Annotated in this window: 46 protein-coding genes, 1 tRNA gene and 1 pseudogene (2 of these 48 running past the window's edge); 30 read left to right on the top strand and 18 right to left on the bottom strand. The window is 55.5% G+C overall.

From position 1 onward, the window contains the following. Window positions 1-508: the beginning of a M14 family metallopeptidase gene (locus BLR09_RS24550; RefSeq protein ID WP_093209003.1), read on the bottom strand. 1,139 nt of this gene lie to the left of the window's left edge; 508 of the gene's 1,647 nt are visible here — the first part of the coding sequence; it begins with the start codon at window positions 506-508; the stop codon falls past the left edge of the window. Between the two features lie 183 nt (window positions 509-691). Here BLR09_RS24550 and BLR09_RS24545 point away from each other — a divergent pair, with 183 nt between their 5' ends. From BLR09_RS24545 to BLR09_RS24495, 11 genes are all read left to right on the top strand, one after another. Beyond that, window positions 692-2,746: an OmpA family protein gene (locus BLR09_RS24545; RefSeq protein ID WP_093209000.1), complete on the top strand. Its 2,055-nt coding sequence runs from the start codon at window positions 692-694 to the stop codon at window positions 2,744-2,746. A 159-nt stretch (window positions 2,747-2,905) separates the two neighbouring features. After that, window positions 2,906-4,639: a glycosyltransferase family 39 protein gene (locus BLR09_RS24540; RefSeq protein ID WP_093208998.1), complete on the top strand. Its 1,734-nt coding sequence runs from the start codon at window positions 2,906-2,908 to the stop codon at window positions 4,637-4,639. A 42-nt stretch (window positions 4,640-4,681) separates the two neighbouring features. Next, window positions 4,682-5,482, top strand: coding sequence for a transketolase (locus BLR09_RS24535; protein ID WP_093208995.1), 801 nt, complete (start codon window positions 4,682-4,684; stop codon window positions 5,480-5,482). A gap of 28 nt (window positions 5,483-5,510) precedes the next feature. After that, window positions 5,511-7,496, top strand: a complete 1,986-nt coding sequence (locus BLR09_RS24530) for an NAD-dependent epimerase/dehydratase family protein (protein ID WP_093208992.1) — start codon at window positions 5,511-5,513, stop codon at window positions 7,494-7,496. Window positions 7,497-7,541: 45 nt separating this feature from the next. Beyond that, window positions 7,542-8,459, top strand: coding sequence for a transketolase C-terminal domain-containing protein (locus BLR09_RS24525; RefSeq protein WP_093208990.1), 918 nt, complete (start codon window positions 7,542-7,544; stop codon window positions 8,457-8,459). 5 nt (window positions 8,460-8,464) lie between these two features. Beyond that, window positions 8,465-10,066 carry a hypothetical protein gene (locus BLR09_RS24520; protein ID WP_093208987.1) on the top strand — a complete coding sequence of 534 codons (1,602 nt, stop codon included), beginning with the start codon at window positions 8,465-8,467 and terminating at the stop codon, window positions 10,064-10,066. A 184-nt stretch (window positions 10,067-10,250) separates the two neighbouring features. After that, window positions 10,251-11,000 carry a glycosyltransferase family 2 protein gene (locus BLR09_RS24515; RefSeq protein ID WP_093208985.1) on the top strand — a complete coding sequence of 250 codons (750 nt, stop codon included), beginning with the start codon at window positions 10,251-10,253 and terminating at the stop codon, window positions 10,998-11,000. A 25-nt stretch (window positions 11,001-11,025) separates the two neighbouring features. Beyond that, window positions 11,026-12,417, top strand: a complete 1,392-nt coding sequence (locus tag BLR09_RS24510; protein WP_093208982.1) for a protoporphyrinogen/coproporphyrinogen oxidase — start codon at window positions 11,026-11,028, stop codon at window positions 12,415-12,417. Window positions 12,418-12,527: 110 nt separating this feature from the next. Then, the gene (locus tag BLR09_RS24505; RefSeq protein WP_093208980.1) at window positions 12,528-15,245 is read left to right on the top strand and encodes a hypothetical protein; all 2,718 of its coding nucleotides are present in this window, start codon (window positions 12,528-12,530) and stop codon (window positions 15,243-15,245) included. 72 nt (window positions 15,246-15,317) lie between these two features. After that, a complete protein-coding gene (locus tag BLR09_RS24500; RefSeq protein ID WP_093208977.1) occupies window positions 15,318-16,745 on the top strand; it encodes an MBOAT family O-acyltransferase in 1,428 nt (475 codons plus the stop codon). Continuing rightward, window positions 16,745-17,752 (top strand): hypothetical protein, encoded by a 1,008-nt coding sequence (locus tag BLR09_RS24495; protein ID WP_093208974.1) that lies wholly within the window; start codon window positions 16,745-16,747, stop codon window positions 17,750-17,752. Before BLR09_RS24500 ends, BLR09_RS24495 begins: the two co-directional genes overlap by 1 nt. Here the strand turns inward: BLR09_RS24495 and BLR09_RS24490 are convergent. Further along, window positions 17,745-18,332, bottom strand: a complete 588-nt coding sequence (locus BLR09_RS24490; protein ID WP_093208972.1) for a carboxymuconolactone decarboxylase family protein — start codon at window positions 18,330-18,332, stop codon at window positions 17,745-17,747. The two genes, BLR09_RS24495 and BLR09_RS24490, sit on opposite strands and share 8 nt — an antisense overlap. Window positions 18,333-18,443: 111 nt before the next feature. After that, window positions 18,444-18,998: a peroxiredoxin gene (locus BLR09_RS24485; RefSeq protein ID WP_093208969.1), complete on the bottom strand. Its 555-nt coding sequence runs from the start codon at window positions 18,996-18,998 to the stop codon at window positions 18,444-18,446. A 186-nt stretch (window positions 18,999-19,184) separates the two neighbouring features. Here BLR09_RS24485 and BLR09_RS24480 point away from each other — a divergent pair, with 186 nt between their 5' ends. Together BLR09_RS24480 and BLR09_RS24475 are read left to right on the top strand one after the other, a co-directional pair. After that, a complete protein-coding gene (locus BLR09_RS24480; protein WP_093208966.1) occupies window positions 19,185-20,120 on the top strand; it encodes a hydrogen peroxide-inducible genes activator in 936 nt (311 codons plus the stop codon). A gap of 113 nt (window positions 20,121-20,233) precedes the next feature. Next, entirely contained in the window at window positions 20,234-20,656 is a 423-nt protein-coding gene (locus tag BLR09_RS24475) for a response regulator (protein ID WP_093208964.1), read from the top strand. On the opposite strand, the gene BLR09_RS24470 is transcribed toward BLR09_RS24475, so the two are convergent. Next, window positions 20,636-20,995 (bottom strand): helix-turn-helix domain-containing protein, encoded by a 360-nt coding sequence (locus tag BLR09_RS24470; protein ID WP_093208961.1) that lies wholly within the window; start codon window positions 20,993-20,995, stop codon window positions 20,636-20,638. The two genes, BLR09_RS24475 and BLR09_RS24470, sit on opposite strands and share 21 nt — an antisense overlap. Window positions 20,996-21,134: 139 nt before the next feature. Here BLR09_RS24470 and BLR09_RS24465 point away from each other — a divergent pair, with 139 nt between their 5' ends. Beyond that, complete coding sequence (locus BLR09_RS24465; RefSeq protein WP_093208958.1) at window positions 21,135-21,353, top strand: hypothetical protein; 219 nt, start codon at window positions 21,135-21,137, stop codon at window positions 21,351-21,353. Window positions 21,354-21,430: 77 nt separating this feature from the next. Here the strand turns inward: BLR09_RS24465 and BLR09_RS24460 are convergent, their stop codons facing one another. From BLR09_RS24460 to BLR09_RS24435, 6 genes are all read right to left on the bottom strand, one after another. Then, window positions 21,431-23,767 (bottom strand): glycosyl hydrolase family 95 catalytic domain-containing protein, encoded by a 2,337-nt coding sequence (locus BLR09_RS24460; protein WP_093208956.1) that lies wholly within the window; start codon window positions 23,765-23,767, stop codon window positions 21,431-21,433. Beyond that, on the bottom strand, window positions 23,767-25,284 hold the full coding sequence (locus BLR09_RS24455) for a RagB/SusD family nutrient uptake outer membrane protein (RefSeq protein WP_245690013.1): 1,518 nt from the start codon (window positions 25,282-25,284) through the stop codon (window positions 23,767-23,769). The genes BLR09_RS24460 and BLR09_RS24455 overlap by 1 nt, the downstream gene beginning before the upstream one ends. A 4-nt stretch (window positions 25,285-25,288) precedes the next feature. Then, entirely contained in the window at window positions 25,289-28,339 is a 3,051-nt protein-coding gene (locus tag BLR09_RS24450; RefSeq protein WP_093208953.1) for a SusC/RagA family TonB-linked outer membrane protein, read from the bottom strand. Between the two features lie 344 nt (window positions 28,340-28,683). Further along, entirely contained in the window at window positions 28,684-30,288 is a 1,605-nt protein-coding gene (locus BLR09_RS24445) for a sodium:solute symporter (RefSeq protein ID WP_093208951.1), read from the bottom strand. Beyond that, the gene (locus BLR09_RS24440; RefSeq protein ID WP_093208948.1) at window positions 30,285-31,508 is read right to left on the bottom strand and encodes an enolase C-terminal domain-like protein; all 1,224 of its coding nucleotides are present in this window, start codon (window positions 31,506-31,508) and stop codon (window positions 30,285-30,287) included. The genes BLR09_RS24445 and BLR09_RS24440 overlap by 4 nt, the downstream gene beginning before the upstream one ends. After that, entirely contained in the window at window positions 31,505-32,284 is a 780-nt protein-coding gene (locus tag BLR09_RS24435; protein WP_093208946.1) for an SDR family NAD(P)-dependent oxidoreductase, read from the bottom strand. The genes BLR09_RS24440 and BLR09_RS24435 overlap by 4 nt, the downstream gene beginning before the upstream one ends. Before the next feature lie 253 nt (window positions 32,285-32,537). Between BLR09_RS24435 and BLR09_RS24430 the strand changes: the two genes are divergently transcribed. Next, the gene (locus tag BLR09_RS24430; RefSeq protein WP_093208943.1) at window positions 32,538-33,449 is read left to right on the top strand and encodes an AraC family transcriptional regulator; all 912 of its coding nucleotides are present in this window, start codon (window positions 32,538-32,540) and stop codon (window positions 33,447-33,449) included. On the opposite strand, the gene BLR09_RS24425 is transcribed toward BLR09_RS24430, so the two are convergent. After that, window positions 33,450-33,929, bottom strand: a complete 480-nt coding sequence (locus BLR09_RS24425; protein WP_093208941.1) for an Lrp/AsnC family transcriptional regulator — start codon at window positions 33,927-33,929, stop codon at window positions 33,450-33,452. A 101-nt stretch (window positions 33,930-34,030) separates the two neighbouring features. Between BLR09_RS24425 and BLR09_RS24420 the strand changes: the two genes are divergently transcribed. Continuing rightward, window positions 34,031-34,939 carry a DMT family transporter gene (locus BLR09_RS24420; RefSeq protein ID WP_093208938.1) on the top strand — a complete coding sequence of 303 codons (909 nt, stop codon included), beginning with the start codon at window positions 34,031-34,033 and terminating at the stop codon, window positions 34,937-34,939. Here BLR09_RS24420 and BLR09_RS24415 read toward each other — a convergent pair. From BLR09_RS24415 to BLR09_RS24405, 3 genes are read right to left on the bottom strand one after another with little or no spacing between them, the layout of a single operon-like run. After that, window positions 34,936-36,147, bottom strand: coding sequence for an RNA polymerase sigma factor (locus BLR09_RS24415; RefSeq protein ID WP_093208936.1), 1,212 nt, complete (start codon window positions 36,145-36,147; stop codon window positions 34,936-34,938). The two genes, BLR09_RS24420 and BLR09_RS24415, sit on opposite strands and share 4 nt — an antisense overlap. A gap of 54 nt (window positions 36,148-36,201) precedes the next feature. Continuing rightward, complete coding sequence (locus tag BLR09_RS24410; protein ID WP_093208933.1) at window positions 36,202-36,537, bottom strand: YciI family protein; 336 nt, start codon at window positions 36,535-36,537, stop codon at window positions 36,202-36,204. Window positions 36,538-36,549: 12 nt separating this feature from the next. Beyond that, the gene (locus BLR09_RS24405; protein ID WP_093209062.1) at window positions 36,550-37,017 is read right to left on the bottom strand and encodes a carboxymuconolactone decarboxylase family protein; all 468 of its coding nucleotides are present in this window, start codon (window positions 37,015-37,017) and stop codon (window positions 36,550-36,552) included. Window positions 37,018-37,156: 139 nt separating this feature from the next. On the opposite strand from BLR09_RS24405, the pseudogene BLR09_RS24400 reads away from it, so the two are divergent. Next, window positions 37,157-38,459: pseudogene (locus tag BLR09_RS24400) on the top strand (MFS transporter). A gap of 53 nt (window positions 38,460-38,512) precedes the next feature. Next, window positions 38,513-38,587 (top strand) — tRNA-Val (locus BLR09_RS24395). 34 nt (window positions 38,588-38,621) lie between these two features. Here BLR09_RS24395 and BLR09_RS24390 read toward each other — a convergent pair. Beyond that, window positions 38,622-39,557, bottom strand: coding sequence for a lysophospholipid acyltransferase family protein (locus tag BLR09_RS24390; RefSeq protein WP_218126714.1), 936 nt, complete (start codon window positions 39,555-39,557; stop codon window positions 38,622-38,624). A 296-nt stretch (window positions 39,558-39,853) separates the two neighbouring features. Between BLR09_RS24390 and BLR09_RS24385 the strand changes: the two genes are divergently transcribed. From BLR09_RS24385 to BLR09_RS24375, 3 genes are all read left to right on the top strand, one after another. Then, a complete protein-coding gene (locus tag BLR09_RS24385) occupies window positions 39,854-41,107 on the top strand; it encodes an Hsp70 family protein (RefSeq protein ID WP_093208928.1) in 1,254 nt (417 codons plus the stop codon). 104 nt (window positions 41,108-41,211) lie between these two features. Beyond that, window positions 41,212-41,676 carry an RNA polymerase sigma factor gene (locus BLR09_RS24380; protein ID WP_093209060.1) on the top strand — a complete coding sequence of 155 codons (465 nt, stop codon included), beginning with the start codon at window positions 41,212-41,214 and terminating at the stop codon, window positions 41,674-41,676. Further along, on the top strand, window positions 41,673-42,203 hold the full coding sequence (locus BLR09_RS24375; protein ID WP_093208926.1) for a hypothetical protein: 531 nt from the start codon (window positions 41,673-41,675) through the stop codon (window positions 42,201-42,203). Before BLR09_RS24380 ends, BLR09_RS24375 begins: the two co-directional genes overlap by 4 nt. A gap of 130 nt (window positions 42,204-42,333) precedes the next feature. Here the strand turns inward: BLR09_RS24375 and BLR09_RS24370 are convergent, their stop codons facing one another. Further along, on the bottom strand, window positions 42,334-43,527 hold the full coding sequence (locus BLR09_RS24370; RefSeq protein ID WP_093208923.1) for a hypothetical protein: 1,194 nt from the start codon (window positions 43,525-43,527) through the stop codon (window positions 42,334-42,336). Between the two features lie 432 nt (window positions 43,528-43,959). On the opposite strand from BLR09_RS24370, the gene BLR09_RS24365 reads away from it, so the two are divergent. From BLR09_RS24365 to BLR09_RS24340, 5 genes are all read left to right on the top strand, one after another. After that, the gene (locus BLR09_RS24365) at window positions 43,960-44,529 is read left to right on the top strand and encodes an RNA polymerase sigma factor (protein WP_176785663.1); all 570 of its coding nucleotides are present in this window, start codon (window positions 43,960-43,962) and stop codon (window positions 44,527-44,529) included. A 289-nt stretch (window positions 44,530-44,818) separates the two neighbouring features. Further along, window positions 44,819-45,856, top strand: a complete 1,038-nt coding sequence (locus BLR09_RS24355) for a FecR family protein (protein WP_093208915.1) — start codon at window positions 44,819-44,821, stop codon at window positions 45,854-45,856. Between the two features lie 121 nt (window positions 45,857-45,977). Continuing rightward, complete coding sequence (locus BLR09_RS24350) at window positions 45,978-49,358, top strand: SusC/RagA family TonB-linked outer membrane protein (RefSeq protein ID WP_245690012.1); 3,381 nt, start codon at window positions 45,978-45,980, stop codon at window positions 49,356-49,358. A 5-nt stretch (window positions 49,359-49,363) separates the two neighbouring features. Then, window positions 49,364-50,947, top strand: a complete 1,584-nt coding sequence (locus tag BLR09_RS24345; protein WP_093208913.1) for a RagB/SusD family nutrient uptake outer membrane protein — start codon at window positions 49,364-49,366, stop codon at window positions 50,945-50,947. 3 nt (window positions 50,948-50,950) lie between these two features. Continuing rightward, the gene (locus BLR09_RS24340) at window positions 50,951-52,273 is read left to right on the top strand and encodes a sulfatase family protein (RefSeq protein WP_093208910.1); all 1,323 of its coding nucleotides are present in this window, start codon (window positions 50,951-50,953) and stop codon (window positions 52,271-52,273) included. A gap of 456 nt (window positions 52,274-52,729) precedes the next feature. On the opposite strand, the gene BLR09_RS24335 is transcribed toward BLR09_RS24340, so the two are convergent. Together BLR09_RS24335 and BLR09_RS24330 are read right to left on the bottom strand one after the other, a co-directional pair. Next, a complete protein-coding gene (locus BLR09_RS24335; RefSeq protein WP_093208907.1) occupies window positions 52,730-53,206 on the bottom strand; it encodes a GyrI-like domain-containing protein in 477 nt (158 codons plus the stop codon). A 39-nt stretch (window positions 53,207-53,245) separates the two neighbouring features. Beyond that, on the bottom strand, window positions 53,246-53,815 hold the full coding sequence (locus BLR09_RS24330) for a 2'-5' RNA ligase family protein (protein WP_093208904.1): 570 nt from the start codon (window positions 53,813-53,815) through the stop codon (window positions 53,246-53,248). A gap of 186 nt (window positions 53,816-54,001) precedes the next feature. Between BLR09_RS24330 and BLR09_RS24325 the strand changes: the two genes are divergently transcribed. From BLR09_RS24325 to BLR09_RS24310, 4 genes are all read left to right on the top strand, one after another. Next, the gene (locus BLR09_RS24325; RefSeq protein ID WP_093208902.1) at window positions 54,002-54,568 is read left to right on the top strand and encodes a pentapeptide repeat-containing protein; all 567 of its coding nucleotides are present in this window, start codon (window positions 54,002-54,004) and stop codon (window positions 54,566-54,568) included. A gap of 100 nt (window positions 54,569-54,668) precedes the next feature. Next, complete coding sequence (locus tag BLR09_RS24320; RefSeq protein ID WP_093208899.1) at window positions 54,669-55,226, top strand: RNA polymerase sigma factor; 558 nt, start codon at window positions 54,669-54,671, stop codon at window positions 55,224-55,226. Window positions 55,227-55,297: 71 nt separating this feature from the next. Further along, window positions 55,298-56,338, top strand: coding sequence for a FecR family protein (locus BLR09_RS24315; RefSeq protein ID WP_093208897.1), 1,041 nt, complete (start codon window positions 55,298-55,300; stop codon window positions 56,336-56,338). Window positions 56,339-56,353: 15 nt separating this feature from the next. Next, on the top strand, window positions 56,354-57,671 hold the 5' end (the start) of the coding sequence (locus BLR09_RS24310) for a TonB-dependent receptor (RefSeq protein ID WP_093208894.1). The gene runs 2,147 nt beyond the window's last position; the window shows 1,318 of its 3,465 coding nt (coding positions 1-1,318); it begins with the start codon at window positions 56,354-56,356; its stop codon lies beyond the right edge, outside the window.

The raw sequence follows: 57,671 nt of genomic DNA, 5'->3' as shown, positions 1-57,671 counted from the left end.
GGCCGTCGCCGTTGAGGTCGTCCGGACCGTCTTCGTTGAGGAGGCCGTCGCGGTCGTCATCCGTTTGCCGCGCGTTGCCGTTTCGTTCATACTTCAGTTTGGCGAAAAACTGGGCGGCTGCATCGGGGTTGACGCTGGGGGCGAAATAGAAGGTTTTTTCGGCCAGGAGCTTGCCGACGCTGTCGGTACCCGCTTTTTCCAGCAGCTTTTCGGCCGTTTGCAGGGCCAGCTCTGTCCCGGCGAGGTGGGTCCCTTCGACGTTGGCGACGATGAGCAGCGCGGGTTTTTTAGCGGGATTTCCTTGTCCGACACTCAAAAGCCACACATCTTTGCCCGTCGTCGTTTTCCCGACGGACTGCAGCGTGGTCAGATTTTTGTACCGGGTGTTGAGCTGTTGCAGGCGTTGGGTCAGGGCTGCGTGGTCGGCATACCCTGCCGGCGTTTGCGCCCAGGCCGCACTACCGGCCAGCAGACAGATCCCCAGTGTGCTGATGAAGCTTTTTCTCATAAGGGGGTAAAGGGTTTGTTGAATGGTTTTGGTCAGGGAAAACAACGGCAACAGAACCCTTATCCTCCGGGCGCCGGTACCTTGTACACCCCGACAAACAAAAATAGACGTTTGCCGGACCGATTCCTGTCAAAGAATCGGCGTTTTCGACTAACATCGAAATTATTGCGATATTTTTAGTTCATGAACAGAATACCTTTTCTTTTCTTCTTCCTTCTCTTATCGGTTGGCGTACAGGCACAGCGGATCCGCTGGGCATCGAAATTGATTCAATTTTCTTCGGAGTATGTATTGCCCGACAAATCGCCTTCCTTGCGGGCCGTTCAGGTACTCGGCAAACCTACCCTAGGCCTCTATACGGACTCTACCGCCTGCGCCTGGACGCCCCGGCATCCGGATTCCGGCGAGGAATTTGTGAAAGTAGGCTTTGACACACTGATGACGATACGTCAGATTACCGTTGTCGAAAACCTCGGCGCAGGCTGCCTCGCCCAGATCTTCGCCTATGATGAAAAGGGAAATGAAAAACTTATCCGGTCTATAGCCGAACGACTTTCCCAGGACGGTAAAATCTGGAACATCAAACTCGAAAAAGGCGTCCGGACCAATACCCTGAAAATCCTGCTCAATACCGGTCGCCGGCCGGGATACAGCCAGATCGACGCGATCGGAATTTCCGCGGACACCGTCTCCTATAAACCGACGGTCAACCTCGCCCGCTCGTTCACCAAAAAGAAAATTGTCCTCGAAAACCTCGGCTCCGCGATCAACTCACGGGCGCAGGAGCTGAATCCGGTGATTTCTGCAGACGGTAAAACGCTTTTCTTCACCCGGGGCAACCACCCTGACAACATCGGCGAAGCCGTCCAGGAAGAAATCGGCGGCGCCAAGATGAAGCGGCAGGATATCTGGGTTTCACAGCTCGTCAACGGCGTCTGGCAAAAGGCACAGAATATCGGCAGGCCGCTCAACAACGAGGAGAATAATGCGATCTGCTCGGTTTCGGCAAACCTGAAAACAGCGCTTCTGCTCAATGAGTACCTGCCAAACGGCGCGATGAATATCGGCGTCTCGATTTCTCATTTCGGGAAAACGGGCTGGTCCTTCCCCCGCCCGGTGCGGATCAATCAGCTCAATCCGCACCTCAACGAAAACAACCACTCCCAACTGACGGAATACTCCCTGTCTCAGGATTCGCGGGTATTGCTGATGTCGATCAACCGGTCGGGTACCCTGGGCGATCGGGACCTGTTCGTCTCCTTTCTCCAAGGAAACGGGGAATGGTCGACGCCCCGGAACCTCGGTCCCGACGTGAATACAGCCGAAGAAGAGGGCTCTCCCTTTCTGGCGCCGGATGGCAAAACCGTCTATTTCTCCTCCAAAGGGTGGCCCGGGTATGGGAACCACGATATTTTCGTCACCCGTCGCCTTGACGATACCTGGCAAAACTGGTCAGAACCCCAGAACCTGGGCCCGGAAATCAATACCGGCGGGTGGGACGGTTACTTCACCATCCAGGCCTCCGGCGAGTATGCCTATATCTGTTCTGACCAGAATTCCATCGGGCAGGAAGATATCTTCCGGATCAAAATCTACGATGAAATCAAGCCGGAGCCGGTCGTGATCGTATCGGGTATTGTGCTCAACGCCGTTACGAAAAAGCCGCTGGAGGCCGAAGTCGTCTGCCAGGTACTCGAAGGCGAAAAGGATAGCATCCAGACGGAATACAATCCCGAGACCGGGGAATACAAGCTGATACTTCCGGTCAAAAAGCTCTACGGACTTCATTCATCCAAAAAGGGATTCATTTCAGCGAGTGAAGAAGTAGACCTGCGCCACGAGCGCCGTTTCCGCGAAATCAAACGGAATATCCTCCTGATACCGATTGAAGAAGGCAACAAAATCGTCCTCAATACGGTGTACTTTCCCCAAAGCCGTGCGGAGCTGGATTCCGCGTCTCTTTCGGAGCTCGACCGCCTTGCCACAGCCATGAAGGAAAACCCCGGTATGGAAATCAACCTGGAAGGGCATACGGATAACCTGGGCGATTTCAACGCGAACATCGTTTTGTCACAGCAACGGGTAGACGCCGTCAAGCGGTACCTCGCCGGCAAGGGCATTGCAGCCGGACGAGTGACGTCGAAAGGCTACGGCTCCAGCCGGCCCATCGCCAGCAACCTGACAGAAGAAAACCGGAAAAAGAACCGGCGCGTCGAGTTCACCATTACCAAAATCTGAAAAACAGGATAAAAAGGGGAAAAAGGGCGGGTCAAACCGCCCTTTTTTGTGTTTCGGAAAGGTGAAAAGCGAAAGCTTAATCTGCCAGCGGCTTGGAACCGCGTCCGATTTTTGGCAATTTCGCGGCGCCTGCGGCCAACCTTCGCGGGCTTTTATCCTATGTCACGATTGAAAACCCTGCTGCTGTTTGCCTCTATTCTGGTCGTTGCCTTTGGCTTACGGCTCTATAAACTAGGCGATTACAGTGTTTTCTTCGATGAGCAGGCTTCCCTGCTGGTATCGCAGGGTGTTCCGATGGAAGGCGCAAACCAGCCCGAGCTGCACGGCAAGTATTTTACACCGAAAGACTTCTGGAAGACCAAAACGATGGCCGATTATTACGAGGCCCTCAACCGGAGTGACATCGGAAATTCACCCGCCTTCTATTTTCTTTTTCATTTCTGGGGAGACTGGTTCGGGTTTTCAGACTTCTCGGCCCGCTTTTTTTCCCTCATTTTCAGTGTTCTGACCGTTTGGCTCGGGTTCCGTTTCACGCGCAAACACATCAAAAGCGACGGCGTAGCGCTTGCAGTGGCGCTGACGCTCGCGCTGGAGCCCTTCTTCATTGCCTACAGTCACCAGGCGCGGAACTACTCGATGACGTTCTTTTTTACGTTGCTGGCGACGGATATTTTCCTCGACATCGTCACCGCCAAAAAACAGGCCCCCTGGACCCTGTTTGCGGCCTATGCCGTTGTTGCGCTGATCGTCTGGTATTGCCATTTCCTGGCAATCATCGTGATCGTCATTCACGGCATGTATGTGCTGCTGTTTGTCCGCGATTTGCGTATCTGGGTCGGTCTCGGACTGGCGGTACTGGTGCCGGTGGCAGGGATGGTCTGGTGGATGTCTCCCGGAAAGGGCGGCGAATATACCCTTCATACGCTGGCGTACCAGGCGAAACTGTACAAGACCGTCGCCTATACCCAGCCGAGTGAAATGGTGAATCCGGCAACGGTTCCGAACGTCTGGAAAAAGCTGGCGCCGATTCTGGCCGACCAGTTCTGGGTGAGTAACGGCCTGGCGGGGCGGCTGGCGGGAGCGCGCAACTGGGCGATCTGCGGTGCGGTTACCCTGCTCGGAGCATTCTGTATCTGGCGCTACCGGAAGACAGAGGCGCTGGTCTGGCCGACCATCGCGGTATTGGCCCTGGCGGGTTCTCTCTTTGTTTATACGGTAAACCCGTTCGGCTACCTGGTTTTTCAGGCATCTCTGCTGCTGCTGTCGGTTTTCGCGGGGTATTTTCTGTCTCACCGGGCGGAGCGGCCGATGCTGGTTTTCTTCCTGCTGCTGACGTTTGTTCCGACGGCCGTGCTGGTGCTTATGTCCTTCAAAAACGACCATACTTTCGGATTGACACAGCGTTACGGCGGCTTCTCGTTCCCGTATGCGATCATTCTTATTACCCTCACGCTGAAAGAGTGCCGGATACTTCCGGTATGGGAAAAGGGGATATTAGTAGCGGCGGGAATCGTGCAGCTGATCTGGCTGGGTACCGTACTGGAAAGTATCTACGAAGACCGCTCGCCGAAGTATACCTACCGGTCGGAGCCACGTACGGCCAATCCCTGGAAAAATACTGCCGAAAAAATCACGAAACTATATGCTCCCGGAGATACGATTATCTATCCGAACAGCAATACAGCAGCCGGATATGGCGCTGCGGATGAGTACACCCGGGATATCCCTGTGAAGATTCTGGATGCGCAGCTCGTCAACCTGTACCTGCCCCGGCAGGCGATGTATTGGCAGCGCGTAGACCCGCTTGAGCGGGATAAAGTGTATCTTTGGCAAAAATCAACCGGAAAAAGGATCCTCCTTTTCGATTTCGAAGGAACGAAGTATCGCTACTGACGTTCAACTTCCCATTCTACTATTCCAGCCTTCATTTCAGTAATGAGCGCAGACTTGAAACAACTAGCCGGGCAACTGAGACTCAAGGCACTCGAACTTTACAAGATGGCCAATGCCGGCCATATCGGGTGTTCCCTGAGCTGTATGGACCTGATGATCGGAAGCCTTGTCCGGCAAAAGAGACCTACGGAGTCCTTTATTCTGTCGAAAGGACACGCCGCAGCGTCGCTGTATACCTGCCTGAACTACCTCGGGGAAATCTCCGACGAAACACTCCTGACGTTTTACCAGAACGGGACGACCCTCCCCGCCCACCCGGCGCCGAACAAACACGCCGGTATTCCGTTTGCCACCGGCTCACTCGGCCATGGACTTCCCATTGCCACCGGTATTGCGAATGCCAACCGGCTGATGGGCCAGGACGATCTCACGTTTGTCCTGATGTCAGACGGGGAGACGAACGAAGGTACTACCTGGGAGGCGCTGCATTTCGCGGTAGCCAACCGCCTGGACCGTCTCGTGGTGCTGGTTGACCGCAACCGCCTCCAGGGTTTCGGGTATACGGAAGACATCCTCGGCGACTCGGCGGCTCCGCATAAGTTCGAAGCCATCGGCGCCGATGTGACGGAGATCGACGGGCACGATATTCCGCTCATTATTGCGACGATTGATACCCTGAGAGACCGCCGGGACGGTCGGCCGAAGGTAGTCGTTGCCAATACCGTCAAAGGCAAAGGTGTTTCCTACATGGAAAACCGTATGGAATGGCACTACCTGCCCATGTCCGCCGATTTGTACGAACAGGCCCGGGAAGAAGTTCTCCAGGCCTATCCTCAACCTTAAACTACGTATCCGTTTCGCGGATTTACTGATGACCGATTCACTACGCGACGATATTCTCCGGCTCCGGGGCCCCATTTTTGTGTATGGCGCCAGCGGATTTATCGGAGCTACTCTGTTCGAACGACTTTTTGCTATCCGGAAGGATGTCTATGCCCTGACCCACGACGCCCGCAAAGCCTGGCGGCTGAAACTGCTGGACGTCCCTTCTGAAAATGTCATCCACTGCGACATTGTGTCGCCGACCTCCGTTAAGGGAGTTTTTGACGCGCTTCAACCCAAAACGATCTTTAACCTCGCTGCTTACGGCGCTTATTCCAAGCAGCAGAATATCATCCTGACCTACGAGACGAATGTCATCGGAACGGTCAACCTGCTCGAAAACTGCGGTCCGGATCAGGTATATGTGCATGCGGGAAGCAGCTCGGAGTATGGGTTTAACTGTACGGCTCCGGCGGAAACAGACCCGGTGGAGCCCAACAGCCACTACGCCGTTTCAAAGGTTTCGTCGGCCTACCTGATTCAATTCTATCACCGGGTACACCAGAAAAAAGCGGTTAACCTTCGCCTGTACTCCATTTACGGAGATTGGGAAGAGCCCGACCGCCTGATTCCGAAGCTGGTTGAAAACGCACGGAAGGGGCAGCTTCCGCCGTTCGTTTCACCCGAGATCTCCCGGGATTTTGTGTACGTGGACGATTGTGTCGCTGCGTTTGTAAAGTCGGCTTTGGCTGATTTTCAGGTCATTGGCGGGCATTCCTATAACATCGCTTCCGGCGTCAAAACGACGATCGCAGATCTGGCGCAGACCACGCGGACAGCGTTCAACGTTGCGCAGGAGCCGGTTTACGGTGCCATGCAGAACCGGAAGTGGGACCTGGCCGACTGGTACGGCGACCCCACCGCGGCAAACCGTGACCTGAACTGGAAAGCAGAAATCTCCCTGGCGGAAGGTTTGCGCCGGACGGCCGACTGGCAAAACCGCCAAAAGTATGAAGAGCGCGTATTGCCGGCATTTGCCAATCCGTACCTCAACCCTGTCATTTCCGCGATCATTGCGTGCTACAAGGATGCTCAGGCCATGCCGTACATGTATGAGCGCCTGGTAAAGACCTTCAACGAAATGAAGGTCCGGTATGAAATCATTTTCGTCAACGACCGCTCCCCTGACAATTCTGAGGAGGTACTCGAAGAACTCTGCGCGAAGGATCCCAACGTCATCGGCATTACCCACTCCCGGAATTTCGGCAGCCAGTCGGCATTTCTGAGTGGTATGGAAATTTCAACGGGAGATGCGGTGGTACTCATGGACGGGGACCTGCAGGATCCCCCCGAAATCATTCCTTCTTTTTACGAAAAATGGCAGGAAGGATTTGAAGTGGTCTACGGAACACGGGTGCAGCGGGAGATGAAGCCCCATATTCACCTGTTTTACAAGGGTTTCTACCGCGTTTTCCAAAGCCTGAGCTACATTCCCATTCCGCGGGACGCGGGTGATTTTTCGATGATGGACCGGAAGGTAGTCAAAGAACTCGTCGCCCTCCCGGAAACAGAACAGTTCCTCCGCGGGTTACGGGCATGGGTGGGCTTCAGGCAGACGGGTGTACCCTATGTCCGGCCGGAGCGGATGTTCGGCGTGTCGACCAACAACTGGCGCAAGAACATCTGGTGGGCGAAGAAGGCGATTTTCTCGTTCAGCTTTGTTCCGCTGGAACTGATGAGCTACGGCGGTATCGCGCTGACCGGGCTGTCGATTCTCGGCATTTTCTACCAGATTCTGGCGAAGTACATTTTCGCGCCGGATACGCCGCAGGGCTTTACCACGGTCATTATCCTCATCACGCTTTTCGGCGGGTTGACGATGATGGGCCTGTCGTTCCTCGGCGAATACATCAGCAAGATTTTTGAGGAGACGAAGAAACGTCCGAAATTCATCCGCACAAAGGTCCGGAAGGGCGGAAAAATGTACCAGACGTCCGAGGAAATCCGTACGCTGGTCGCGCAGCAGAAGAAATGAGACCGGTTTGCCGCTCCAACGGTAAACTGCCAACCGAATCAGGCAATGAGAAATGAATTCAGCAAGGCCATCGAACAGCTGGCTTTGGCGGACGATAAAATCCTTTTCATCACCGGCGACCTGGGCTACAAGGCGCTGGAAAACGTACAGGCCAGCCTCGGCCCGCGGTTTATCAACGCCGGCGTCGCCGAACAGAATATGGTCGGCATGGCCGCCGGAATGGCCTACAAAGGCTATAAAGTCATTTGCTACTCGATTGCACCCTTTGTCGTCTACCGCTGCCACGAGCAGTTCCGGAACGACGTCTGCCTGCATAATCTTCCGGTATTTCTTGTCGGAAACGGCGGTGGGTACGGCTATGGGATCATGGGCAGTACGCACCACGCCATCGAAGATATTGCCGTACTCAGCCCCTTGCAGAATGTCACCTGCTGGGTGCCGGCCTTTGCCGACGAAGTCGAAGAATGCGTGAGCGGAATGGTAGCAGCCGGCCGGCCGGCCTATCTCCGCCTCGGCTACGGCCCGAATACACCGTCGCTCGAAAGCGTTTCAGGTTCGTTCAAGATTTTGCAACGGCATGAAGATGCGGAAGGCACCGTACTGGCATTGGGTCCGATCGCGGCCAATGTCCTGAAAGCGCTTGAAAAAACCACACGCAAGTTCAACGTACTGACGGCTCTGACGTTGCCGCTGCAAGTTACAGATGAAGTGGCCGACCTGCTGGAAAACGCCGGGCATGTCGTAACGGTTGAAGAGCACGTCAGTATCGGCGGGCTCGGGCAGCAGTTGTCGCTTCAGTTACTGGAACGCGGCACACGCCTGAAGAGCTTCCGGAGCCTGCGGGCAGCGGGGTATCCGCAGGGATTGTACGGCGACCAGTCTTTCCATCAACAACAATCGGGGCTCGATCCCGACTCGATTCTCAACGTGCTGACGTCATTGCGGTCGTACGCCGTTTTCTGACCTGAATGAAAAAAGGATTCTGGGCGGTTGTCCTTGGCATTATTCCCGTCATCTGGTATTTCAGCCTGCTTGATGCTTACGCGGTGAATGTCCCGAAATGGGATGATCACGGCCTGCGTGCGTTTCTGGACCGGGTGTTGCATGCCACATCGGTGTCCGGGTTTTTCTATGCCTTCTGGCGGCAGCATAATGAGCACCGAATCGTCTTCGACCGCCTGCTGGCATTTTTTGACTATGCCGTTACCGGAAAACTGAATTTCGTTCACCTGATGTGGGCGGGAAGCCTGACGCTGGTCGGATTGCTGATTATCTGGTGGAAGGCGGTTCGGAATACCTTCTCTCCCGCCCTTCTTCTGCCGTTGCCTTACCTCCTGTTTACCCTCTCCCAATGGGAAAACATGTATTGGGGAATGGCGGCAGCGCAGAACTTCGGCGTCGTCTTCTTTTCTGCCTGGGCGATCTACTTCCTGACGATCCGGAAAAAACTGGTACCGGCGTTGCTGGCGGCGCTGCTGGCGACCTGCACCAGCGCAAATGGTTTGATTGTCTGGCCGATTCTTGCCGTACTGTGGTTTCTCCAGGCGCAGCCGGGCAAGGGAATCGCAACGGTGATAGCCGGCGGCGCGAGCTGGGCACTGTATTTCTGGGGGTACGCAAAAGTGCCGCAGCCTACGCATCCGGTAAGCAGTGTCATCGGCAGTTTTCTGAAAGCTTCGGTACTTTTTCTGGGTTCGGCTTTCCAGCCGCTGTATCCGTCCCGACCGGAAGCGCTGGTCTGGGCTGGCGGGATAGCAGTTATTGTTCTCGCACCGACGGCGGTTGTCCTGATCTTACTACGTATCCGGAAGAAAGAAGCACTACCGCTTGACTTTTTCCTGCTGGGAATGCTGGCGTACATCGCCGGCACGACGGTAGTGGTCGCTGCCGGCCGCATGGGATTCGATGACATCGTCTTCCTGACGAGCCGGTATAAAATATACTCGGTTCTGTTGCTGATGACGCTGTATACGTGGGTTCTCCGCCAGGGAAAATGGCAGGTACCTGTCGCGCTGGGGGGAATAGGTTTCGGTGTTTTATTTCTACTGGCGTCCTATACCTACTTTTTGCCGGAAGCGCTGCGCCTCCGTCAGCAGTTGCTGGCGATGCAGTACAACTGGATGATACCGGGCAAGCCTGTCGTCCTGTCGGATGCGGTCAACGAGCCTGCACGGGCTTTTTACGATTCGTGTGACATGCAGGTGCAAACGGCGGTCGTCGTGCCTCTCATGCCGATCCGGTATGAAAAGGATTTTGCGGTACTTCCCCTGGCGAAAGGACAGCCCGGCAACTATCCCGATTGTTATTACCTGGCGAAGGGAGCGAAGCGATCTTACCTGGTACCGGTGAATTTCAACCGTACCAACCGGGTATTTGCGCATCCGGGAAGTCCGGATTACCTCGTTCCGGTATCGGAAACAGTGGTTTCCTACCTGGAAATGGATCCTGGAAACTACCGGTTGTATTTCGTGGATGCCGGGAGCGGAAACGGATGCAGAACCTTTGAAACGGGCCGGTCGCTGGAGATTCCGGTACGGCCACGACCGGCTGCATTACCGCAAAACTGGTAATGCAGGTGGACCGGTAGCTCATTCAATTGAGCAAATTCTATTGATTATCAATTCTTTAACAAATAGCCGGTGAAACATAAACCGGCATCGGGTTTGGTCTGGAACCATATTTGCCCGATTATTGCAGTAATTTTGTCCGGTCATTCCTTCTTCAGAAGGTGACTTTCAACCAATAGTCTACTTCATGTCTGTTCTGCTGTCGATTGTAATGCCCGCCTATAACGAAGAGGAAATTATTGAAACCGTCGTTCGGAACTGGTCGGCATTCCTTGACACCCACTTCCAACCCCTCGGAGAAACCCGCCTGATTGTCGTCAACGATGGCTCAAAGGATTCTACCGGCGCCAAACTCGACGAAATTGCCCCGAAGTACCCCCGGCTTGTGGTGGTCCATCAGAAAAACGGCGGACACGGCAATGCCGTTGTCCACGCTTATCGCAAAGCGGTCGAAATCGGCTCAGAATGGGTGTTCCAGACTGACTCCGACGATCAGTTTGTAGCTGAAGACGTACTCAAGCTGTGGAATAAACGGGAAGAATCCGATTTCATCATGGGTTTCCGGCAGGTCCGGCATGATGCGACCTTCCGGCTCTTCGTGACGCGCGTCCTGAAATACTCCCTGTTTGCCGTATACGGAACGATGATTTCCGACAGCAATATCCCCTTCCGGCTCATCCGAGGCAGTTTCCTCAAAAAACTACTCGCCCAACTGCCGGAACCCCTGCCGTTTGCTCCGAATATCTTCCTTGCTGTGATGGCCCGCAAGGCCGGGCAGAAGACGTTCGACATCCCCATTACCCACAAAGAGCGGGCTACCGGCGAAGTATCCATCCAGAAAATGAAACTGCTGAAGGTCTGCTGGCAGAGCTTCAAGGAGCTTTTCCGGTTCCGCCAGGAACTCAATGAAAAGGTACGGGCTATCAAAGCGGCCTGATCCTCAGATCTTTTATTCAACTGCCATGCACTATCAATACGTTATCATCGGTTCGGGCCCGACAGGCCTCGGCGCGGCATACCGCCTGAAGGAACTCGGTATCACCGATTTTATCATCCTCGAAAAAGAAGATTACATCGGTGGACTTGCCACGAGTTTTGTGGACGAAAAAGGTTTTACCTGGGACGTCGGCGGACACGTGCAGTTTTCCCACTACAAATACTTTGACGAGCTGATGGAAAAAGCGCTCGGCAAAGACGGTTGGCTGACCCACCAGCGCGAAAGCTGGGTGTGGATCGAAAACCGGTTCGTTCCCTATCCGTTCCAGAACAACATCAAATACCTCTCTCCGGAGACGATGTGGTCCTGCCTCGAAGGCCTCATCGAGCTTTACAAAAACCCGTTCAAAGGCAAGCCGGCCAACTTCCGCGAGTGGATTCTCGCGACCTTCGGAACCGGCCTCGCCCAAACGTTCATGTTCCCCTACAACTTCAAAGTCTGGGCCTATCCGCCGGAAGACATGAATGCGGTTTGGGTAGGCGAGCGTGTGGCGGTGACGGACCTGCAGCGTGTCACGAAAAATATCCTCTTTGATAAAGACGATTACTCCTGGGGACCGAACTCTACCTTCCAGTTTCCGAAAGAAGGCGGTACCGGAGCCATCTGGCAGAATGTAGGCAGGCTCGTCGGCGAAGAGAACATCCTTCTCAAAGCGGAAGTAACGGGCGTTGATCCCCAGGCTAAAAAGGTATCCCTTGCCGACGGCCGCGAGATCACCTACGGTACGCTGCTCAATACAATGCCGCTGGATCTCTTTACGCAAAAAGTAAAGGGACTTGATCCGGCTGTGACTGAAAAAGCCCAGGGGTTGAAGCACTCTTCGACCAATGTCATCGGTATCGGTCTCAAAGGAAAACCCAAGGAAGACCTGGCGACGAAATGCTGGATGTACTTCCCGGAAGCCAATAGCCCCTACTACCGGATTACGGTATTTTCAAACTATTCGGAGAAAAACGTCCCCGATCCGGATACACAGTGGTCGCTGATGACGGAGACGAGCGAATCGTCGAAAAAGCCCGTCGACCAGAAAACCCTCATGGCCGACACGATCAAGGCGCTCATCGAAGACCAGCTGATCGAATCGGAAGACCAGATTCTGTCTCAATTCCATTTCCGGACGGAATACGGTTACCCGACCCCCAGCGTGGAGCGCGACGGTATTCTGAAGCAGGTACTCCCCGCCCTGGAACCCTACGGAATCTATTCCCGCGGACGCTTCGGCGCCTGGAAATACGAAGTTTCCAACCAGGATCACTCCCTCATGCAGGGCGTGGAATGGACCAACCGGGTCGTCCTCGGCGTACCTGAGTTGTCGCTCTTCTTCCCCGACACGGCCAACGCCATGTGGGGAAAGTAATCCCTTCCGCTTGACGTTTCCGGAAAGAACCTTTTTATTCGCTGCCAGCCGGGTTCCCGGCTGGCAGTTTTGATACCGGCCCTTTCGTTTCATTCTCCAACTATCACTGCGTGAAGAGAATTTACTGGATTTCAGGCGGGGTACTCCTGGCGGCTCTGGGCTGTTGGTTCTACTACCGGTGGACGACCAACGAGCGTTCAGCCTGGGCGTACATTCCCGATGACTACCTGCTGGCGGTAGAAAGTACGGAGCTTCAGCGTCCGTCGGAGCCCATCCGCTCGTATCAGATCAAGCTGACGGACCTGCCGATTCTGGAAGAAGCCCAGAACGGATTGCAGGTACTTCAGCAGGCGGTGACGGATACAGCCCTGCTCCGCTCTTTTCTCGACGGAAAAACAATTACTTATTCCCTGCACGCGGAGAATATCAGCCTCGTCAACTACCTGCTGTACATTCCGTACTCGCCGAAGGACCAGGCTTTCCTCAACTATATCAACTCCCTCAATACCAACGAGGTACGCGGCCTGAAACACCAGACGGCGAAGCAGAGCATCACCGATATTACAATCGCGTCGACAAGGCAGCGGTTCTCGTTCACCCAGTATGACAACTACCTGATTCTGAGCAAGTCTTCCCTGCTGGTGGAGAATGTTGCGATGAAAATCAGCAAGCTGCTCGATGTTCCGGAAGGCTCCCCTCCGACGCCGGCCGAATACGCCACGGCGCAAACGAAACTCCGGCTCAACTGGCCCAACCTCCGAACCCTGGGCGGGCGGATGATGAACCGGCAGTCGGCCGCCGGCGCGCTTATTTCCCTTCTTCCGACCAATACCGCCTTCCGCTGTCAGGTCAATGGCGTAAAAAAGGACCTGTTCGTCGAAACAACTTCCCCGGTAAAAGACGCCAATCCCTATTGGCAGACGCTCGACGGGCAGCAGCCTGCGCCACTCAGCAGCCAGCGGTTTATTCCCAACGGTACGGCGGCTTTTTACCAGATCAGCCTCTCTGACCCGATCGGCTGGGCCAATCGGCTTATCCGGTACATGCGGAAAAACGAGCCGGGACTTGCCGACCAGAAAGCACACTGGAAATCCACCTACCTCATCAACCCCGATTCGGTGTACTACCACATCAACCGGGAACTGATGCTCTGCCGGATGGAGAGCGACGAGCTCAACGAAGGCGGTAACCTGCTGTTGCTCAAGCTCAACCGACCCCGTGCGTTTCTGAACTGGTTTGAATACGAAGCCGGGAGCGTTCGTCAGGAAGAAAAACTGGCGAAGTTCGAAGAGGTAGTCGCCGGAAGAACCATTCGCCAGATTGCCTTGCCGGAACTCCCTTCCGTATGGTTTGGAAGCGTATTTCAGGGTTTTCCGAAGACCTATTACACAGTGGTAGACGGGTATGCCGTCTTTGGCAGCAATGTGCAGGTACTGCGAAACTACCTCGCCGATTACAAACGCGGCAACGTCTGGGCCAACTCGGCGCAGTCGCAGGAAGTCTTCCGGAGCCTCAAAGCCAGTCCGTTTACAATGGTATTCAACGCCGGGAAGTCCTGGTTTTCGGTACTGACAAACCTCAAAAACGACTGGAAAGGTCCTGTAACCCACCTCGAAGAACCGCTCAAACGCCTCAATTTCCTCTCGTGGCAGACCGAGGTGCGCGGCGGCAACGTGGCACACCGGCTGGTATGGACCAAAGGCCGCATCAGCGCCGATCCCGGTCTGCTCCGGAAATTGTTCCTGCAGAAAAACATACCGAACCCGCTGGGCCGTCCGCTGCAACGGGAGCCCTATGTCTATAAAAATGCGGTGACGGGGACGACTGACCTGGTACTTCAGACGACGGACAACGACCTGGTTCCGGTAGCTGTCGGCGCCAAACCAACCGTGAAGTTCCGCCTCTCGGGGCCAATCGTCGCGCCGATTCAACTCATGGATTACTTCGGCCGGGGGCGCGATCAGATGCTGATTTTTACGGCAGATCATTTGTATATCCTCCATCCGACCGTTAAAGGCTACCAGCTTTTTGCTTCAAAAGGCTTCTCCCGTCTGCCGAGTTACCAGTTTTCCCTGTTTGACCAGGTACCGGAGCGGAAGGTCCAGTTTTCGCTGATGGATGCAGACGGGCGGCTCTACAACGTAGCCAAGTCGAACCTCCAGCTGACGCCCGCCGGGCAGGTCCGGGACGTACGGCAGGTACAGGCGCCGGTCAACAAAGTCAATCTCAAAGGGCAGGAATACCTCGTGATGCTTGAACCCGGCGGCCGCCTCAACCTGGTCAGTGCCAAAGGCTTATCTGCTCCCGGCTTCCCAATCAACCTCAGCCAGTCGTTCGACTCGCCGCCCTTTATCGAAACGAGCGACCGGGAAGCTGATTTCTCGCTGCGGCTCGTCAGCGCCGACGGTGAGCTCATCCGCATGAACCTGGAAGGAAAAGTACTGGAGCGGCAGCAAATGGTAAAGCCCTCGCGGGAGACGCGGTTCCGCCTGCTGCTGGAAGAATCGGGCAAAGACTGGCTCGTGATGCAGCAGACGAACGAAAACGTAACCTTATTCGACAAGCGGCTGAATACCCTGTTCAACATTTTCCCGATCACGGCGGAAAGTCAGCTCCGCTATTTTGACTTCGGAGCGGAGACGAAGATTCTGTCGGTCACCGACGGGCGCGGAACAATGTTATACGACCTTCGCGGCGAAAAGCTCATCCAAAGCCCGGTGCCGAGCCTCTACCCGCTGACGGTCGAATTTGCCGAGTCGTACCAGAAACTGTACCTCTACGGCACTGACGAACGGGGTGTGCGCATCATGACTTCCAAAATCCGGTAACGAAATTCCCACGTAAGCGAGGCCACGCCGGCCTCATTTTTTGCCTATTTTTGGCGTTTCTGTAATAGATCAATGCTTTTTAATTCCCTTCAATTCCTGGTCTTCTTCGGGATCGTCACCCTGAGTTATTTCAGCCTGCGCTGGAAAGGCAGATGGATGCTGCTGCTCCTGGCGAGCTGTTATTTCTACATGGTGTTTGTTCCGAAGTATATCCTCATTCTGTTCGGAACGATTGTGATCGACTACTTTGCCGGTCTCTGGATCGAACGGGCGGAAGGGAAAAACCGGAAACTGCTGCTGATGCTGAGCCTCGTCGCCAACATCGGTATTCTCGCGTTTTTCAAGTACTTCAATTTTCTGGCGGAAAACATCGAGCACGTCGTGCACCTGCTCGGCAGCGGCAGGCATATACCCCGCCTCGGAACCGACCTGTTTCCGGGCGTACTGCTCCCCATCGGTTTATCCTTTCATACCTTCCAGGCCATGAGCTATACCATCGAGGTATACCGCGGCAACCAGAAGGCCGAGCGGCATTTCGGGATTTATGCGCTATATGTCATGTTCTACCCGCAGCTCGTGGCTGGGCCGATCGAGCGCCCGCAAAACGTACTGTGGCAGTTTCACGAGTACTTTCCGTATGATTGGGAGAATATCAAGGACGGTCTGATGCGGATGGCCTGGGGGATGTTCAAAAAGGTCGTTATTGCCGACCGGCTGACGATGGTCGTACACGCGGCGTACAACGATGTACCCGAGCACAATGGATTAAGCCTCCTCGTCGCTACTTTCTTCTTTACCATTCAGATTTACTGCGATTTTTCAGGGTACTCGGATATCGCCATCGGTGCGGCAAAGGTCATGGGTTTCCGGCTGATGGAAAACTTCCGCGCGCCGTACGAAGCGGCGTCCATTTCGGAATTCTGGCGGCGCTGGCATATTTCGCTGTCTACCTGGTTTCGTGACTACCTGTACTTTCCGCTCGGCGGAAGCCGGGTATCGCCCTTCCGGCAGTACCTCAATCGCTTCATCGTCTTTCTGGTGAGCGGTATCTGGCATGGCGCCAACTGGACGTTCGTGATCTGGGGGGCGCTGCACGGCCTGTACCAGACGCTGGCGCAGATGCGGGACAAGTTTCTGGAAAAACGGGGTATCGTCATGCCCTCAACGCGCTGGTATCACCTGCTGCAGGTTGGGCTGACGTTTGTTCTCGTGATGTTTACCTGGATTTTCTTTGCTGCGCCCAACGTGCGGGATGCGTTCCGGATCATCGCCAAAATCGCGCAGCTTTCCTGGAGCGATCCGCTTCAGACTCCGCTCAATCAGGCCGAGATGCTTTTCTCCTGCCTGCTGATTGTATTTCTGTTCTGGAAAGAGAAGTATTTCTTCCAGATTCCGACGGCCCATACCGGTCGCTTCTGGCTGGTCTTCGGAAGCCTGGCGGTTTCCTGCTACCTGTTCGGAGTGTTCAGTTCCAACCAGTTTATTTATTTTCAGTTCTGATGCGTTACGTTGCCCTGCTGCTTCTGATTGTGGTCTTTCTGGCCAGCGTTTCCCGGAGTTTTTACCGGACGCTGGGTAGTGCGGGACTGATTCCAGACGACTACCGCTACGGCGATCTGTATCGTTTCAGTAACCTGGCGGCCTTCCGGTCCGACCGCGAAGGACAATGTACCGCCGTACCCGTCCGCAAGGCAAAAGCGGCGCTCTATGCCGTCGGCGACAGTTTCATGGAGCCCGGCTATGTCAATGCCGGCGATATTGCCGCGGACTATTATTCGTATACGCACTGGAACGACCACCGGACCGTGGCGCTCGATTCGTCCGTCCGCAATGTTCTGTTGATTGAAAGTGTCGAACGGCATTTCCGGGAACACCTCGCCAAACCGGTTGAGAACCTTCAGGTCGTGCAAGGCGCTGTTTCGGACCAGGCGGAGACAAAGCCCAGTGCCTGGACAGACTTCGAACAGTTTCTGACGGGGCCCGCCGAAATCCGGAAGGACTTTCCGGAAGAGCGCCTCGACAATATGTTGTTTAACTGGGATTTCTTCCTGCGTATCCGGGAATGGAAAGCGCAGCTGAACCTCGATCTGTTCGGCCGGTCGCACCCGATGACGTCTCTTTCCCCCGACGAACAGCATATCTTCCTGAAACTGGATACCGACCCGAAGGTCATCAATTCCAATTTCAATGAGCTGACAGATGAAGAGGTCGGTACGCTCGTCCGGCGCCTGAACGAATCGGCGGACCACTACAAAAAAGCCGGATTTGATGAGGTGATTCTGTCCATTATCCCCAATAAAACGACGATAGCGGCTCCTGCGATGGGCCGCTATAATCGCCTGATTGAACGGATACAACAACATCCGGATCTCAGGCTGACGATCGTCGATAGTTATGGCTGGCTGAAAAGTGCAGGCCCGAAGGCCTACCAGCCGGGAGACAGTCACTGGACCTGTGAAAGCCGCGCCAAATGGCTGACGCAGCTCAACGGCGTACTGCTCAGATAAGCGTCAGGAAGCTCTTGAAGATGGCAGCAAGGCGGATGGCGTCAAATACGCGCGCCTGTGACGCTCCGTGCTGGCGGACGCTGGCTTCGTGCGAGGTTACGCACATTTCGCAACCGTTCACGGCCGAAATCGCGAGGCTCAGCAGTTCAAAAAACTCCTTGCCCAGTACGGGATTGACCATGATGCTCATCTTGATTCCGGCCGGCATTGTGTTGTAGGTTTCCGAGTCCATGAAGTGGCGGAAACGGTAAAACACGTTGTTGGCGTTCATCAGCGACACACAGGCAGCTACTTCCTGAATTTCCTTTTCTTCTGCACCCTGCTCTTTTGCGGCTGCTTCAATGCCTGCGGTAACCGCCGGAGCGGCCTTCTCGTTGATGGCTACGCCGAGGGCGAGCAACAGCGCTTCCTTTTTCGTCAGGTTTTGTGACTTGAGGACGTTCTGTACGTTGATACGCAGGTCTTTCAGGTACCGGTGGTCGGTGCTGTTGAGGCGGTCGAGCCACAGGCTTTCAAAACTCTCGGGAAGATGAATCTCGGAAAGAAGGTTCTTCTTCGTTTCAGATGCTATTCCAAACATGGGATGTTGTGTTAAGAAAGTGTTTTCGGTTTTCAGTCTTCTGTTTTCAGTTTGAGGGGCAACCGGCCTCTCCCGAAACTGAAAACAGAAAACCGAAAACCGAAGACTGTTCTAGACGTTGAGGGTTTCCTCGCCCTTCACCCAGTTACAGGGGCAGAGCTCGTCGGTCTGGAGGGCGTCGAGTACACGGAGCACTTCGTCCACGTTCCGGCCTACGCTCAGGTCGTTGGCCGCAACGAAACGAACGATACCCTGGGGATCAACGATGTACGTCACGCGGTAAGCGATTTTTTCATCGGCCGTCAGGATGCCGAGTTCTTCGGCGAGTGACTTGGACGTATCGGCCAGCATCGGGAATTTGAGGTCACGCAGGTCGTCATGGTTCTTGCGCCATGCCAGGTGAACGAATTCGCTGTCGGTAGACGCACCGATCAGGATCGCGTCGCGGTCTGCGAAGTCAGCAGCCTTCTGGTTGAAAGCGGCGATTTCGGTCGGGCATACGAAGGTGAAATCCTTCGGCCACCAGAACATCACGAGCCACTTGCCGGCGTTTTTGTGGTCTTCGCCGGTGATATCGTAGAACTCGTTACCTTTTTCGAGGGAAACAACTGCGGTTTTCTTGAATTCCGGGAATTGAGCGCCAAGGCCCAGCATACCATTTGCCATGAGAAGAGGATTGTTAAAAGAATGTTTAATCAAATAAAATCACTAAATAATCCTATTAGATACTCGTCTTCTAAATGAATGAGAATGTATCTCTTGGAAATGTTTTATTTGGTTTCGGTCACAAAACAAGCCAACTTTGTTTCATCATACAAATCAATTCTTCTGAAGAAAGAATAAGTTTTGCCAATGACGCTGACTCAATTGGAATACCTCGTGGCGATCGCCGATCAGGGGCATTTCGGCCGTGCTGCGGAGCAGTGCGCCGTCACGCAGCCCTCGCTCTCGATGCAGATACAGAAATTGGAGGATGAGCTTGAGGTACAATTGCTGGACCGCAAAAAGCAGCCGACGCAGCCGACGGAAATCGGCGCCCTGATTGTGATGCAGGCGCGGCAGATTCTTCAGTCCTGCGAAAAACTGAAGGCGATTGTCGACGAACGCAAAAACGAACTCGCCGGCGAGATACGCCTGGGCGTCATACCGACCATCGCCCCGTACCTTGTACCGCTGTTTCTCACCAACTTCCTCGAACAATACCGGGATATTCGCCTGAAAATCAGTGAACAAACAACCGAAAGCATCCTTGAAAAGCTGAAAAACGGCCAGCTCGACATCGGATTAATGGCTACGCCTTTTCACGATGACCTGCTGAAGGAATACCCGCTGTTTTACGAAGAGCTCCTGGTGTATGTATCCCCGGACAATGCCCTTTTCAAGAAAAAATACGCGCTGACCAGCGAACTGGACGTCAACGAGCTCTGGCTGCTCGAAGAAGGTCACTGCCTGCGGTCGCAGATCGAGCACCTTTGCCAGCTTCGCCGGAAAACAGCTGATTTTCAGCAAATTGAATACAAGGCCGGCAGCCTGGAAACGCTGAAGAAAATGGTCAATACCTCTGGCGGCATGACCATTCTGCCGGAACTCGCTACACACGATTTCACCGAAGATCAGCTCGAACTGGTGCGGTATTTCGAGGCGCCCGTCCCGGTTCGGGAAGTAGGTCTGGTCACCAATAAAAACTACCTGAAAGAGAAGATTGTCGCGGCCCTGTCGGACGAAATCCGGAAGGTAGTACCCGCTAAAATGCTTCTGGCAAACGAACGATCCGTCGTCAGCGTATAGGTCAGAATTGTAGAATTTTTTGGACGATAACAGGCATTTCCGGCGATCAGGCGTTACTTTTATTCCCCGGTCGCCCCTTCCGGATCTTACCCTGAACCGCCCAGCCAAGACGTATGCCCGAAAAGCCGATATTTTTTGTAGTGGATGACGACGACGACGATCGTGATCTGCTGACCCTGGCCTGGAAGGAAGGCAATTACCCCTGTGAACTGGTTTTTGCAGAGGACGGGCAGAATGCGCTGGAAGTACTCGAACAACTGGAAGTCAAACCAAGCGTCATGATTCTCGACATCAACATGCCGAGAATGGACGGACTTACCCTGCTGGAGCGGTTGAAAACCTCCGGAAAATGGCGGGAAATGCCGGTACTTATGCTCACTACTACCGATCATGCCCATACGGTACAAAAAGCATACAGCCTGGGCGCCAATTCCTACATCGTCAAACCGAATACGTACCGGGACCTGTATCACCTCTGGGATACCGTGTACCAATTCTGGATCAATACCGCACAGCTACCGGCCCGCCTCGGGTGAAGACTCCTCCCCGTTTTTCAATTTCCGGATTTCCGTCTGCTGGTAGTCAATGAGTTGTTCCTGCAACTTCAGGTACCGCTGTTCGAGTTCTTCATACCGTCTTTTCGTGACGACCTCCTCCTGAAACACCGGCCCTTCTCCCCCTTCTCCACGCATGAGCCAGTTTATGTCGACGTTGAACAACCGGATAATTGCGTCGGCTGCCTCCATCGTGAGTTTCGCTTTGCCCTGTTCGATCCGGTAATAGGTTGCCTGAGGAACGCCAATAAGCTGAGCAAATCTAACCACTGAATAATTCTGGGATTCCCTGAGTGTTTTGAGGCGCTGATTTTCCAACATGATATTTTGATATGATTTCTGATCTATCTACTTTTGAAAATTATCAAATTGATAAAAAACATAGCAGTGCTGAAATGAACAGTGCTAAAATAAAGCAACAAAACAGAAACTCCAGTTTTTTGTGCAGTTAAGTATAATTATGAGAGCCTCTCCCGAACTGAAAAGCCGCTTCCAGCAAATCAAGAATGCGCTGGGGCCGGGCTGGAAAGACCGCATTCTTGCCTCCTATCCATCCATGCCTCCCCTGGAAGCGAAGAGCCTGATCGACCGGCTCAACCGCATGGGGCTCGGTCGGGTGACGCCAACCTTAAGCGAACTGGAGCGCTTCCGGGAAGTACTGGAGAGCGGTAAACGATAGGTACTCAGCCATAAAAGGAAGAGGTGGGTCGCTCGACGTCGAGCGACCCACCTCTTCCTTTTTCGTCTCCGGTTGGGCTACAGCTTAATGCCGGCCGGGAGTTTCTCCGTTTTGACGTCTCTTATCTGTCCGTCGTATTTCACTTTCACCGTTTGGGCGACGGGAGAAAAAAACCGCGCACGGGTGATTTTCCCGTCTTTCCAGGTGAAGTCTACAGTCACGTTTCCACGGGCTTTCAGGCCTTTGACCGCACCGCCCGATTTCCATTCGCCGGGAATGGCCGGCAGCAGTTCAATGTACCCGGCGTGGCTTTGGACGAGCATTTCGGCGATACCTGCTGTGCCACCGAAGTTTCCGTCGATCTGGAAAGGGGGCCCCGCCGAAAGCATATTCGGATATACGCCGCCTCCCGCGCCGTTGTTCATGAACGTTTCACGGGTCAACGAAAACAGCTCCCGTACCAGCTTGTAAGCACGGTTTCCGTCCCGCAGGCGCGCCCAGAAAAGCAATTTATATGCTTTTGACCATCCGGGGCTATCGTCTCCCTTGAATTCCAGTACTTTACGAGCCGCTTCGGCTAGCTCAGGCGTACCTTCGGGCGTGATGAGCGACGCCGGATACAAGCCGTACAGGTGGGAAATATGCCGGTGTTTCGGCTCTACTTCCCGATACTCTTCCAGCCATTCCTTCAAACGGCCGTCAGAAGCTACTTCGCCGGGTGGCGGCAGCAGCTTGCGTTTTTCGATCAGGGTTTGGCGGAATGCTTCATCTACTCCGAGTACTTCCGACGCATGGATCACATGCGAGAAGAGCTCCCGGACGATCTGATTATCAATCGTAGGCCCCATGCAGATAGCCGCCGTTTTACCGTTGGGCAGGTAAAAGGAGTTTTCGGGTGAAACCGACGGCGCCGTGACCAGCCAGCCGTGCTTCGGCTCCCGGATCAGCACGCTATTGTAAAATGCCGCCGAACCTTTCAGAACCGGGTAGATATCGCGGAGGTACTGGGTGTCGTTCGTGAATTCATAATGCTGCCAGAGGTTGTTGCATATCCAGCCGGAGCCGGCGTTGGTAGCTCCCCAGGAAGCGTCTTCTCCCGGTTCGGTGTATCCCCAGACATTGGTAATCACGTGGGCAACCCAACCCTCGGCGCGGTAGTAGGCTTTGGCGGTCTTTTCCCCGAAAGGTACCATGCCTTTGACGAGGTCAGCCAGGGGCAGGTTCAGCTCCGGCAGGTTGACGACCTCCACCGGCCACTGGTTCATCTGTATGTTGACGTCGAGGTGGTAGTCGCCGTTCCACGGCGTCTGGATCTGATTGGCCCATAGCCCCTGCAGGTTCGGAGGCAGCAGCCCTACCCGCGTGCTGGCAATGCTCAGGTACCGGCCAAACTGGAAATAGAGCGGTACCAGGGCGGGGTCGGCAGACGGGTTTGCCCGGAAAGCCTCCAGGCGTTCATCGGTCGGTTTCTCCGCCGCCGGCGTAGTTCCGAGCGAAAAATCCGCGCGGGCGTAGAGCGCACGATACTTCGCCGTGTGTTCCTTTTTCTGAACAGCGAAAGGCTTTTTCAGGGCCTTTTCCAGCTCTTTCCGGGTATTCTGAACGAAATCATTTCCGCGGAAATCGGTTCCGGCGGAGATAACGAGGAGCGCTTCCGTCGCGCCGTCGATGGTCAGCTTTCCGTCTTTCGCCGACTGGGTGCCCTCCTTCAGCACTACCCGGATTCGCGCCAGGTAGCGCATGCCGTTGCCGTCGGTACCGTTGTTGAGTTGTCCGCTGAGTTGCAGTTCCTGACCTTCGAGGGCGGTTTTGAAACGTTCTGGCCGGTCGACTGACACCGAAAACCGCAATTGCCCTGGTTTCGAAGCCGTCAGCCGGATCACCGATACATCGTCTCCGAAACTCGTCAGGTACTCCCGGCGATAGGTAACGCCGCCGAGGGAAAAACGGGTAGAAGCCATCGCATCCGAAAGCGACAATTCCCGCTGGTAATCAACCGGTTCCGATGCCACCGGGTACTGATAGTCCAGGTGCAGCGTCCCCAATACCTGGTAGCAGCCAAAGGGAACATTCGCGCCGTTGCCATGACCGGAACCGGCGCCGCGGGCCACGAACTGTTTGTTGACCAGCGCCTGCGCTTCGTCGTTCCGTCCCGCCAGGATTAACTCCCGGATTTTCGGCAGGCTTTTGTGCGCATCGGGGTTATTGGCGTCCTGCGGACTACCCGACCACAGCGTGATGTCGTTCAAAACGACGGATTCTTTTTTCACGCCTCCGTCGGGCATCATGCCCAGCCGGCCGTTACCGAGCGGCAGGGTTTCCTCCCACTGGGCAGCGGGTTTGGCATACCAGATACGTTGCGCCGAGGCCGAAAACCCCAGGAAAATCCAGGCGAGACAGACAACTTTTTTCATCAGTAGTTTTTGTTCTGCAAGAGTACCCCGCCGCTTTTATCAATTTCGGGCTGGGGAATGGGCCATTGGTAAAATTTGTCCTCAAACTTATAGGGGACGAAGCTATCCTTCACGTTGTTCAGCACTTTTCCGGCGATGCGCCAGCGTTTGAGATCGTAATACCGCAATCCTTCGAAAGCCAACTCAATACGCCGCTCCTGCCGGATGCGCTCCCGGAGCTGGTCTTTCGTCAGGCCGGCGGGAAGGGCCGGCTGCCCGGACCGCGCGCGGACGTCGTTGATGGCTTTGAGCACGTCGGCCGTCGGACCGGATACCTCGTTTTCCGCTTCCGCATACATCAGCAGCACGTCTCCCAGGCGCAGGACCACGGCATTTTGCTGGCTCAGCGTAGAGAACCCGTAAGGGATGTTTTCCGGAACGAGGAATTTCATGACGCCATATCCGGTGGGCCGGCTGTTCGACGGTGTATGTACCTTCCCGTCTCCGAAATCAGGATGATCCCGGAAGACCGTTTTCGCCAGACGCGTATCCCGGTTTTTGAAAGGATTGGCCTTATCCGTCAGCGGAGATATGCCGTAGGGCAAACCGTCCGTACATTCAAAAGCGTCTACAAAATTCTGCAACGGACTGACTACCAGCCAATCACCATAATACATATCCCAGGGCCGGGTATTGTTCGGGGCCAGGAAATTGGTGGAATAGATGATCTCGGGATTGTTCTTCTGCCCGGCGTCCCGGAAGATATCCTCAAACTTCGGGCTGAGGCTGTATTGCACCTTTACCTGCTTGCCGAGGTCGCTGACCTGTTTCATGATTGCCGCGTCGGCAACGCCCGTTTCGCCGTAGGCTCCGTAAAGCAATACGCGCATTTTCAGGGCTTTGGCAGAAGTAGCGGTAGCATGCCCGGCATTCTGGAAATAGGGAACGTCTTTCAGGGTAGCAGCTGCAAAATCGAGATCCCTGACAATCTGCGCCAGGATATCGGCGGCGGGGACCTTCGGCTGGCGCTGGGTTTCGAGCGTCAACGGCTCCAGTACCAGCGGCACGTCTCCGTACAAATGCCAGAGCTGGAAGTAATAGAATCCCCGCAGAAAGCGTACTTCCGCTTCGTACTGTTTGCGGTCCGTATCCGTAATATCCGCGTTTTTATATCCTTCCAGTTGTTGCAGGAACAGGTTGACGCGGGCAATGGCTTTGTAGGATTCCCCATAGATCCAGGAAACATACCCGCCGGTCGACGGGCTGATACTCCCCGAAACAATCTCCCGGGCGCTGCCCGAGTTATGCTGGGCGAAACCGTCGTCGGTAAAGCAGCCCCAGACAGGTAGTTCCACCGCCCAGGGGTCTGCCTGCATCGAGGCGTAGTTGGCGGTCAGGGCTTTGTCAAAGTCGCTTTTCGATTTCCAGAAAGTCGCGGTTGAGATCTGATCGAGGGGGTTGAGTTCGAGTTTTCCGCAGGACGTCAGCGCTGCCGAAAGGAACAGTATATGAGCAAGTTGTCGGATATGTCGCTTCACGGGATCAGAATTTAAGGTTGACACCCAGGGAGAAAATCTTGTTTTGCGGGTATTGGACGAAGCTGCCGCTACCGCCCCGCTCGGGGTCGAGGCCGCGGTATTTCGTCAGCGTAATCAGGTTATCGCCGGAGAAATACACCCGCAGCCCTTCCATACCCAGCCGCTTTACGACCGACGCCGGCAGCGAATACCCGAACGTCAGGTTTTTCAGACGGGCATAGGATGCGTCCTGAAGGAAGTACGACGAGGTCCGGCGGATACGATCCGGCGCTCCCCAACCCCAGTAAATGCGGGGCATGGTGGTCGACGGGTTCGTTTCTGTCCACCGATTGCGCCAGTCGGTCGTTGGCGGCGAGCCCTGTACGAACGGCACCGTTCCCCAGTTGTCGACATAAAACCGGATACTGTTCACGCCCTGAAACATAAAGGAGAGATCGAAGCCTTTCCAGTTGGCCGAAAAGTTACCGGAATAGTTGAGGCCGGGGTAGTTGCCGGACATGACAACGCGGTCGTTGTCATTGATGACGCCGTCGCCGTTCTGATCTTTGTAGCGAAGGTCGCCGGGTACCGTCGCATCGTTGTATTGCTTCGGCGCATTGGCTACTTCCTGCGCCGTCTGGAATATTCCCTGTACCTCAAGCATGTAGTAGGTGTTCCACTCCCGCCCTTCTTCGCGGATGCGGTAGCCGTCGATCTCACGCTGACCGAAGGTGACCAGCTTGTTTTTGTAATGTTCGAGGTTGATACCCGCGGTGTAGTTCAGGCCGTTGAACAATCCGCCCGATACCTGGTGATGATAGGAAAGGCCGAGTTCAATGCCGGTATTCTGCATGGTACCGTTGTTGATAGTCGGCGCGCCGAGACCAACCACGCCCGTTACCTGCGAGCTGCGGAGAATGTCTGTCGTCGTCTTTTTGTACCAGTCGGCCGTCAGGTTTAGTCCGCGGAAAAGCGTCAGGTCGAGCCCTACATCGGCGATTGTGGTAGTCTCCCACTTGATATTGGCGTTTGACAGATTCGTCTGCGCGACGCCGGAGGACAGGTTCTGGTCGTCAAACGGGTAATTTCCGGTAAAACTCAGGATCGCCTGATAAGGATAGTTTCCGATGTTCTGATTCCCCAACTGCCCCCATGATCCTCTGATTTTCAGACTATTCACCCAGGAAGCATTCAGGTTTTTGAAGAATTCCTCCTCGGTGACGCGCCAGCCGGCCGAGAACGACGGGAAGATACCCCAGCGCGAGGCTTTTGCCAGCCGGGAAGTACCGTCGTACCGCAGGTTTGCCTCCAGCAGGTAGCGCTCGCGGTAGTTGTAGTTCAGACGACCGAAGAGCGACTGAATCGCCCACTGATACTGCGAACCGTTGGCGTACTGAATGGAAGGACTACCGGCGTCGAGTTCCCGAAGCAGATCCGTCGGAAAATTACGACGCGTACCCTGCAGGTACTGAAAGTTGTTTCGCTCGGTACTGTACCCGGCCTGTAGCTTGAAGGCATGGTGACCGGCGAAGGTTTTCGCGTAGTCGAGATAGGTATAGAGGTTGGTATAGAGGTTAAATTCGTCTTTGTCTTCAAGCCCCCCGCCGAGGTCCAGCGTGGTCATAAACTGGTTGGTGCGGAAGTTATAGAGCTGCAGGGGCGGCTTGAAGGATTTGGTTTTGTAGAAATCGACGTTCACCGCACCCTTCGTATACCACGTCAGGCCTTCCAGCAGGTTGACCTGTACCCAGCCCTGGGTATTGGCAGAATAGTCGTATTTGTCGCGGTTGATGTGCCCGTCGAGCAGCGCGATCGGGTTTTTGTTGTTGTATTCGAAATCGTATGCCTTGTAGGTATAGCGCCCGCTGCCGTCGGCGAGCGTCGGCGCATAGGTCGGCGCCTGCGACATCGCCGACAGGAACATATCTTCCGAACCGAACACCGGCGCGAGTGTCTTGCCGTGCTTGAGCGCGATATTGGCCCCCATGCTTACCCGGTTGCTGATCTGGGAGGTGAGGTTCAGGCGGGCGTTATACTTTTCAAAATCAAAGCCCCGCATGATTCCCTTCTGATTCACATAGCCGAGGGATGCGTTGAAGCGTGTGCCGCCCTTCCCGCCTTCGAAGGTCAGGTTGTGGTTTTGCGTCGGCGCAGTGCGGAAAATCAGGCTCAGCCAATCGGTATTCGGGTACAGGTTCCGGTCCGTCGCGTTGCGGTAAGCGCTGATCTGCTCGGGGGAATAGAGGCCGGACGTCAGACCGGAATTAAGCCGGGCCTCGTTATACAGCTCCATGTACTCCGCTGAATTGGTGATGAGTTTGAAGAGCTTCGTCGGCTGGTACAGCGCATAGTTGCCGGAGTACTGCACGCGGAAACGGCCTTCCGATCCTTTTTTCGTGGTGACGAGGATGACCCCGTTGGCCGCCCGTGCCCCGTAAATCGAGGCGGAGGCCGCATCTTTCAGGACGGAGACGTTTTCAATGTTGTTCGGGTTGAGGTCCGACAGGTTTCCCTGTACGCCGTCGATGAGTACGAGCGGGTCGGAGCCGGCGCCGCTGAATGTGCCGGTACCACGTATACGTATTGACAAACCTTCGTTGCCCGGTTCGCCTGTCCCCTGCGTGATCTGCACGCCGGGCATGGTTCCCTGCAGCATGGACGTCGGGTTGGTGACCGGCCGTCGGATCATTTCATCCCCGCTGACGGTAGCAACGGCGCCCGTCACGTTGACTTTTTTCTGCGTGCCGTAGCCGACAACCACGACTTCGTTGAGTTGCTTCTGGTCTTCGTCGAGCGCCACGTCGACAACCGTCCGGCCGCCCACAGGCACTTCTTTCGAAACATATCCGACCGACGTAAACACCAGCACGGCGTCAGGACCGGGGATATTCAGCGAGTACTTGCCGGCCGCATCGGTAACCGTGCCGGTAGTAGTGCCTTTGACCGCTACCGACACGCCCGGAAGCGGCGCCTTTCCGGCGGTAACCGTGCCGGTAACGACCAGCGCGGGGTCTGCTGCCAGGGCCCTCAGCCCAAACAGCAGGAACAACAGGAGGTACGTAAAAGGGTTCTTCATATAGGTTTATGTGAAAAAGGAAATAGGTACTCAGGCCGTGCGTGGAGAAAGCCCCCGCACCGTCGGAAATCACTGTTTTATTCTATTTTGTGAAGTAAAATTACCACCTCCGGCGACGTCGGAAAATGGATAAAGCGGGTAATATGCTGGATAATCCTACGATTGTTTTTGAGAAAAAGAAACGACAGCCATTTGCATAGCTGTCGTCCGAAAGAGAAAATCTCTGGATTTTAATAAAATAATACATTCATTATCAGTCCATTATTTCAGCAAAAAGGATCAATCCGGGATTATCGGTTGGCCGGATAAAATCCGCACATGGAAGATCGTACGAAATCGGTCCCCTACCGAAACAACCAGAAAAGCCCTGTCATGACTATCAGCAATACTACTGCGGCGAGGCGGTATCCGCCGCCTGTTCCGTCGGCATTTTTCAGTGCCTCTCCCGGCGATTTCCAACTCAGGGAAGATGCCGGCGCAGGTGCGAGCCAGGTCAGCACGACCTGCAGCAACAGACAGAAGACAAAGAGGTAAAACGCCATCAGCAGGAAAGGTATTCCCGCGCCGATGCCCGCCAGCTTCCCGCCTGCATATACGAGTACGCCCGCTGCGGAGCCGATCCAGAGTGTGTAGCGGGCCGACAACGCCGTGGCTTTTCCCCAGAAAATACCGGTCAGAAAAACGCAGGTAATCGGCGGCGCGAGGTGAGCAATAATATCGTTGATACCGTTAAACAGGCTTTCATACTGGTTCAGCAAAGGCAGCAGCGCCAGTGATACCAGCAGGGAAATACCGGCAGAAATCCGGCCTACCCGTACCAGTTCGCGGTCGGTACGTCCCGGGCGGAAGCGCGCATACAGGTCGTAGCTGACCAGCGTGGAAATGGAATTCAGCGCGCCCGAAATCTGGCTCATCAACCCCGATAGCAGCGCCGCGATGACAATTCCGATCAGCCCCTCCGGCAGCAACTGGGTGATCATCAGGGTGTAAATACCTTTGCTATCGACCGTACCCGTCTCCGGCCGGATCAATTGCCGCAAATCCAACCCGCCAGTCTTCCAGAGCGTATAGGCAAACAGGCCCGGCATAACAAACACAAAAACCGGCAGGATTTTGATAAAACCGCAGAAAATCGGCCCGAGGCGCGCCTCCCTTTCGTTTTTTGCTCCGAGTACCCGCTGCACAATCGTCTGATCGGCGCACCAATACCAGATACCGAGGACGGGGTACCCGAGAAAGACGGCATACCAGGGCATTTCGTCGCCCGCCGGCCGCAGCATCGACAGACGATCGAGCGAGCCTTCCTGCCGCAATACCGCTTCCATAGGCTCCCAGCCACCCATTGCCTGCCAGGCTGCGGCGCTGATAACCAGGGCTCCCGCCAGGAGGACTACCGTTTGAATGGATTCCGTCACCACCACCGCCCGCAGCCCGCCGACGATGGTATAAATCCCCGTCAGCACCGAAATCACAATGACGCTGGTGTACATCCCGACGCCGAACAGGGTTTGCAGGACAATCCCTCCCGCCAGCAGCGAAAATGCAATGTGGACGATAATCGCCGACAAAACCGATATACCGGCGAGCCAGTCCCGGCAGGCGCGGTCGTACCGGCGTTCGAGAAAATCCGGCAGGGTCGTCACCCCCGTCCGGATATAAAAAGGCACGAAAAACAGGGCGAGCAGGATCAGGACGAATACTGCCATCCACTCAAAATTCCCGCTCAGCAGGCCCGAATCGAACCCGCTCTGCGCCAGGCTGACCAGGTGCAGGCAGGAGATATTGGTCGCAAACAGCGCCAGACCGATCGTTGGCCAGCGCAGCGTTTTTCCCGCCAGAAAGTAGGAGCCGGCGGAGGTTTGCTTCCGGGAAAGTCCGGCCCACAAACCGATACCAAAAATAGCCAGCAGGTAACCGGCACTCAGGGCGAGATCCAGCGATCCGATCATAGGTCTTTCAGGTCGCAGCTGCTGCCCGGCTCCTGCGGCGTGAGGTAGACGCCGTCGCGGACTGTCGCAGGGTGAACAAAGTGCTTTTTCAAATGTGGAATATGTTCGAGGAACAGCGCTTCATGGCCCAGTCCCAGGTGATTGAACAACACCAGATGCTGGTGCAACTGCCCCATATCGCCAACGTGCGGAACCACCGGGACACCGTATTTCTTACATAACAAACTGACTGTCAGAAACTCACTGACACCTCCTACCCGAACGGCATCGACCTGGATAAATCCTGCCGAACCGGTTTGCAGGTAGTTTTTGAAGACGATGCGGTTGGGAACATGCTCGCCCAGGGCCAGTTTCAGGGGCGCGATGGCTTCGGCAAGCGTCTGATGACCCAGGATATCGTCGGGGTGCGTCGGCTCCTCGATCCAGTACGGCTGCATGTTTCCAAGCTTCGGGCAGATGGCAAGCGCCTGAGGCAGAGTCCACTGCTGGTTGGCATCGAGCATGACGCGCACGTCTGCGCCAGCCACTTCCCGGACGAGCTCCGCCCGGCGGATATCCCGCTCCGGATCTGCCGATCCTACTTTCAGTTTCATGGCGGTGAACCCTTCCGCTACGGCACGACGGCAATTTTCCCGAACCTGCTCGTCCGGGTAGTTGAACCAGCCGACGGAAGTGTCGTATCCCGGATAGCCGCTTTGCAGGATCGGCAGGCGGGATTCCCGTCCGATACGGCCCTTTTCCAACAAGGCCAGTGCATCTTTTTCCGTCAGCTCGTCTTCGAGGTATGAGAGATCGAGGGTATGCAGCAGTGCTTCCGGCGATAAATCAACCAGTAGTTTCCAGAGCGGCACGCCCCGCTTCTTCGCCCATAAATCGAAACAGGCATTCGTCACCGACGCCAGCGCCAGTTGAACGACACCCTTATGCGGACCGAGCCACCGGAACTGCGGGTCATCGGCCCATTGCCGGCTGATTTGCCCGAAACGGGCCATAACATCCTCTATTTCCAGCCCGCGAAGCGTATCCGCGTACCGGGCGGCAGCGGCGCAGACCAATTCGTTTCCAGCGCCAAGGGTAAAGGCCAGTCCGGTACCGGTATGGCTGTCGGCAGACAGCCGCGTCACCGCATAGGAATACACCGGATCGCGGTGAATGGCATCGCTGCCGGCCTGCCCGTCGAGCGCGTACCGGGCATCGTGTACAGACGTAGTTCGGATCATGATTTCAGGACGCGGCGGTAACCGAGCTCGGCTCCACCGCTGACAGGGAGTATGCAGCCCGTGATAAACCGGGCCAGGTCAGAAAGCAGAAACAGGCACGCATCGGCGATAACATCCCCTTCCGGGCAGTATCCCAGCGCATGGATACCGTTGAGGTAGGATTCTGCCGAAGATGGATCAGGTTGTTCGAGGCTCCAGCTTCGCAGCATCGGCGTGAGTACTCCTGCCGGTGCGACGGCATTGACGCGGATACCGAACGGCGCATAGTCCAGCGCCATCGACTTGGTCAGCGCGGCAACGGCCCCTTTGGTCGCGCTGTAGGCTGCGTGAATCTCCTGGCCGATTTCGCCGACGAGGCTGCCGGTATTCAGGATACTTCCGCGGGAAGCCTTCAGGTGGGGCAGCCCTGCGCGGGTGGTATGGTAGATACTTTTGACGTTAACCTCGAAAAGCCGGTCCCACTCGGCGGAAGTGGTTTCGTGTACAGCCTTCGAAGGATGTGAAATACCGGCATTATTATGGATAGCATCGAGGCGGCCGAAACGGGCTATGCAGGCGGCGACGGCGGCTTCCACCGCGCCGGCGTCGGCTACGTCCGCTTCGACCAACAATACCCGGTCGTCGTTCAGCGCGGCAGATGCCCTAGCGATACTGCCCCGATCGTTGCTCACGATACAGAGGCAGGCGCCGGCCCGGCGGTATGCCAGGGTGCATTCCCAGCCGATGCCCTCCGTGCCGCCCGTCAGCAGCACGACTTTGTCTTTCAATACATTCATTCTTGCAGAGGATTCGGAAAAACGGCAGAGAGCCTGCCATCCATCACCGTGTCAAAAGTACGGCGGGGCATCCCGGCAGGGAATAGATCATCCGTTGACTTTACTGGATGATTCTATTATTTCTCTGAAGACCCATTCTATTGTCCACCCTTCTCAAAAGAACAAAAATCAGCTATCCCGCCAATGATTACTATCCAAACTGGTATTATTGCAGGAATTACCTGACATCTTCCGGATAATTCAACGATTTAGCATGACTGCCACAACCGGTAATGTACGCCGCAGGGACGGCTTCGAAGGGGAAAAGCTCATCAGCCTGCCGCCCGGTATCTGGCCCGAACTCATCCAGAAAAATCCGGTGCTGTTTCAGCTATACATCAGCCATATCGGCTACTTTCCGCGTGCCCAGTTCCACTACCGCGAGCGCCGCAATGGATGCGAAGACAATATCCTGATTTACTGTTTGCAGGGGAAAGGCCATTTTCTGGTGGACGGAAAGAAGTTTGAAGTCACCGCCAACCAGTACCTCCTGATGCCGGCTACGGATAAATACATGCGGTACTGGGCCGACCACGACGATCCCTGGACGATCTACTGGATTCACTTCACCGGCCGGGACATCGGCAGTTTCAACCAGTCGCTTCAGCTCAACCTGCACCGGGGGCCGGTTTCCTTTCCCTACAACGAAAAGGCGCTGGAAACCTGGCAGGAAATTTACCAGACGCTCGAAATGGGCTATAGTCTTGAAAACCTGGCGAGAGCCAGCCTGCAACTGTATACTTTCGTAGCGTATTTCGTTTTTCCGGAACGGCAGCCGGAAAACAGCGTCCCCCGAAAAGCCGATATCGTCCTGGATACCATTACCTATATGCGGGCGCATCTCGACCGGAAGCTGTCGGTCGAGGAAATGGCCTTTCAGCACCAGCTCTCCTGCTCGCATTTTTCGATGCTCTTCCGGAAGGGCACCGGCATGCCGCCGCTGGACTACTTCACGCATCTCAAAATGCAGAAAGCCTGCCAGTTGATCTATGCAGGAGCATTGAAAATCAAAGACATCGCTTTAGCGCTGGGCTACGACGACCCCTACTACTTTTCAAGGGTTTTCCGGAAAAACATGGGGCAGTCGCCGGAGCAATACCGGCTCACCTCCCGGAAAGTCGGCTGATCAGCCGGGCAAGGGTATCTGCAATCCCGTCTTCACCCGGTCCATCGTCACGAAGGTCCGGAAACGGCGGACGTTATCGTTCTCAAAAAACAACCGGCGGGTCAGTTCTTCGTACGCCACCATCGTAGGCACGAGAATGACGAGGATAAAATCCATTTCTCCCGTCACGTAGTAGCACTGCTGAACTTCGGGCGCTTCCCGGAAGAGGCGCTTGGTTTCTTCGATGCGGTCGTACCGCTCGCTCTCCACTTCTACCTCGACGAAGATCGTAATGAGGTGCCCGAGGCTCGCCGGGTCCAGCACCGACACGTTGGCCCGGATAATACCCGTTTCCTCCATTTTCCGGATACGCCGCTGCACGGCTGCCGCCGAGAGGTGTACCCGCTCCCCTATTTCCCGCTGCGGCGTGGTGTTGTCTTCCTGGAGGATGCGCAGGATGGCCAGGTCAAATTCATCCAGTTCGGAACGTTTCAGGGTCATTTCAGGCTGTTTCGTGAAACAAAATTGCAAAATCACGTCCAAAAAAGAGGAAATTGCCCTCTCTGTACGCAGTATTTTTGCAGCTGCATACAGTAAAAGCCATGAACGAAACGCGTAAAGGATTTGTACTGGCCGTGGGGGCGGCCATTCTTTGGGGTATCTCCGGCACATTCGGGCAGTTTTTGTTTGAGCAGCGCGGCGTGGAAGCCGGCTGGCTGGTGACCGTTCGGATGTTACTTTCCGGAACATTGCTGCTGTCGCTGGGCGCGGCCCGGAAAGACGCCTCGCTGATGAAAGTATGGGAAAACCGAAAAGACGTCACTTCCCTCCTGATTTTCAGCATCTTCGGCATGCTTGCCGTTCAATACACGTACTTCACTGCTATCCGGCATTCCAACGCGGCTACCGCTACGGTGCTGCAATACGCCGGACCGGTGCTCATCGCTGCCTACATGGCGATTCGGAAGCGGCGCTGGCCCAGCCTGATGGAGTACCTGGCTATCGCTTTTGCTATCGGCGGAACCTACCTGTTAGTGACGCACGGTAACCCGGATACGTTGTCGGTAACGCCGGCGGCTATTTACTGGGGACTCCTGTCGGCCGTTACCCTGGCCTTCTACAGCCTGCAACCGGCTCAGCTGCTGAAGAAATTTCCGGCGTCAACGATCGTCGGTTGGGCGCTGCTGCTCGGCGGAATTGCGCTGAGCTTTGTACATACGCCGTGGCAGGTTTCCGGTACGTGGGACGTATATGCGTTGCTGGCGCTGTTGTTTATCGTGGTACTTGGTACGCTGGTACCGTTCTACGCTTATCTCACTGCCGTCCGCCTCATCGGCGCGGAGAAATCCAGCTTGCTGGCTTCCGCTGAGCCGCTTTCCGCGGCGCTTTTTTCCATCTGGTGGTTGAAGACGCCTTTTTCGGCGGTCGACTGGCTCGGCAGTTTCCTCATCCTTTCCACCCTTTTCCTGCTCGCCGCGCCTTCGTGGCTGGCGGCGCGCCGGGCAGCCTAGTCGGCCAATCGGCGGAGAATTACGTCCCGCTCGGCGGGGTTACGCGTCAGGTCGGCGGCCTGCTGCCAGTAGCGGCGGCTTTGGACAGCGTCGATCTCCCGGTAAAGCTCGCCCAGTACCAGAAAATAGAAGTGGTTGGTATCGAACCCGAGGGCGAGCGCTTCCGGGATCGCCGCTTCGGCGCCGTGTACCTTGCTGTAGGCCACCAGGCGGTTAAGGGCAGCAGCCGGCGAGTAATGAACGCGGAGCAACAGGTCATACAACGCCAGAATATCCGGCCATTTTTCTGGCACTTCTTCCGGCTGGCAATGCCACATGGCTATTCTGGCTTCGAGGTGGTACGGGCTAAGTTCGCTTCCGCGGAGGCTTCGCCCAAGAAATACCTGCCCCTGATGAATGAGTTCCTTGTCCCATCGGCTGACGTCCTGTTCATCGTACAACGGGCTATCCGGCACGTCCCTCGCCGGAAACCGGGAGGCGTGAAAACACATCAGGGCCATCAGCGCACTCGTTTTGGGCTGGTCCGTCGGACCAAACGCCGTGAGCATCTGCCCCAGTCGCAAGGCTTCGAGGCATAGTTCCTGACGGAGCACGGTATTGCCGGCCCGGGAATAGTATCCTTCGGAAAAAAGTAGGTAAATAACCCGCAGTACGTTGTCGAGCCGGCCTTCCATTTCTTCTTCCGCCGGGAACTCCAGACTTACGCCTTCTGTCCGGAGTTTTTCCCGGGCGCGGGTGAGCCGCTTGTTGACGGTCTCCCGGTTCGACAGAAAAGCCTCTGCAATGTCTTCCAGTCCGAAACCGCAAAGAATCCGCAGCGCGAGGCCAATCTGCGCCTCCGCGGCAATGGCAGGCGTGCAAACCGCAAACAGCATGCGCAACTGGCTGTCCCGGATATTTTCCTGCGAGAAATCAAGCTCATCGGCCGGAGCTTCCTGTGCGGCAGTCCATTCCGGCAAAACCCGGTCTTCGTAAATCCGGGCGCGACGGTACTGGTAGAGTGCTTTCTGGCGGGCAACGGTATACAGCCAGGCCTCCGGATTATCGGGCACTCCCTTGGTTCCCCAGGTTTCGGCGGCCAGCAAAAACGTTTCACTGACAAGATCTTCCGCGGCAGCGACGTCCTGCAGCCCATACCGTTTTGCGATAACGGCCACCATACGGGTAAACTCCTTCTGAAACAGCGACTTGAGCGAGGGCTGGCTCATAACAAACGGAAAGAAAGAGGCCCGTCTTCTGCGGAAGACGGGCCGTTTAAAAACCTACAAAAGGGGTCGGATTTCGACGCTGCCGCCGACGGTCAGTGCCGGGCAGCCGTGGGCGAGTGTAGTCGCTTCGTCGAGATCTGCCGCGCGGACGACAATAAAACCGCCGAGGATTTCACGGGTTTCGACAAAAGGGCCGTCCGTGACAACGCCGCCGCTTTTCAGTACCCGTCCTTCTTTCGAAAGGCGGTTTCCGTGGCTGACGAGCTTGTCTTCGGCCTCGATGCCGCCGATCCACTCACGCCAGCGTTCCAGCAGTGCCTGGAGTTCGGCCGGAGAGGCGGCGGAAGGATCATAGCCCGGCGCGCGGAAAAGGAACACAAAGTCTTTCATGGTTTTTACAGATTAATGGGCTTGAAACTGGCCCGGTTGGTAGTGTCCGGAGGGCGTCCGGAAGGCTACGTTGATGCGGTTGTAACTGTTGATCGCAATAACGGCTACTGTCAGGTCGATCAGTTCGTCTTCGGTAAACGAACGCAGCGCGCGTTCGTAAACGTTGTCGGGGACGCCCTCGCGGCCGAGCCGGGTGACCGCTTCGGCCCAGGCAATGGCGGCACGTTCGCGCTCGGTGTAAACGGGCGCTTCGTCCCACGCACTGATCATGTAAAGCCGTTGCTCGCTTTCGCCGGCAGCCCGGAGATCCTTCGAGTGCATGTCGAGACAGAAGGCACATCCGTTGAGCTGAGATACCCGGAAGTATAACAGGTGAAGGAGGTTCTTTTCGATCGGCGACTTGCCAAGGTACATCTGGAGGCTGGAGAGTGCTTTGAGAACGCCCTGATTTTTTTCGAAAACATTGATGCGAGAGATCATGGTAGTGATGGAAAGTTTGTTTTTCAGAACCATGATGACCGGGCGTCGGAAAAAGGGACATCCCGTTTAAAAAAAATTTCAAATCCCTTCCCGATTCCGGCTGAAAGGTGTGCATTTTCGGGGGTTCAACGACATACCCATGCTGGTCAAAAACGATCCGAAAGTCATTAATGCCTGGTGTTTTTACGACTGGGCCAACTCCGTTCACGCGCTGGTCATCGTCACTGCTATTTTCCCGATTTACTTCGGGGCGACGGCCGTCACCCGCGAGCCGGATTGGGTTCAGTTCTGGGGCATGGAGTTTCAGAATTCCGTTGTTTTTTCCTACGCAGTATCGGCGGCGTTCCTGATTATTGCGCTGACGAGCCCCCTGTTTTCCGCCGTCGCCGACTTCTCCGGAAGAAAGAAACTCTTTATGAAGTTCTTCTGCTACTTCGGGGCGATTAACTGCGGCCTGCTGTATTTTTTCACGAAAGAGACCTATGCCATTTCCACCCTGTTTTTTGTCCTTTCGCTGGTGGGATGGGCCGGCAGTATCGTTTTCTATAATTCATTTCTTCCTGAAATCGTCACGGAAGACCGGTACGATGCCGTCAGCGCGCGCGGCTTTTCGATGGGCTACATCGGCAGTGTACTCCTGCTGATCTTCAACCTGACGATGGTGATGAAACCGGGCTGGTACGGCATCTCTGACCCCAGTCTGCCACCCCGTATTGCCTTTTTGTCGGTGGGTATCTGGTGGATCGGCTTCGCGCAATACTCCTTTGCGTACCTTCCTTCTGTTTCGTTCGGCAGGAAACCGACGGGCAACTGGCTGCTGAAAGGCTTTCAGGAACTGGGCAAGGTAATGACGGAACTGCGGCGCCTGCCTGTTCTGAAGCGGTTTCTGGGGGCGTATTTCTGCTACAATATGGGGGTACAGACGGTAATGTACCTGGCGACGCTTTTCGGAGACCGGGAGCTGCATCTGGATTCCGGTGCATTGATTGCTGTATTGCTCGTTATTCAACTGGTTGCCATTCTCGGCGCGTGGCTCTTTGCCCGTTTCTCGGCACGCTGGGGCAATTTCCGCGCGCTGATGGTGGCCGTTTGTGTCTGGATCGGTATCTGTGTATCGGCGTATTTCGTGCAAACGGGTACTCAATTTTATGTCCTTGCTTTTGTCGTAGGGCTGGTAATGGGGGGGTATTCAGGCACTGTCCCGGTCGACTTACGCCAAACTCCTCCCCGAAGGCACAACCGACACCGCTTCGTTTTTCAGTTTTTATGACGTATGCGACAAACTCTCTACCGTACTCGGCACGTTTGCCTTCGGCGCTGTGATTCAGCTAACAGGCTCGATGCGGTACAGCGTTCTCGTCATCGCGTTCATCTTCGTGATCGGATTTTTGCTGCTGACGCGCCTTTCCCGGATAAAAAATTTGACGAAAATACTTGCGTAGGGCTCCCTACCCGCCGTATATTTGCCATCCCAAACGACGGGAAAACAATCCATGGAAAGCTAGCTCAGTTGGTTCAGAGCACTACCTTGACAGGGTAGGGGTCAGGGGTTCGAGTCCCTTGCTTTTCACGAAAAAAGCCGGCCTAAAGCCGGCTTTTCTGTTTTATGCCACCTCTGCGGGCGTGTGTTTCCAGCGGCGGTGCGACCAGAGCCAGTCGGACGGACGCTCCTGGATACTGGTTTCCAGGTATTTACCGAACGTCCGGGTGATTTCGAAGGGAGACGTAGCCGACGGATCCTCGGTGATCAGGCGGAAGGCCAGGTCCCACCCCTCCCCGCTCCTCCTGAACTCGGCATAGAGGACGACAGCCCCGATGGAACCCGCGAGTTTTTCGGCGCCTTCGAACATCAGCGTACGCTGGTTGAGAAAGTCGATGCAGCAGCGGGAACCCGGCGCGGGCGACTGGTCTGCGATGAAGAAGTACGCCTGCGGCCGGTCTCGGTGCGTCAGCATAAACCGGGCGGCCTGTGTCATCGGCAGGAGCTTCATCCCAAAACGGGAACGGAACCGCTTGATCAGATCATCGAAATAAACGTTTGAAAGTGGCTTGTATAAGGCGTACATATCGAACGAAAAGTACTTCGGGACAATGTTGAGGTACTCCCAGTTGCCCTGATGCCCCAGCATGATGATGAGGCTGCGGCCCCTTTGCTGGTAGCGGTTGAGGAGTTCGGGATTGATGACACGCACCCGGTGGAGCATTTCGTTTTCCGAAAGCGACGCCGATTCCAGGATTTCCCGGAAAAGGTTGCTGAAGTGCCGGTAATACTGCCGGACAATCTTCCGGATTTCGACTGAAGGCTTTTCCGGAAACGAGCGGGACAGGTTCTGGAAAATCACGGAGTAGCGATACCGCATCACGGTACTCAGCACCCAGTACACCAGAAGACTAAGCAGGCGGAGCAGCATCGGCGGCAACAGGCTGAACAGGTAAAAAAAGCGGTACAACATCCCGGAAACCGGGCGGCGTAGGGCTGATTGACGGCCATCTTCCGGTTGGGAAGGACCGTCGTGACGGAGGCGACTGTTTTGCGGCATAGAGCTGAATGTTGGAGAGTTCATCTGGTCCTGCGACAACTGCAGAAAGGCTTACCCCCATCCGCGGACAGGAAAGAGAAGTCTTCCAAAAGAAGGCAGTGCGGGTGACAGCCAGTGATACTTCCGATAGGTTGCTGGACCGAAGATAGTCGCGAAACATCCTGATATCCTAATAGTTACGCAGGAAATTACGCTATACGTAGCAAGCCCGGTGTCATTTTCAACGGAAGTGAAAAATAGCCCGGCATATTCCTTTCTCCCCCCTTTTAACACCGGTATAAAGCCGGCATAAACGAATGAAACAAGCTTCCTGCGGTGTCGATTTCGGCACATCCAATTCGAGTATTGCCCTGGCGCAGGGCGGGCAGGTCAGACTGGTGCCTGTAGAACAGGATTCAGTTACCATTCCGAGTGCCATTTTCTTCCTGAAAAAAGAAACCCTCGTCGGTCGTGCCGCGGTACAGCGCTTTCTCCAGCGGGAGGACGGGCGCTTCATGCGGAGCCTCAAACGGGTACTGGGTACGCCACTGATGAATACCGGTACGCTCGTAAACGGCCGGTCGATGACCTTCGCCACCATCATCGGCACCTTCCTCGCTCACCTGAAGGCCCGTGCCGACGCCGAAACCGGGCATCCGGTAGAAGAAGTAGTGATGGGGCGACCCGTGCATTTTGTCGACGGAAACCCCGCCGCCGATGCCCAGGCTGAAAAGGAACTCCGCCAAATTGCGGAGAGCGTCGGTTTCCGGCATATTTCCTTTCAGTTTGAACCTATTGCGGCGGCTTTCGCGCATGAGCAGCGGGTTTCGGGAGAAAAGCTGGCACTGGTGGTCGATTTGGGTGGAGGTACTTCCGATTTTACGGTTATCCGGCTTTCGGCGGCCAACGCGGCCAAGGCCGACCGCAGCTCGGATATTCTTGCCAATACCGGGGTCCGGATCGGCGGAAATGATTTCGATAAAAACCTGAGCCTTGCCGAAGTCATGCCTGAACTCGGGTACCGCAGCACCTATGGCGACAAACGGATTGAAGTACCCCTCCGCCCCTTCCACGACCTATCGGAATGGAGCAAGGTGAACTTCCTCTATACCCTCAAAACGATCTCACAGACGCGGCAGATGTGGTATCAGTCGCATGACAAAATCCGCTTCGGCCGTCTTCTCAAAGTACTCGAACAGGAGTCCGGGCACGTATTGCTGGCGGCTACGGAAGACGCCAAAATCGCCCTTACCGAAGACGAATCCTACCCTATTCCCCTGAACTTTCTTGAAGAAGGACTGACAATACCTGCCGGGAGGAGCCATTTTGAAGACGCGATCCGGGAGGACGTCGCGCAGATAACGGCGTCAGCAACGGCCTGCCTGCTTCAGGCGGGGGTATCTGCCGCCGACATCGAGCTGGTTATTCTTACGGGCGGATCAACGGAAGTACCGCTCATTCAGTCTGAATTCCGGAAGCTGTTTCCGGGCGCGGCGATTGCCGACGAAAACAAGCTTTCATCGGTAGGTCTCGGACTGGCGTACGACAGTCACAATAAGTTCGGGCGGTAAGCTATTTGCCTGTTTGTGAAAAAAAGTGAAGGCCTGGTGTAAGATCCGGGCCTTTTTTGCGACTCATTGTCCGAACGCCCGCCAAACGGGACAAGGACAGTATCATGGAACAGGCATTTCTTACGGCAATTTCTGATCATCAGGGCATTCTCTACAAGGTTTGCCGGCTGTACCGGGATACCCGGGAGGATCGGGAAGACCTGTTTCAGGAGATTGTCGCCCAGCTCTGGAAAGCATATCCAGCCTACCGGCAGGAAGCGAAGCTGAGCACGTGGATCTACCGTATCGCGCTGAATACGGCCCTGACCCGCTACCGGCGTCATACGGCGGATATCCGGTTTACCGACTCCCTGCCGGAAGAGGCGCAGGCCGAAGAGCAGGAATCGCCGCAGCTTGAACGCCTCTTCCGGGCTATCCGCACGCTGAACGACGCCGACAAGGCCCTGATTTCCCTGTATCTCGACGATTTTACCTACGAAGAAATGGCTGGAGTTACGGGTCTGTCTGTCAACGTGATAGGCGTTCGCCTCAACCGAATCCGTGAAAAACTCAAACAACTACTGCAATGAATCTCGACGACCTGAAATCCGGCTGGCAGCAGGCCAGTGATCCGAAAAAAGAGGAAACACTCCGGCAAATGATGGTGACGCACCCGTCTGTCCGCCGTATCCGGATAAAACTGCTGATCGAAGTACTGGCGATGGCCGTACTGCTCGCTCTCTACTACGACGCGTTCGACGGTGCGCAGAAACCGCTTTATGCCAATGTATTGCTTGTCGTTTCTGCCCTGTGTTACCTGTTGACGGACCTCGCCGGGCTGTTTGTTCTGGCTCTGCCTGACGCCGGTACAGGACTCCGGGAAAGCCTCGTCCGTTACCTGACCTCGCTGCGGCGCTTTTCCCTGCTGGCGCAGGGAGCGGCCATCGCCTATGCAGCGGGGTTGCTGGTATTCTTTGCATCGGTAGTACCGCCGGAAAAGTATGGATTCCTTGCGCTGGCAGGGGGATTATTGCTTGTGCCGTTCTACTTCTCCGCCCGGCAATGGCAGGGGCACCTGAAGCAGGTGCAGGCTACTCTTCTTTCGTTCGGAGAGTAGAAATCGAAGTACTTGAGGCGAAGAAAGTACTGCTCTTCGAGATGCCCTGTGGAACATCTCGAAGAGCAGTACTTCTCACTCTGCCTCAATATTCCGTCCTACTTTTCAGCAGAACAGCCCCGGACGAAAATCAGGGTACTTTAGCGAAGAAGGTTCCGGAAATTAGCGGACCGATACTGCAATTGTCCTGATGCAGGTGAATGACGTTACCGGAAAAAGAACCGATGGCATAGTTTCCGGGCTTATAGCGTTCGATGGTGATTTTTCCCTTTGTCATCAGGAGGTCGTCGCCACAGTATTTGTAGTGTTCGAAATGACGGCCGTCGGGCAGGCTGAGGTTGACGCCACCCGCGCCGCTTCCGGGTACCCAGTTCTGTCCGAAAGCAAAGGTTCCGGTGCGTTTATCCTGAATTTCGAGGACGATACCGCCGCCGGGAAAACCACCGTCGATCGACAGCCAGTTGTCATCCTCCACCAGATTCACCTTCGTGCAGGTATAGCGCTGCCCGTCGATGAAAAAAGTGCCGCTGCTTGCGCCAACAAAAATCTCTTTGGACAGCACCAGGTGCGCCACGCTGCTGCCCAGCTTTACTTCCACCGTGATGACAACCGGATTCTGCTGCGGGAGTGTCGTCGGGGCGGTGTACACGGCGCTGTTTCCGTTGGCTTGGATGGTCCCGTTGCCCGAACCGGTTACTTCCCACATACGCACGGTAGCAGGCCGTCGCTTCAGGGGTTTGCCGGGAGTGAGCGGCTCCAGTTCAAGCACCTGAAACTCAGCAGATTCTCCCAGATCCAGAAACCCCTTGTCGCCCTGAAGGTGAATGTTTTCGAGCTGCTGCATTTCGACTACGCTCCAGTCGCTGAAATGGGGCATTGAGACGGTCACTTCCCGGGTGTCGCCGTTGGCGCTGACTTCCTCAGCCGGATACCAGAAGGCATCCTTGTCCTGAAAGGCAATCCGGATGGGGTCGTATGCGGCAGAGGAAGCTCCCCGGAAGCTCATCGTCAGCCTGGCTGGTTTATGAAACTGGGTACCGTCAGGCAGGAAGCGATAGGCCAGTCCGACGCCGTTGGGTGCCTCATTGGAAATGGGTTGTATGGAAATGCGGGTATCGGAAGAAAGCGCTCCGGCGGGAATCTCAAGTCGTACCGAACCGTCGGATGACTCGAGGGTTCCACCGGAGGCGCCCACCACCTGACTGACTACCTCGCCCTGCGGATTTCCGACGTCGGTAGGCCCGCCGCCGGTGGAAGGACCCGGATCCTGCGTTTTACAGGCGGAAAGAAAGAACAGGAAAGCGGCCGTCAGGTAGTGTTTCATGGCACTCGGTATCGTTGAAGGTTGCCCGAAACTACTGCTCGGCACCGCGCGTGCGCCACTTTCCCCCGGTCAGACGGGAGGCAGATTGCATGAACCGGGAGAATGACGGTATGAGTTGGGCATAGCATCGCAAATCCGGAGACGGTTTCTCCTTTTCAGCCAAAGCACAAAAGAATTTCAGCCAGACTGCGCCATAAATCGGGCTTGAACTGTTTTCTTTGCCACTATTCTATAAAATCTATAGAATTTGTTTCTATTGATTCTTTATCAGTACGGAAACTGAAATGCCTCCGGAATAAAAAATACCGGGAACGCATGAGTAGGAAGACAGGTATTTGGGCTTTATTTTGTCCGGAAACAGCCTGTTTTTTCCCGAAAAAATCTAATTGTATTAGTCGGCTTTGGCCTGGTCTCCGTCCTGACGCTCGCGGTATGGCAGATGAACAACGTATCTGGGATGATTACCTGAACAAGGGAGCTTTTGCAGAGCTGTACCGTTTCTATGCGCATGACCTGCTGCAGTACGGGTACCGTATTCTGCCGGACCGCCAGCAGGTACAGGATCATTTACAGGATCTCTTCTTCTATCTCTGGAAAAACCGGGAAGGGCTGACGCACGTCCGGGAGCCGCGATTCTACCTCTATAAGTCGCTGCGCAACCGGATTCTCCGCTCGATCGAGTCGAACAAAAATCTGCAATCACTTGATTTTCAGCCAACGGCAGACAGTGCCAGCCCCTGGGACAATCCGGCCTGGATGGAATCGGAACACCAGTCGGCGCTGACGGGAAAGTTGCACGCGGCCCTCTCCCGTCTTCCGGCACGGCAGCAGGAGGCCATCCAGCTCCGGTACTACCACGGCTTTTCGACGGAGGAAATCGCGCAGATCATGAAAATCAATGAGCAGTCGATCCGGAATCTGCTCTTCCGGGCTATTCTTCACCTCAGAGCGCAAATGCCGGCTGTTTCTGTGACGCTGCTGCTGGGCCTTCCTGTCTATTAATTTTTTCTCTTTTCGGATAGGTACTCCGCTCTTCGGGATGTTCCGCAGGACATCCCGAAGTACAGATAAGAAAGATGTTTATCTTTTTTGACCTCCATCGAAGCACTTCGCAAGCAGGGAAAGTATTTGTCAGATACAAATCTGATTTATCTGGCTTCGGGATGTCCTGCGGAACATCCCGAAGAGCAGGTACTCCGCATCGCTCTCCGGGATGTTTATTATTTTTTTTCTTTTCGGATGAGTACGCAACCGGAGGTCACGTATCTACGTCCTGAAATTACCGCAACCGATGGTGCCGTACGCCGATTATACCCCTGACGACTTCCTGAACGACGATGCTTTCATCCGCTGGGTTCGTACCCCCGATGAGGACAGCGACCGTTTCTGGCAGTTTATCGCTGCGGAGCATCCTCACCTCGTACCGGCTATGAGTCAGGCACGCGAACGGATCGGCGAACTGGCGGCATTCCTCCCCGGCGTTGGGAAAACGGACGTCGAAGACGTCTGGACCCGGCTTCAGGAGCAAACGCAGGAAGCACGTCCCGTGCGGCGGCTCCCTACCGCCTGGTGGGCGGCCGCCTGCCTGTTGCTGGTGGCTGGAAGTCTGACGACGTGGCTGGTTTCCCGCACACCAGCCATGCGGGTGGCTTCCGAACCCGCCGGTATTTCCCTGGTGGAAGTCCGGAACGACGGCTCGGCAGAACGCATCGTTTCGCTCGGCGACGGCAGTACGATCCGCCTTGCCCCGCAAAGTACCGTCCGGATAGACACGGCGTTTCGCGAGCGCCGCAATGTCTACCTGTCCGGAGAGGCCTTTTTCGAGGTAGCACGAGATCCGAAACGCCCCTTCCTCGTTCACACCAACGGCCTGATTACCAAAGTACTCGGAACCAGCTTCCGGGTAACAGCCTACGATAAGGATGCCCGAGTAACCGTGCAGGTACGAACCGGCAAAGTAGCCGTATACCCGAGCCGTACCACCGAAAACGCCGGGCTCCTCCTGACCCCCAACCAGCAGGCATACTTTCTCCGGAAAGAATCTCAGCTGGGCCGCGGACTCGTAGACAATCCGAAGCTGCTGCCGGAAGCTGTCAAAGATCGCTTTGCGTTTGAAGACACGCCGATGCCCGACATTTTCCGCGCGCTGGAGAAAGCCTATGGTATCCGCATCGTGTTTGACGAGGAGGTTTTCGGAAAGTGTCGTATGACAACGACGCTCGACGAAGGCATGCTGTTCGAAAAGCTGAACGTCATCTGTACAGTCAGCGGCGCCAGCTACCAGTCGGTTGACGGCGAAATCGTCATTACCGGCCGCGGTTGCGATTAATTTTTACCTGTTTGTTTTTGCATGGACCAAACTCCTGACTGATTTCCCCCGATTTAGTGTCTCAGTTGCCGCCTTCGTCGCCGAAGGACAAGGGATTCTTTTACCTAAAACCAAGCTTTCTATGAGGAACAAATTACTTCCCGCCCTGAGGAAATTTCTGACGCCCGTGCTGGTCGGTTTCATCTGCCAGGGCTTCGCGCTGGCCGGTCCGGTGGACGCGCAGGACATCCTCGACCAGCAGGTGACCATCCGCATCGCCAATCAGCCGCTGAAAGAAGCCCTTCAGGAAATCGAGCGGGCCGCCAATGTCCGCTTTTCCTACCTTCCCAAAGCCGTAGAGGCCGATCAGCGTATTTCACTGGCCTCGCGCAATGAGCGCCTCTCCGAGGTACTGAACCGCCTGTTTACGCCCATCCGCATCCGCTACCAGGTCAACGGCCGGCAAATCATGCTGACGCCGCTGGGACCCGCCGCTCCGGCCGCCATTCCAACCCGCTCACCAGGGTTTGAGGCGAGCGACCGGCCCGTTTCCGGCAAGGTCACGACGGAAACCGGGGAGCCGCTTGTCGGCGTGAGCATCGTCCTGAAAGGTACTGTCAAAGGCACGACTACCAACGCTTCCGGCGATTTTCAACTGGGTATTCCGGAAGCCGGAGGAACGCTGATTTTCAGCTTTGTCGGGTATGAATCGCAGGAAATACCCGTTGGCAACCGCACGACGCTTTCCGTATCCCTGAAGGCGACGCAAAACTCACTCAACGAGGTAGTCGTAGTCGGCTATGGTACCCAGAAACGCGGCTCGATGACCAACTCCGTCTCCCAGATCGGCGGCGAAGAGCTGACCCGCCGACCGGTTTCGAACGTACAGCAGTCACTACAGGGGCAGTTACCGGGCGTGACGGTACTTGACCGCGGCGGCTCGCCCGGTCGCTCAAACGCCTCCATCCGTGTGCGGGGGATCACCACATTCAATATCAACAGCAGCAGCACGAGCGGGTATGACCTCGGTAAGAACGATGCCCTGGTGATTGTCGACGGAATTGAGCAGCGCCTTCAGGATATCAACCCGGATGATATTGAATCGGTTTCTATTCTGAAAGATGCTTCCTCGACGGCCATCTACGGCTCCCGCGCGACGAACGGTGTTGTCCTTATCACCACCAAGCGGGCGAAAGGCAGCAAGGTATCGGTTGACTACCACGGTTACTACGCCATTCAGAATTCCATTAATACCCCGAAAAACATGGGGCTGGAAGACTATATGCGCCTTCAGGTAGCCGCCTACACCAATGCCGGCGCGGCATTGCCGGCCCGGTTTACCGAAGAGTCCATCAAAACCTGGGTAAGTGCAACCGACCGGGAAAAGTACCCCCTGCCGAACGTTTGGTACCAAACCATGCTCCGGGCAGCTCCCCAGCAAAACCATACCCTGTCGGTAGCCGGCGGCAGCGAAGCCCTTCGTACCCGTCTGAGCATCCGGTATCAGGATCAGGACGGAGTGATCACACACTATAATAGCAAAATCGGAGAAATCCGGTTGAACTCCGATTATACCGCGGCTAAGAATCTTCGGTTTACAGGAGACGTGAACTACCGGTATAACTATTCCCTGCAACCGACCGTCGATCCGATCAACATCATGTTTCACGGATCCCTCTGGGCCGTCCCGAAGTATGCAGACGGCACCTATGGTCTTAGCACACAAGGAAATAACCCGCTTATGTATGCCGAAATCGGCGGGGATTCGAAGCGGTATACCGACTACCTGGCGGGGTATGTCAAAGGCGAGTGGGACATTTTTCCGGGGCTGACGTTCTCGACGCAGATCGCCGGTCGCGGTCAGTTTGTCGCCGAAAAGAACTTCACCAACGCCTACACGAATACCGACAAGAATACCGGTATCGTCAAAACCGTTGCGAACAACAGCCTCACGGAAGTACGGAATTCACTCCGGGAATATACCCTGAACAGCTTGCTGACGTATGAAAAGAGCTTCGGTCTGCATACCCTGAAAGCGCTGGCGGGATACTCCCAGATCGGCAATACCCAGACGTTCCTGACAGCATACCGCGAGCGGTTTTACAACAATGACATCACGTCTATCGGTCAGGGCGCTAACGACGGCACCAAGAGTAACTCCGGAAACGATGCCGTATACGGTCTCCGCTCCTATTTCGGACGGATCAACTACGATTACGACGGGAAGTACCTGCTGGAGGTAAACGGGCGGTACGACGGTTCGTCCAAATTCACCGGAAACAAGCAGTACAGCTTCTTTCCCTCGTTCTCAGCCGGTTGGCGCGTATCAAAGGAACGTTTCTGGCAATCCATTGCGCCGGTCGTCGGTGACCTGAAGCTCCGCGGCTCCTGGGGAAAAACAGGGAACCAGTCGGTTGACCTCTACAGCTACTACGCTGCCCTTGCCGCATCAGGCTATACGTTCGGCGGCGCGGCAGTGCAGGGATACCGGCAGACCACCCTCGCGAACGCCGCGCTGGGCTGGGAATCGACGACACAGCTCGACCTCGGTCTGGACGCCGCGTTTCTGCAACGCCGGTTGAACGTCACGATCGACTACTACAAAAAACGCACGGACGACATCCTGCTGAACCTGGATATTCCTGCGACGATCGGTTTGACGGCGCCTCCGCAAAATGCCGGCTCCGTCGAAAATAAAGGCTGGGAATTCAGCGCCAGCTACCGATCGGGTACTTCTCCCTCCGGCTTCCGCTACTCCATCGGCGCGAACCTGAGTATCAATGAGAACAAGGTCGTCGACCTCAAAGGTACTGGCCCTTACATCACCGGTACCGATATCAATCCGCGGTATATCATCGCCAAAGGCCTGCCGATCAATACGCTCTGGGGATACAAAACAGCCGGGCTTTTCCAGACCGATCAGGAAATCGCAGAGTACAAGGCTACCTACGCCGCCAATACCAGGCCCGGAGATGTTAAGTACCTGGATCTCAATGGCGACGGCAAGATCGACGCCAACGACATGACCAATATTGGCAACTCCTTTCCGAAGTATTCCTTTGGGTTGAACGCGGACTTTTCGTACAAGAATTTCGAACTGAATCTTCTTTTTCAGGGGACGGCTGACGTAGACGTCCGTCTCGCCGGCGCACTTGCCGAAATGGGAAACCAGGAAGGCTTCACGCACAAAATCTATACGAACAACTACTGGACGCCGACGCATACCGACGCCCGTTTTCCGCGGCCGATCAAGTTTGACCTGCGGAACGTAGCAACGTCCGATCGCCTCGTCATCGACGGTTCCTATTTCCGGCTGAAGAACGTGCAGCTGGCGTATAACCTGCCCGCGAAGGTGACGCAGAAGCTGCGCCTGAACCGCCTGCGCGTGTACACGTCTGCCACGAACCTGTTTACGATTTCAAAACTCAACGAGTGGAACCTCGACCCGGAAGTGGAATCCGGCCGCGCGGTGTACTACCCGCAGACAGCTCTCTACACCGTCGGACTCAACCTTAATTTCTGATTGTCATGAAGTTACGCCTCGCAATACTCACCCTGGGTCTGATGGCCGGCTTGTCGGCCTGCGACCGGGGCCTGCTGGAAACGGTTCCGAATGACCGTCTTTCCGAAAGTGTCTTCTGGAAAAATGAAAACGACGCGCGGCTCGCCGTCAACTCCCTCTACAACGACCTCGACGGGACATCGATCTTTACCTGGGACGCCGTCACCGACATCGCTCATACCAACCAGAACTTCGACGTACAGGCCTATGTCGAGCTGGGGACCTATGACGCCACCAGCTCCAAGCTACTGACCGAATGGACCAACGCGTACCGCGGTATCCGGGCGACGAACTACTTTCTGGAAAACGTAGACAAAGTAGCTTCGACCAATACCGCGCTCATCGGGCAGTTCAAGGGAGAAGCGAAAGTACTCCGGGCGTATCAGTACATCAAACTGGCCGGTTTTTTTGGCGACGTACCGCTCGTGACAAAGTCCATTTCCATCGAAGAAGGCCGGAAACTGACGCGGAATACCGTTACGGAAATCTGGGATTTTGTAGACAAGGAACTCACAGAAGCCGCTACTCTCCTGCCCGCCACGTATGCCACGGCCGACAAGGGCCGCATCACAAAAGGGGCTGCCCTGGCGCTCAAAGCCCGTGCCGATCTGTATGCCGGTCGGTATCAGCTCGCCGCGGACGCTGCCAACCAGGTAATTCAGTCGGGTACCTACGGGCTCAATGACAGCTACGAAAAGCTCTTTAGCTATGCCGCGGAAAACAACAGGGAGGTCATTCTCGACAAACAGTTTATCAAGGATACCTACTCCAACGCGGTATTCAACCTCCTGGCGCCATATAGCCAGAAAAACGCACAGAGCTACTATGTTCCTACCAAAGCCCTGGTCGATACCTATGAAATGGCTTCCGGCAAGCTGATTTCAGACCCGGCCAGCGGTTACGACGCCCTGAATCCGGCCGCGGGACGGGATCCGCGCCTGCGCTTTTCCGTCTACCTTTCAGGCGATGTACTGCCGAGCGGCGCCAAATTCCTCCCGGCGCCGAACAGCGGTACCGCTGACGCCATCGGAAGTACCTATATCGCGTCGACGACAGGCTTCAACATCAAGAAGTACATCAATACGGAGGATTATGCCAATCCGTCCAACAACGGCATCAACATCATCCTGCTGCGCTATGCAGAGGTATTGCTGACCTATGCCGAAGCGAAAACGGAACTGAATCAGATCGATGCGACGGTACTTACGGCGCTGAACCTCGTCCGCAACGGACGGTCGGATGTGAAGCAACCGGCCATAGCTTCCGGCGCTACGCAAACCGATCTGCGGACGGTCATCCGCCGCGAGCGGGCGGTTGAACTGGCCTTTGAAGGACTGCGTCTGTTTGACATCCGCCGCTGGAAGACGGCTGAAACCGTCATGACCGGACCGGTTTACGGCATGACTTACCAACCGGCCAGCGGGTCGCCGGTTACGGTACAGGTGGTCGCATTTAACCGCCAGTTCGACAAATCCCGCCATTATCTTTGGCCCATTCCGCAAAAGGAACGCGACCTGAATCCCTCACTTACCCAAAATCCAGGCTGGTAAATCATGAAGTACTCTCCCTTGCTTTTCGCGGCAGCGCTGCTTTGTTCGCAGGCGGTGCATGCACAGCAGAAACCCAATATCGTGTTCGTTCTGACCGACGACATGGGCTATTCCGACATCGGTTGCTACGGTAATCCGTCCATCAAAACGCCTTTTCTGGATGGTATGGCGGCGAAAGGACTGCGGGCGACGAACTATGTCGTCACGACGCCTTCCTGCACGCCGTCGCGGGCTTCGCTGCTGACCGGCCGGTACCCGTCCCGCATGAACCTGCCCTACCCGATTCCTCCCGGATCGCCGCTGGGCATGCCGGACCAGGAAGTAACCCTTCCCGAAATGCTCAAAACCGTTGGCTATACCACGGCGATGATCGGGAAATGGCACCTGGGCGACTCCAAGCCGTATCACCACCCGACTGCGCAGGGCTTTGATTCGTACTACGGCCTGCTCTACAGTCATGACTACAAAGCGCCTTACGTGCAGACGGATACCACGCTGAAGATCTTCCGGAATCGTACACCGGAAATCGAAAAACCGGAGTCGGCCTCACTGACAGAGCTTTACACCCAGGAAGCGGTCAAATTCGTGAAGAAACAGGCGAAGAATAAACCCTTCTTCCTGTACCTGGCCCATAACATGCCGCACCTGCCGCTGGCGTCGACGAAGGCCAATCAGGGTCGCTCGGCAGGCGGGCCGCTCGGCGATGTCGTCGAAGAGCTCGACGCCGGCCTTGCCCGCATCTGGCAGGCGCTGGAGCAGCAGGGGCTGGCCGACAATACCATCTTCTTTTTCTCGAGCGACAACGGTCCGTGGATCGACTACCCCGCCCGCATGAGCGGAGACGGATTTACGCGGCCCTGGCACGTCGGTACGACAGGTGTATTTCGTGGCAAAAAAGGTGAAACCTATGAAGGCGGCGTTCGGGTGCCATTTTTGGTGTACTGGAAAGGCCATACGCCGGTCGGCAAGGTGGAAACATCCATGCTGAGCTGCCTGGACGTATTACCGACGCTCGCGCAATGGACAGGCGCCGCGCTGCCAAAGGGCCGCACGCTCGACGGGCAGGCGGTCAGCAACATCCTTCTCGGGAAGAAAGAAACCCAGCCGCACCGTCCGATTTTCTACGTCCAAAATGGAAAAGCTGAGGTGATACGCCAGGGCGACTGGAAATACCGGGTAACGACGGATAAAGGCGAAAAGAAAATCGAACTTTTCAACCTCGCCAACGATCCCAATGAGCGGGTGAACGTCGCGAAAGAGCAACCGGAAGTGGCGGCCTCGCTGCAGAAACTGTTTGAGAGTTTTACGGGGGAGAGTGAGAATTGAGTTTTGAGTTTAGGGTTGGGGGTTTAGAGTTGGGGGCTGGCAGGTTTGCCGGCCCCTTTGTTTTCGGTTTTCGGTCTTCCGTTTTCGGTTTTTGTGACCAGGCCTGGGTGCCCGCCGTGCGTAGCATCCACTACGCACTTTTTTAATGGGTAGGCTGTGCCTACCTCCATAAACTCAGCGTGTAATCAAACTGATTATGAAGACGTTGCATCCTTTTCCTAAGCAACGGCAACGTAGGCGCAGCCTACTGACTAAAAAGTGCGTAGCGGATGCCACGCACGGCAGGCAGCCAGTCCCGCTGCGGATTAGGAAATTTCCCTACATACTTCTTTTTTGTTTCTATCTTCTTTTTTGTGACCAGGCCTGGGCGCCCGCCGTGCGTAGCTCCACTACGGTAGCATCCGCTACGCACTTTTTTAGTGGGTAGGCTGTACCTACCGGTGCAAACTCGCCACGCTAGTTCTTTTTAACGGGTATCCATACCTCCTCTTCCGAATCCGGGTGATTATTCCGGTAGGCAGCGCCGAGGATTTCAAAATGCGGGCGGTCGTCGAGGATATAACCGGATGCCGGCAACCATACCTGAAATATCTCCTGGAAAAACGGCTGCGCCGCCGCCGGATGGCCCTTGTACTGAAATACAGCATACTGCCCGCCTTCCAGCCGGAATGATTCCATACCTTCCGGGGCAGGTACTCCTTCAGCGACCTCGGCCAGCGCCCATTTTTCAAAGGAGGTTTCCATTGTCAGTGCCGGCGGATATACCTGAAGCGAATACAACTCCGCAGATACACGGTTTTCGATCCGCGCCCGTAACGGCATAAAGGTCTGCCAGAGTTCAGCCGTCCGGTTCGCCGCAAAGGACATGGGCAGGCGTATACCCACGAAATATTTAGCCCCGATGGTTTCGATTCGGGGAGAAGGTAATGACATAGGATATAGACTTGTTTTCGGGAAAGATACGCCCGCCTGTCAGAAAAGTGTCAATTGCTTCGACGTATCATTGAAATTATCCATTCCCGAAAGACGGAAGGAATCGATTACCCGGAATTGTCCCAGCGAATGATCAAATTCACGCAGGTAAATACTATCGCACAAAAACCGGAAATCAATCGGCATGCCATCAAACAGCGCCTTCGCCGCGGCCAACTCAACGGGGTTTAGCTTGCGACCGATCGTCGCGTGTCCGTTCCAATTGATTTTTCTACCAAAAACGTATCTGACCAGCGCTTCGGCATAGCGACCGAGGACGGACATTGTATAATCGTCAGGCTTTACAAAATACGTAGTCGGAAATGTACCGGTACCATCCATACGGGCATAGACCGGCGGGTATTTTTCACAAAAAGTGCGAAGCCTGGCCATATAGTAAGGCAGCCTCTCACGCTCAATGACAAACTCGCAGATCGTCATATGCGGGTCAGAATGGCAGCTGGGAAACCAATTAATGACGGTTTTCAGATCCATTTTGAACGCCCGGATCTGCCGGGCAATTTCTTCCGGAAAAAGGAAGACAACGGAATAGGTAATTTCTGTTTTCATGGCTATCGATTTTTCAACCAAACTACCGAAATTCTCCTGAAAACCAAACCCTTACAACGATACTTTTCTTAGCAGGCAAAACAACCGGGAACGGTGCCGGTATCCGCTTTGCCAGGCCGGAATGCTTTTATTTTCGCCCGAAACCGTTCATTTTTGTCCCCGCGGCCGTCTTCTGCCGTTCACCCCATGGAGTATTACCAGCATACGTTTACCGGGTCCGACCCCCTGCCTCCCACCTGGGCCGCATCTGAATTTGAAGAGTGCCGCTTCACGGGATTGACGCTCACCGGCGCCGATTTCCGCAAGTCCCGTTTCATTAACTGCCGCTTCGACGACTGCCTCCTTTCAAAGGCGGTACTCAGCGGTACCCAGCTGGCAACTGTCCTCTTCCGCAATTGCGAAATGACCCACCTCAATTTCGGAGATTCGGATGCCTTCGGCTTTGCCATTCGTGCTGAAAACTGCCGGATGGACCACAATACCTTCCTCCGGCGGAACCTATCCAAAGCCCGTTTCGACGAATGTTCCCTTACGTCGGCCCATTTCATCGGTTGTAACCTCACCGACGCCGTCTTCTCTTCCTGTAACCTGGAACGCGCGGTCTTTGAAGAAAACCAGCTCGTTCGTACCGACTTTATCTCGTCCTTCCACCTGCGCATGGATCCGGACGTCAATACATTCAAGAAAACGCGCGTTTCCCTGTACCAGCTGCCGGGGCTGCTGGCCAAGTACGACCTCTCGGTTTCGGAGTAACCCGGCCGGAAAAACGACTTCTTCATCAACTGCCTGTAAACTCAGTAAGCGGACGACTTCTGTTTGCTGTTTTAAAATGTCAAACTGACACGAATTAACGATGAAGCCGCCGTGCGCGACCGAAGCAACGGAACTCTGGCTCGCCTTCCGGAAGGGCGACCGGGAAGCCTTTGCCCGCCTGGCCGGGGGATTTTACCGCACGCTCTACCACTACGGTACGAAACTCACCCGCGATCACGGGCTCGTTGACGACTGCATCCAGGAGCTGTTTTTCGACCTCTGGAAGCGCCGGGAATACCTCGCCGAGACGGAACAGGTGCGTTTTTACTTGCTCAAAGCCCTTCGCCGTAAAATCCAGCACGAAACCCGGCGGGAGTCCCAGTACCTCTCTGTAGATGAGGACCTTGACTTCGTCGGAGAATTTTCCATCGAGAGCCGGCTGATTGAAATAGAGACCTCGGAGTGGCAGTTGAAAAAACTCCGTCACATGGTCAGCCAGCTCAGCAAGCGGCAGCGGGAAGTGATCTACCTCAAGTTCTACCAGGAGCTGGACTACGAGCAGATCGCCGCGCTGATGTCGATCACGAATCAGTCGACCCGCAACCTGCTCCATACCGCGCTCCGCGACCTCAAAACAGCCTGGTTCCGGGACGAGTAAAATTTTTTCCGGAAATTTTTCAGTACAAACGCAGAATCCCCTCCCTTTTCCAGATAGAACACAATTCTATCATGGATTACAGCCATTTTACCTGTGAAGATTTTGTCCTCGATCCTTATTTCCGAAGATGGGTCGGCGGCGAACTTCCCCCTGAGGATACCTTCTGGGAAACCTTCCGGCAGGGTCATCCGGAGAAAGAAGAGGAGATTCGTCAGGCCCGCTTTCTTGTTGCCGGTCTGGGGATGGAGGACGCGCCTCTCAGCGACGAAGACATCCTCGCCCGGACCGAAACCCTCCAAAACCGGATCACGCCGGTCCGGTCGCTACGCTGGTGGATCGCAGCGGCGGCTTCCGTGGCGGTTCTGGCCGTCGGCGGACTCGGCTGGTATACCTTCCGGGAGCCGATCCGGCAGACGATCGGTCTGGCGCCTGCGGGCCAGCAGGAAGAGTGCAACACGAGCTCTGCCCGCCGGAGCATTACCCTCCCGGACGGCTCTGTAGTAACGCTTGAGCCCGGAAGCCGCATCTGCTACTCCCGGGATTTTGCCCGGCGTAATGTACAACTCGACGGGGAGGCCTTTTTCAATGTCGTGCGCATGCCCGAACGGCCGTTTCAGGTATATACCGGCCAGGTTACGACGCGGGTACTCGGGACGAGCTTTTCGGTGCAGTCGGCATCCGGAGATGTTGTCGTGAAAGTAGTGACCGGCAAGGTATCCGTCACCGCTCCCGAAGCGACCGGCGAGCATATCGTCCTGCTACCCAACCAGATGGGCGTATACCGCAAGGCCACCGAGCGCCTGTCGAAGACGCTGGTGGAGCAGCCGCTGCTGTTGCATACCTCGCCTGACGTTTCTTTTCATTTTCAGGATACCCCTGTCTCCGAGGTCTTTACCCGTCTCCAGCAAAGCTATGGCGTGCCGATTCTGTACGACAGCGAGGCGCTGGCCCGGTGTACCGTTACGGCGCCGCTCGGAAACGAGAGTCTGTACGAAAAACTGGACCTGATCTGCCGGGTTCTGCGGGCTTCGTATGAAGTCGTCGACGCCCAGATTGTCATCTCCAGCCGGGGATGTGCCGCCACCTCCCCTTCACCCGATGTGATTCCGTAAAAACCCGTAAAAACAATGCAAAACCTCTTACATGCAACTTCTTTCGGAACAAAGGCCCGTCGCTGGCTACACGCGACGGGGCACGTTCTGCTTACCAGTTTAACCCTGACGGCGACGGCCGGCGCGCAGGTACTCGATCAGACCGTCAAGCTACATGTTGAAAATCAGGACGTGGCGCGGGCGCTCCATGCGCTGGAGAAGGAAGGGAACATCCGGTTTGTGTTCAGTCCGGAGGTCATCCGGTCGGACCAGAAGGTATCCATCCGTCAGAAAAAGGAACGCCTCGGCAACCTGCTCGATCAGTTGCTTCATCCCCTGAATATTTCCTATGAAGTTTCGGGGAAATACATCCTGTTGACGGACCTGGCCCCCCAGGCCAAAATGCGCCCCGGCCTGCGGGCGCTGATGCCGGTGGTGGTGTTCGCAGCGCCCATCCGGGGAACGGTCGTGGACGAAAGAGGCAAGGGCCTCCCCGGCGTCAGCGTACGCCTGAAAGGTACCCAGCAAGGCACCGTAACCGACTCGGCGGGGGAATTTACGATTCAGGTTTCCGATAAATCGGCTGTGCTGGTGTTCAGCTATGTCGGCTATGCTTCGCAGGAAGTAACCGTGGGCGAACAGACGTTCCTCAACATCAAGCTCAACCCGAGCGATCAGGCGCTGAGTGAAGTCGTCGTCATCGGTTACGGAACGGCGAAGAAAAAAGACGTCGTCGGCGCCCTCGACCTGATTTCCACGAAAGAAGCCGGCTCCACTACCGCTACCAACGCCTCCCAGCTGCTGATCGGCAAGTCGGCCGGGGTTCAGGTACTCCAGTCAAACGGCACGCCAGGTTCCGACTCGCAGATTCTCATCCGCGGTACGGGCTCGTTTACAGGCGTAGATCCGCTCTATGTCATCGACGGTATCCAGGGCAGCAAAACGATGTTCAATACCCTGGCTCCGCAGGATATCGAGAACATTACGATTCTAAAAGACGCCTCATCCACAGCCATTTACGGCTCGGCAGCGGCAAACGGAGTCGTGATCATTACCACGAAACGCGGCAAATCCGGTGCGCCGAAAATCAGCGTCAACTCCCAGTGGGGGGTATCGTCAGCCTGGAAACGGCTCGACTTGCTCAACGCCTCCCAATACGTAGACCTGCTCCGGGATTTCGCGGCGACGACCAACTCGGCCCTGCCGGCGAAATTCAGCACACCGGATGTGCTCGTCACCCGCAACGACTGGCAGGATCAGATTTTCCGGAACGGACTCGTCTCTCAGAATGACATCAACGTCAGCGGAGGCAGCGACAAGGTCAGCTACAACTTCTCCCTGAGCCATATGAGCC

The sequence above is a fragment of the Siphonobacter aquaeclarae genome (assembly GCF_900103285.1).
GTDB lineage: Bacteria > Bacteroidota > Bacteroidia > Cytophagales > Spirosomataceae > Siphonobacter > Siphonobacter aquaeclarae.
Note: the sequence above shows the minus strand (reverse complement) of the source record. Positions and strands in the feature narration are given on the sequence as shown.

Bases quoted from the DNA above. Each gene is read 5' to 3' on its own strand.
- BLR09_RS24405 (WP_093209062.1), bottom strand. From the start codon at position 37,017: ATGATCTCTCGCATCAATGTTTTCGAAAAAAATCAGGGCGTTCTCAAA.
- BLR09_RS24510 (WP_093208982.1), top strand. From the start codon at position 11,026: ATGCACTATCAATACGTTATCATCGGTTCGGGCCCGACAGGCCTCGGC.
- BLR09_RS24320 (WP_093208899.1), top strand. From the start codon at position 54,669: ATGAAGCCGCCGTGCGCGACCGAAGCAACGGAACTCTGGCTCGCCTTC.
- BLR09_RS24450 (WP_093208953.1), bottom strand. From the start codon at position 28,339: ATGAAGAACCCTTTTACGTACCTCCTGTTGTTCCTGCTGTTTGGGCTG.
- BLR09_RS24435 (WP_093208946.1), bottom strand. From the start codon at position 32,284: ATGAATGTATTGAAAGACAAAGTCGTGCTGCTGACGGGCGGCACGGAG.
- BLR09_RS24495 (WP_093208974.1), top strand. From the start codon at position 16,745: ATGCGTTACGTTGCCCTGCTGCTTCTGATTGTGGTCTTTCTGGCCAGC.
- BLR09_RS24430 (WP_093208943.1), top strand. From the start codon at position 32,538: ATGACTGCCACAACCGGTAATGTACGCCGCAGGGACGGCTTCGAAGGG.
- BLR09_RS24490 (WP_093208972.1), bottom strand. From the start codon at position 18,332: ATGTTTGGAATAGCATCTGAAACGAAGAAGAACCTTCTTTCCGAGATT.
- BLR09_RS24410 (WP_093208933.1), bottom strand. From the start codon at position 36,537: ATGAAAGACTTTGTGTTCCTTTTCCGCGCGCCGGGCTATGATCCTTCC.
- BLR09_RS24535 (WP_093208995.1), top strand. From the start codon at position 4,682: ATGAGCGCAGACTTGAAACAACTAGCCGGGCAACTGAGACTCAAGGCA.
- BLR09_RS24350 (WP_245690012.1), top strand. From the start codon at position 45,978: ATGAGGAACAAATTACTTCCCGCCCTGAGGAAATTTCTGACGCCCGTG.
- BLR09_RS24475 (WP_093208964.1), top strand. From the start codon at position 20,234: ATGCCCGAAAAGCCGATATTTTTTGTAGTGGATGACGACGACGACGAT.
- BLR09_RS24480 (WP_093208966.1), top strand. From the start codon at position 19,185: ATGACGCTGACTCAATTGGAATACCTCGTGGCGATCGCCGATCAGGGG.
- BLR09_RS24530 (WP_093208992.1), top strand. From the start codon at position 5,511: ATGACCGATTCACTACGCGACGATATTCTCCGGCTCCGGGGCCCCATT.
- BLR09_RS24520 (WP_093208987.1), top strand. From the start codon at position 8,465: ATGAAAAAAGGATTCTGGGCGGTTGTCCTTGGCATTATTCCCGTCATC.
- BLR09_RS24325 (WP_093208902.1), top strand. From the start codon at position 54,002: ATGGAGTATTACCAGCATACGTTTACCGGGTCCGACCCCCTGCCTCCC.
- BLR09_RS24465 (WP_093208958.1), top strand. From the start codon at position 21,135: ATGAGAGCCTCTCCCGAACTGAAAAGCCGCTTCCAGCAAATCAAGAAT.
- BLR09_RS24355 (WP_093208915.1), top strand. From the start codon at position 44,819: ATGGTGCCGTACGCCGATTATACCCCTGACGACTTCCTGAACGACGAT.
- BLR09_RS24340 (WP_093208910.1), top strand. From the start codon at position 50,951: ATGAAGTACTCTCCCTTGCTTTTCGCGGCAGCGCTGCTTTGTTCGCAG.
- BLR09_RS24445 (WP_093208951.1), bottom strand. From the start codon at position 30,288: ATGATCGGATCGCTGGATCTCGCCCTGAGTGCCGGTTACCTGCTGGCT.
- BLR09_RS24390 (WP_218126714.1), bottom strand. From the start codon at position 39,557: ATGCCGCAAAACAGTCGCCTCCGTCACGACGGTCCTTCCCAACCGGAA.
- BLR09_RS24380 (WP_093209060.1), top strand. From the start codon at position 41,212: ATGGAACAGGCATTTCTTACGGCAATTTCTGATCATCAGGGCATTCTC.
- BLR09_RS24440 (WP_093208948.1), bottom strand. From the start codon at position 31,508: ATGATCCGAACTACGTCTGTACACGATGCCCGGTACGCGCTCGACGGG.
- BLR09_RS24335 (WP_093208907.1), bottom strand. From the start codon at position 53,206: ATGTCATTACCTTCTCCCCGAATCGAAACCATCGGGGCTAAATATTTC.
- BLR09_RS24460 (WP_093208956.1), bottom strand. From the start codon at position 23,767: ATGAAAAAAGTTGTCTGTCTCGCCTGGATTTTCCTGGGGTTTTCGGCC.
- BLR09_RS24515 (WP_093208985.1), top strand. From the start codon at position 10,251: ATGTCTGTTCTGCTGTCGATTGTAATGCCCGCCTATAACGAAGAGGAA.
- BLR09_RS24375 (WP_093208926.1), top strand. From the start codon at position 41,673: ATGAATCTCGACGACCTGAAATCCGGCTGGCAGCAGGCCAGTGATCCG.
- BLR09_RS24500 (WP_093208977.1), top strand. From the start codon at position 15,318: ATGCTTTTTAATTCCCTTCAATTCCTGGTCTTCTTCGGGATCGTCACC.
- BLR09_RS24415 (WP_093208936.1), bottom strand. From the start codon at position 36,147: ATGAGCCAGCCCTCGCTCAAGTCGCTGTTTCAGAAGGAGTTTACCCGT.
- BLR09_RS24540 (WP_093208998.1), top strand. From the start codon at position 2,906: ATGTCACGATTGAAAACCCTGCTGCTGTTTGCCTCTATTCTGGTCGTT.
- BLR09_RS24345 (WP_093208913.1), top strand. From the start codon at position 49,364: ATGAAGTTACGCCTCGCAATACTCACCCTGGGTCTGATGGCCGGCTTG.
- BLR09_RS24330 (WP_093208904.1), bottom strand. From the start codon at position 53,815: ATGAAAACAGAAATTACCTATTCCGTTGTCTTCCTTTTTCCGGAAGAA.
- BLR09_RS24485 (WP_093208969.1), bottom strand. From the start codon at position 18,998: ATGGCAAATGGTATGCTGGGCCTTGGCGCTCAATTCCCGGAATTCAAG.
- BLR09_RS24365 (WP_176785663.1), top strand. From the start codon at position 43,960: ATGGCAGATGAACAACGTATCTGGGATGATTACCTGAACAAGGGAGCT.
- BLR09_RS24425 (WP_093208941.1), bottom strand. From the start codon at position 33,929: ATGACCCTGAAACGTTCCGAACTGGATGAATTTGACCTGGCCATCCTG.
- BLR09_RS24525 (WP_093208990.1), top strand. From the start codon at position 7,542: ATGAGAAATGAATTCAGCAAGGCCATCGAACAGCTGGCTTTGGCGGAC.
- BLR09_RS24315 (WP_093208897.1), top strand. From the start codon at position 55,298: ATGGATTACAGCCATTTTACCTGTGAAGATTTTGTCCTCGATCCTTAT.
- BLR09_RS24370 (WP_093208923.1), bottom strand. From the start codon at position 43,527: ATGAAACACTACCTGACGGCCGCTTTCCTGTTCTTTCTTTCCGCCTGT.
- BLR09_RS24385 (WP_093208928.1), top strand. From the start codon at position 39,854: ATGAAACAAGCTTCCTGCGGTGTCGATTTCGGCACATCCAATTCGAGT.
- BLR09_RS24470 (WP_093208961.1), bottom strand. From the start codon at position 20,995: ATGTTGGAAAATCAGCGCCTCAAAACACTCAGGGAATCCCAGAATTAT.
- BLR09_RS24420 (WP_093208938.1), top strand. From the start codon at position 34,031: ATGAACGAAACGCGTAAAGGATTTGTACTGGCCGTGGGGGCGGCCATT.
- BLR09_RS24545 (WP_093209000.1), top strand. From the start codon at position 692: ATGAACAGAATACCTTTTCTTTTCTTCTTCCTTCTCTTATCGGTTGGC.